General features: G+C 40.9%; 48 protein-coding genes and 1 other RNA gene (1 of these 49 only partly in view). 42 read left to right on the plus strand and 7 right to left on the minus strand.

What is annotated here, in order from left to right; translation table 11 throughout:
* The first annotated feature begins 73 nt into the window (after positions 1-73).
* On the plus strand, positions 74-1,450 hold the full coding sequence (locus F612_RS0100260; RefSeq protein WP_019555730.1) for a YcjX family protein: 1,377 nt from the start codon (positions 74-76) through the stop codon (positions 1,448-1,450).
* Between the two features lie 20 nt (positions 1,451-1,470).
* On the plus strand, positions 1,471-2,385 hold the full coding sequence (locus tag F612_RS11800) for a YcjF family protein (RefSeq protein WP_019555731.1): 915 nt from the start codon (positions 1,471-1,473) through the stop codon (positions 2,383-2,385).
* A gap of 184 nt (positions 2,386-2,569) precedes the next feature.
* Here F612_RS11800 and F612_RS0100270 read toward each other — a convergent pair whose 3' ends face one another.
* The 6 genes from F612_RS0100270 to F612_RS0100295 form a co-directional block, all read right to left on the minus strand.
* Positions 2,570-3,040: a Dps family protein gene (locus F612_RS0100270; RefSeq protein WP_019555732.1), complete on the minus strand. Its 471-nt coding sequence runs from the start codon at positions 3,038-3,040 to the stop codon at positions 2,570-2,572.
* A 279-nt stretch (positions 3,041-3,319) separates the two neighbouring features.
* Positions 3,320-3,754: a DUF3465 domain-containing protein gene (locus F612_RS0100275; RefSeq protein WP_019555733.1), complete on the minus strand. Its 435-nt coding sequence runs from the start codon at positions 3,752-3,754 to the stop codon at positions 3,320-3,322.
* A gap of 41 nt (positions 3,755-3,795) precedes the next feature.
* Entirely contained in the window at positions 3,796-4,401 is a 606-nt protein-coding gene (locus tag F612_RS0100280; RefSeq protein WP_019555734.1) for a DedA family protein, read from the minus strand.
* 215 nt (positions 4,402-4,616) lie between these two features.
* Positions 4,617-7,145, minus strand: a complete 2,529-nt coding sequence (locus tag F612_RS11805) for a putative bifunctional diguanylate cyclase/phosphodiesterase (RefSeq protein WP_019555735.1) — start codon at positions 7,143-7,145, stop codon at positions 4,617-4,619.
* Positions 7,146-7,385: 240 nt separating this feature from the next.
* A complete protein-coding gene (locus F612_RS0100290; protein WP_019555736.1) occupies positions 7,386-7,799 on the minus strand; it encodes a YraN family protein in 414 nt (137 codons plus the stop codon).
* 38 nt (positions 7,800-7,837) lie between these two features.
* On the minus strand, positions 7,838-9,397 hold the full coding sequence (locus tag F612_RS0100295) for a penicillin-binding protein activator (RefSeq protein ID WP_157760437.1): 1,560 nt from the start codon (positions 9,395-9,397) through the stop codon (positions 7,838-7,840).
* Between the two features lie 107 nt (positions 9,398-9,504).
* On the opposite strand from F612_RS0100295, the gene rsmI reads away from it, so the two are divergent.
* Complete coding sequence (gene rsmI, locus F612_RS0100300; protein WP_019555738.1) at positions 9,505-10,374, plus strand: 16S rRNA (cytidine(1402)-2'-O)-methyltransferase; 870 nt, start codon at positions 9,505-9,507, stop codon at positions 10,372-10,374.
* A gap of 3 nt (positions 10,375-10,377) precedes the next feature.
* On the opposite strand, the gene F612_RS0100305 is transcribed toward rsmI, so the two are convergent.
* Positions 10,378-11,232, minus strand: a complete 855-nt coding sequence (locus F612_RS0100305) for a class I SAM-dependent methyltransferase (protein WP_019555739.1) — start codon at positions 11,230-11,232, stop codon at positions 10,378-10,380.
* A 207-nt stretch (positions 11,233-11,439) separates the two neighbouring features.
* Between F612_RS0100305 and F612_RS0100310 the strand changes: the two genes are divergently transcribed.
* The 39 genes from F612_RS0100310 to F612_RS0100495 all read left to right on the plus strand — a co-directional run.
* Positions 11,440-12,798: a D-alanyl-D-alanine carboxypeptidase gene (locus F612_RS0100310; protein WP_157760438.1), complete on the plus strand. Its 1,359-nt coding sequence runs from the start codon at positions 11,440-11,442 to the stop codon at positions 12,796-12,798.
* A 113-nt stretch (positions 12,799-12,911) separates the two neighbouring features.
* Positions 12,912-13,297: RNase P RNA component class A (gene rnpB, locus F612_RS13005), an RNA gene on the plus strand.
* 525 nt (positions 13,298-13,822) lie between these two features.
* A complete protein-coding gene (gene mraZ, locus F612_RS0100315) occupies positions 13,823-14,281 on the plus strand; it encodes a division/cell wall cluster transcriptional repressor MraZ (RefSeq protein WP_019555741.1) in 459 nt (152 codons plus the stop codon).
* Positions 14,282-14,299: 18 nt separating this feature from the next.
* Entirely contained in the window at positions 14,300-15,232 is a 933-nt protein-coding gene (gene rsmH, locus F612_RS0100320) for a 16S rRNA (cytosine(1402)-N(4))-methyltransferase RsmH (RefSeq protein WP_019555742.1), read from the plus strand.
* A gap of 76 nt (positions 15,233-15,308) precedes the next feature.
* The gene (gene ftsZ / locus F612_RS0100325) at positions 15,309-16,544 is read left to right on the plus strand and encodes a cell division protein FtsZ (RefSeq protein ID WP_019555743.1); all 1,236 of its coding nucleotides are present in this window, start codon (positions 15,309-15,311) and stop codon (positions 16,542-16,544) included.
* A 116-nt stretch (positions 16,545-16,660) separates the two neighbouring features.
* Entirely contained in the window at positions 16,661-17,005 is a 345-nt protein-coding gene (gene ftsL / locus F612_RS11810; RefSeq protein ID WP_083917242.1) for a cell division protein FtsL, read from the plus strand.
* On the plus strand, positions 16,995-18,950 hold the full coding sequence (locus F612_RS0100335) for a peptidoglycan D,D-transpeptidase FtsI family protein (protein ID WP_019555745.1): 1,956 nt from the start codon (positions 16,995-16,997) through the stop codon (positions 18,948-18,950). The genes ftsL and F612_RS0100335 overlap by 11 nt, the downstream gene beginning before the upstream one ends.
* Complete coding sequence (locus F612_RS11815; RefSeq protein WP_019555746.1) at positions 18,947-20,551, plus strand: UDP-N-acetylmuramoyl-L-alanyl-D-glutamate--2,6-diaminopimelate ligase; 1,605 nt, start codon at positions 18,947-18,949, stop codon at positions 20,549-20,551. The genes F612_RS0100335 and F612_RS11815 overlap by 4 nt, the downstream gene beginning before the upstream one ends.
* A complete protein-coding gene (locus F612_RS0100345; protein WP_019555747.1) occupies positions 20,541-22,172 on the plus strand; it encodes a UDP-N-acetylmuramoyl-tripeptide--D-alanyl-D-alanine ligase in 1,632 nt (543 codons plus the stop codon). The genes F612_RS11815 and F612_RS0100345 overlap by 11 nt, the downstream gene beginning before the upstream one ends.
* Before the next feature lie 81 nt (positions 22,173-22,253).
* Complete coding sequence (gene mraY, locus F612_RS0100350) at positions 22,254-23,336, plus strand: phospho-N-acetylmuramoyl-pentapeptide-transferase (protein ID WP_019555748.1); 1,083 nt, start codon at positions 22,254-22,256, stop codon at positions 23,334-23,336.
* A 75-nt stretch (positions 23,337-23,411) separates the two neighbouring features.
* On the plus strand, positions 23,412-24,797 hold the full coding sequence (murD, locus tag F612_RS0100355) for a UDP-N-acetylmuramoyl-L-alanine--D-glutamate ligase (RefSeq protein ID WP_019555749.1): 1,386 nt from the start codon (positions 23,412-23,414) through the stop codon (positions 24,795-24,797).
* Positions 24,791-25,978 (plus strand): putative lipid II flippase FtsW, encoded by a 1,188-nt coding sequence (ftsW, locus tag F612_RS0100360; protein ID WP_019555750.1) that lies wholly within the window; start codon positions 24,791-24,793, stop codon positions 25,976-25,978. The genes murD and ftsW overlap by 7 nt, the downstream gene beginning before the upstream one ends.
* Positions 25,979-26,073: 95 nt before the next feature.
* A complete protein-coding gene (murG, locus tag F612_RS0100365; RefSeq protein ID WP_019555751.1) occupies positions 26,074-27,150 on the plus strand; it encodes an undecaprenyldiphospho-muramoylpentapeptide beta-N-acetylglucosaminyltransferase in 1,077 nt (358 codons plus the stop codon).
* A 272-nt stretch (positions 27,151-27,422) separates the two neighbouring features.
* A complete protein-coding gene (locus F612_RS0100370; RefSeq protein WP_019555752.1) occupies positions 27,423-29,447 on the plus strand; it encodes a methyl-accepting chemotaxis protein in 2,025 nt (674 codons plus the stop codon).
* Positions 29,448-29,709: 262 nt separating this feature from the next.
* Positions 29,710-30,519: a prolipoprotein diacylglyceryl transferase gene (gene lgt, locus F612_RS0100375; RefSeq protein ID WP_019555753.1), complete on the plus strand. Its 810-nt coding sequence runs from the start codon at positions 29,710-29,712 to the stop codon at positions 30,517-30,519.
* 56 nt (positions 30,520-30,575) lie between these two features.
* Positions 30,576-31,982 (plus strand): undecaprenyl-phosphate glucose phosphotransferase, encoded by a 1,407-nt coding sequence (locus F612_RS0100380; RefSeq protein WP_019555754.1) that lies wholly within the window; start codon positions 30,576-30,578, stop codon positions 31,980-31,982.
* 464 nt (positions 31,983-32,446) lie between these two features.
* Positions 32,447-33,304, plus strand: a complete 858-nt coding sequence (locus F612_RS0100385; protein WP_019555755.1) for an EpsD family peptidyl-prolyl cis-trans isomerase — start codon at positions 32,447-32,449, stop codon at positions 33,302-33,304.
* Between the two features lie 34 nt (positions 33,305-33,338).
* The gene (locus tag F612_RS0100390) at positions 33,339-34,505 is read left to right on the plus strand and encodes an outer membrane beta-barrel protein (protein WP_019555756.1); all 1,167 of its coding nucleotides are present in this window, start codon (positions 33,339-33,341) and stop codon (positions 34,503-34,505) included.
* Positions 34,506-34,551: 46 nt separating this feature from the next.
* Positions 34,552-35,343, plus strand: a complete 792-nt coding sequence (locus F612_RS0100395) for a polysaccharide biosynthesis/export family protein (RefSeq protein ID WP_019555757.1) — start codon at positions 34,552-34,554, stop codon at positions 35,341-35,343.
* A gap of 15 nt (positions 35,344-35,358) precedes the next feature.
* Complete coding sequence (gene epsF, locus F612_RS11820; protein ID WP_019555758.1) at positions 35,359-36,714, plus strand: chain length determinant protein EpsF; 1,356 nt, start codon at positions 35,359-35,361, stop codon at positions 36,712-36,714.
* Positions 36,715-36,719: 5 nt separating this feature from the next.
* Positions 36,720-37,577: a polysaccharide biosynthesis tyrosine autokinase gene (locus tag F612_RS0100405; RefSeq protein WP_019555759.1), complete on the plus strand. Its 858-nt coding sequence runs from the start codon at positions 36,720-36,722 to the stop codon at positions 37,575-37,577.
* Positions 37,578-37,585: 8 nt separating this feature from the next.
* Positions 37,586-38,494, plus strand: coding sequence for an exosortase B (xrtB, locus tag F612_RS11825; RefSeq protein ID WP_019555760.1), 909 nt, complete (start codon positions 37,586-37,588; stop codon positions 38,492-38,494).
* Positions 38,481-39,161, plus strand: coding sequence for an exosortase-associated protein EpsI, B-type (epsI, locus tag F612_RS11830; protein WP_019555761.1), 681 nt, complete (start codon positions 38,481-38,483; stop codon positions 39,159-39,161). Before xrtB ends, epsI begins: the two co-directional genes overlap by 14 nt.
* Positions 39,162-39,301: 140 nt before the next feature.
* Positions 39,302-40,516: a nucleotide sugar dehydrogenase gene (locus F612_RS0100420; protein WP_019555762.1), complete on the plus strand. Its 1,215-nt coding sequence runs from the start codon at positions 39,302-39,304 to the stop codon at positions 40,514-40,516.
* A 6-nt stretch (positions 40,517-40,522) separates the two neighbouring features.
* Positions 40,523-42,517: an acyltransferase family protein gene (locus F612_RS0100425; protein WP_019555763.1), complete on the plus strand. Its 1,995-nt coding sequence runs from the start codon at positions 40,523-40,525 to the stop codon at positions 42,515-42,517.
* A gap of 61 nt (positions 42,518-42,578) precedes the next feature.
* Positions 42,579-44,024, plus strand: coding sequence for an MOP flippase family protein (locus tag F612_RS0100430; RefSeq protein ID WP_019555764.1), 1,446 nt, complete (start codon positions 42,579-42,581; stop codon positions 44,022-44,024).
* Positions 44,024-45,028 (plus strand): glycosyltransferase family protein, encoded by a 1,005-nt coding sequence (locus F612_RS11835; RefSeq protein WP_019555765.1) that lies wholly within the window; start codon positions 44,024-44,026, stop codon positions 45,026-45,028. Before F612_RS0100430 ends, F612_RS11835 begins: the two co-directional genes overlap by 1 nt.
* A gap of 15 nt (positions 45,029-45,043) precedes the next feature.
* The gene (locus tag F612_RS0100440) at positions 45,044-46,153 is read left to right on the plus strand and encodes a glycosyltransferase family protein (RefSeq protein ID WP_019555766.1); all 1,110 of its coding nucleotides are present in this window, start codon (positions 45,044-45,046) and stop codon (positions 46,151-46,153) included.
* Positions 46,154-46,210: 57 nt separating this feature from the next.
* Positions 46,211-47,473: a hypothetical protein gene (locus F612_RS0100445; RefSeq protein WP_019555767.1), complete on the plus strand. Its 1,263-nt coding sequence runs from the start codon at positions 46,211-46,213 to the stop codon at positions 47,471-47,473.
* Positions 47,451-48,542 carry a glycosyltransferase family 4 protein gene (locus tag F612_RS11840; RefSeq protein WP_019555768.1) on the plus strand — a complete coding sequence of 364 codons (1,092 nt, stop codon included), beginning with the start codon at positions 47,451-47,453 and terminating at the stop codon, positions 48,540-48,542. Before F612_RS0100445 ends, F612_RS11840 begins: the two co-directional genes overlap by 23 nt.
* The gene (locus tag F612_RS11845; RefSeq protein WP_019555769.1) at positions 48,535-49,290 is read left to right on the plus strand and encodes a WecB/TagA/CpsF family glycosyltransferase; all 756 of its coding nucleotides are present in this window, start codon (positions 48,535-48,537) and stop codon (positions 49,288-49,290) included. Before F612_RS11840 ends, F612_RS11845 begins: the two co-directional genes overlap by 8 nt.
* 38 nt (positions 49,291-49,328) lie before the next feature.
* Positions 49,329-50,075, plus strand: a complete 747-nt coding sequence (locus tag F612_RS0100460) for a glycosyltransferase family 25 protein (RefSeq protein ID WP_157760439.1) — start codon at positions 49,329-49,331, stop codon at positions 50,073-50,075.
* Between the two features lie 233 nt (positions 50,076-50,308).
* Positions 50,309-51,331 (plus strand): acyltransferase family protein, encoded by a 1,023-nt coding sequence (locus F612_RS0100465; RefSeq protein ID WP_019555771.1) that lies wholly within the window; start codon positions 50,309-50,311, stop codon positions 51,329-51,331.
* Positions 51,332-51,344: 13 nt separating this feature from the next.
* The gene (locus tag F612_RS11850; protein ID WP_019555772.1) at positions 51,345-52,352 is read left to right on the plus strand and encodes a glycoside hydrolase family 5 protein; all 1,008 of its coding nucleotides are present in this window, start codon (positions 51,345-51,347) and stop codon (positions 52,350-52,352) included.
* A gap of 361 nt (positions 52,353-52,713) precedes the next feature.
* Entirely contained in the window at positions 52,714-54,102 is a 1,389-nt protein-coding gene (locus F612_RS0100475; RefSeq protein WP_019555773.1) for a mannose-1-phosphate guanylyltransferase/mannose-6-phosphate isomerase, read from the plus strand.
* A 152-nt stretch (positions 54,103-54,254) separates the two neighbouring features.
* Complete coding sequence (locus tag F612_RS0100480) at positions 54,255-55,088, plus strand: thymidylate synthase (RefSeq protein WP_019555774.1); 834 nt, start codon at positions 54,255-54,257, stop codon at positions 55,086-55,088.
* A complete protein-coding gene (gene folA / locus F612_RS0100485) occupies positions 55,085-55,573 on the plus strand; it encodes a type 3 dihydrofolate reductase (RefSeq protein ID WP_019555775.1) in 489 nt (162 codons plus the stop codon). The genes F612_RS0100480 and folA overlap by 4 nt, the downstream gene beginning before the upstream one ends.
* A 484-nt stretch (positions 55,574-56,057) precedes the next feature.
* Entirely contained in the window at positions 56,058-56,696 is a 639-nt protein-coding gene (locus F612_RS0100490; protein ID WP_019555776.1) for a PEP-CTERM sorting domain-containing protein, read from the plus strand.
* A 15-nt stretch (positions 56,697-56,711) separates the two neighbouring features.
* Positions 56,712-57,671: the 5' portion of a hypothetical protein gene (locus tag F612_RS0100495; protein ID WP_019555777.1), read on the plus strand. 657 nt of this gene lie beyond the right edge of the window; only the first 960 of its 1,617 coding nucleotides appear in the window; its start codon is at positions 56,712-56,714; the stop codon falls past the right edge of the window.

Below are 57,671 nucleotides of genomic sequence, written 5' to 3' on the forward strand. Positions count from 1 at the left end.
GAGTGTAAAATTGATAATAGTGGGTTGGTTTTAAGTCTCTTGTTGTATCAAAATCATAGGTTGTGTCGTTAAATTGAAAAATATTTTAAGAACAGTTTCTGAACAATTTGGGAGTTTATTAGACTCGGGTGCCAACAAACTTGATGATTGGTTCATCAAGGATGTCCATAAAATTGCCATCACCGGTTTAAGTCGTAGCGGTAAATCAATGCTGTTCACCAGCTTGATGACGACCCTTAAATACCGCTCAGAAGAAAATTATAATTGCCTTCCGCTGCTGAAAAGCCTGCCTATTGAATTCGTTGAAGGGATGAAGCTTGATGCGATTGAAAGCTATGAGCTTTTCCCGATTAAAGACCACATTCAATCTCTCGAAAATCAACGCTGGCCAAAACCTACTGAACAACTTTATGGTTTCAGGCTCACGATCAGGCTGAAAGAGACAGGCTCCATTAAAAAATACCTGTTACCACACAAGGAGATAGTCTTTGAGTTTTTAGATTATCCGGGTGAATGGATTACTGATATGCCGATGCTGAATAAAACGTTTTCACAATGGTCAGATTCTGCATGGGCTCAACAGATGACTGAACCGCAAAGTTACTATGCACAAGAGTGGCATCACTTTACACGAGCGTTTAATTTTGACTTGGTGCCCGATGATGACTCCATTGCATGTGTTGTAAACGAATACCGACACTATTTAAAAAAATCAAAAGCAGGTGGGATTTCACTGCTGCAACCAGGGAGTTTTTTAATTTCGGGGTCGGGTTTTGATTGGGAGCATCATGGGTTTGCCCCTTTACCCACCAAGGTCACAAGTGATTTATCGAATCCTTGGAATAAAGTGTTTTCAAATAACTATCAACTGTTTTTGAATCAATGGCTAAAGCCCTTAAAAGAAAACAGCTTTAAAGAGTCTGACAAGCAAATTATTCTGATTGATCTGTTTGAAGGGTTAAACCATAGCAAACTTCATCTTCAGCAACTCAAAGAGACCTTAAGTAATCTCTCTGAAACCTTTGTTTACGGTAATCCAAGCTGGTTTAGCAAAACCGTATTACGCAATACGGCCATTGGTAAAGTCGCTTTCGTTGCGACAAAATCAGACCTTATTCCTGAATCTCAAAAACCTCAACTCTTATCGTTGTTGCAAGACATTACCGAAGGTGCGAGAGCAAAGTTTGAAGAAAAGGATATTGAATTTGATCACTTTCTGGTCTCGGCAATTCAGGCCACCGACTCAGGTTTGTCAAAGAACAGCTTAAGATATACCAACTTACAGGATGAATATATTGAGGTGGAGTTTGAAGATATTCCAACAAGTTTAAAATCAATGAATCGTGATGAAAACTTCCCGGTTCTGCCGGTTAAGGTGCCTAAAGATTTCTTACCAAGAATTCTCAATGGCCGCGGTATGGATCGTTTATTTCAGTACCTGTTAGAGTGATAAAAGAGTGAGAAGGCATTATGGAATCTAATTTTGAACAACCGACTTACCGGCCAAAAATTAAGCAAACTCCTCTTCATGAGGCGCAACCGGTGCAAGCTTTACCAGAGAAATCCATTAGACTTGATTTAGATGATGACAAAAATAGTGGGGTCTCACTCTGGTTATGGGCCTTAGGACTGGGGGTGCTAAGCATTTTATCGTTTTCAGTCTTTCATGCCATACAAACGATTGACTCTTATTTTAATACCTACCCAATACTGTCCAGTTTCTTAGGATTAGGGTTAGGGGCATTTATCTTGGCAATTGCGTTGTTGATATACAAAGAAGTTAAAGGCTATTTGGATGTCAGTCAATTCGTGGATTCTAAAGTTGACTTAAAGGCGCTTGAAACCTTAGGTGATCGACACTCCACGCTAAACAAACTTCAAAACCACGCCTCACTCGTATCAAAATCCAGCTACGCTTCTCGTTGTTTTAGACAGTTCGAATCCGCCATTAATTCAGATTTAAGTAACCATGAAATTATTGGTTTATATCAATCGAAAGTGGCAGAACCTATTTTAAAAAAAGCAGAGGAGGTGTTAAAGAAAGAGTCTTTTGTGAGCGGAGGCTTGGCTTTTATAAGTCCCAATACCTTAATTCAAACTTTATTGTTTGCTTGGATAAGTGTCAGGACACTTAAACGTATTGCGAGGGTGTTTGGTTTGAGACCAGGGATTACTGGTAACTGGAAGCTTATTAGAGTGGCTGCTGAAAATATGGCCGCGCAAAGCTTTTTTGATCTAGCCACAGATGAAATAACCAATCAAATTGGCAGTTCTTTAGCGGCTAAATTTATGGAAAACTCTGCAGAAGCCGTTGCCGCTGGGGCACTTAATATCCGTCTCGGAAAAGCATTAATTCAGCTGTTAAACGAAGCCAAACATGGGTGATTTAATGAGAAGTAATCCGGTGTATGCCTTTTAAATACTTCCACATAAAAGCAACCAGGCCTGGTCATTGATCATGAATTATTTTTGAAAAGCTTTATCAAAAGGCTTGGCTCTTAAAAACCTGTATTGTCGGAGTGGTAACGTGCCTGGTTGCCACGTTAATCACGGATGTTATTTGAACTGTTTATCTTGTCATTTCTCTCAACATCCAAGACGTTTTTTCATGGATGCGCATACGATCAGACACTAACGCTACGGTGGATTCATCGTTCGCTTCTTGTGCTAATTTCAAGACTTGACGCGAAGTTTTTACAACCTGTTCGTGACCTTTAGTCAATAAATCCACCATTTTGGAGGCACTAGGAACCCCTTCGACTTCTTTAATGGTACTTAATCTTTCAAATTCCTTAAAGGTTCCTGGTGCCGCGACATCTAGGGTACGAATACGCTCGGCAATGTCATCAACCGCTAATGCCAACTCAGTATAATGTTCTTCAAACATTAGGTGTAATACGCGAAATTGTGGTCCAGCCACATTCCAATGGAAATTATGTGTTTGTAAGTACAGGGTATAAGAATCTGCCAAAAGGTGTTTCAAACCTTCGGCTATTTTTAGTCTGTTTTCTTTGCTAATACCGATATGTATGTTACTCATTTCATTTACCTCATTTAAGTGGATTCAATTAATCATGGTTATGATTATGGTTTGCAATTTATACGTACTAGGCATTATATAGTAAGTTTTTTTTGGTTTAAATGTTTTGGGGTTATTTTTAATGGAAAACTTAAAATAAAGTCTGTGCTGTAAACAAGTTTTGTCATTTGTGCCCAGTTTAACTTCTCAATATTTTATTAAATAAGGGTCACTTGAATGGTGCGTTAAGCGACAAAGTGTTTTGTTTATCGCTACGGTCTCTTGAATAGAGGGGTTGGGTTACTGAAAGGTCTTGCCTTTGTGTTTAAGCCAGCCATCAATATGATGGTGTCCTGGATCATGGTGTGTCCAGTGTACTATACCTCCTTTTGAATTCCATTCGTACTCCCCATAAAAATGCACCGTATCACCTTTGCTTAGGCCGTTAATACGTGATGCCAAATCGATGTTATGAACGATGAGCAAGGTGTGACCGGAGGCCATTCTGAGAATGAATTTTTGATGCCTGCTACCGTGGGTGTCATCGGCTAAATTTTTAACGACTGTACCAGAACCTTGAACCTGAACATTACTTTGCCAGTTTTCAAAGGCATTGACAAGCGCTCTGTCATGATTGGTATTTTGCCCCGCAGAAGTTTGAGAGAAAGAAGGAAAGATTTCTGCCAAGCCATAAAGCGAAAAGGTGATGATCAGGAGGAGGAGTATTTTTTTCATATGATGTCCTAATTTCAGTCAATTGCCTTTATTGTCACGTTCTACGGCCCATCGTCATGGGCATCATCTTTGGTTAAGGCCCGAATGGGTTTCGACCTTGTCCTTTTGTACCATTTTACCAGCCAAATTGAGACGCCTACGCCTGCTAAAATAGCAAAAAGCAATAATTCATATTTTTTAATATCCCCCATGAGCAGTTCAACGGTGTTGCCAAGCAGGTACCCTAAAGTTCCAACCACACTTGCCCAGACTGCGGCCCCGATAATATTTAAAATAAGAAAACGTAATGGTGACACTCGGCTTGCACCAATGATAAACGGGGTGACGGTTCGTAATCCGTAGAGAAATCGAAACCCTAAAATTACCCATACTTGATGACGGTCAAGCAATGTAAAGACTTTGTCTGATTTTATTTTCCAGTGAGGTCGTTTTTCCAGGAACTCTTTACCTTTGATACGACCTAGGTAAAAAAAGAGTTGATCCCCAAATAAGGTGCCTAGAAATGCACAAACAATCACCCACGGAAGCTCTAGATAACCTCTATGTGCCGCCAAACCGCCAAGGATAAGGATCGTTTCCCCCTCTAAGAAAGTCCCGATGCCTATCGCGGCATAACCATAGGTAGATATCAATTCTGCAAGTGACATTTTTGTGATCAGCTAATGTGTTAATGAGGCTTTCTAATATATCTGGATTAAGCGGTGAATTACAGCTTTATTCAAATACGAATGTTTCTAAGGTGGATAAGACATTTTGGGTGAGGTTTTTGCTACACTCTCTAGATCATTGAAACGATGGCTTAAGCTGATTTTGCACTAAGCATCGGAAGGAAGTAAGCGAGAGCCGCTTCATTTGAAAGAACTCAATGAACTAGAAAATTACTCCCCAAAGGGTTGGCTAACAGTTTTTCAAACTCTGCTACAGGAAGAGGTTTGGCAAATAAGTAACCTTGGCCATAATCGCAACCTGCATTGATAAGCAGGTCTTGTTGACCTTGCGTTTCAATACCTTCCGCGATGACTTTTAAGCCTAACTTGTGCGCCATGACGATAATGGCCTCACATAACGCTAAGTCATTCGAGTTGGCTTGTAAGTTTTGGACAAAAGAACGATCTATTTTTAAAAAATCGATGTCTAATTTATTTAAATAAGAAAGTGACGAATAGCCTGTACCAAAGTCATCTAATGCCACTTGGATGCCGGCATCACGATACTCCAATAGAGTCTTTTTGACATCTTCATTTGCATTAAGAAGAGTACCCTCGGTGATTTCGATGACCACACTTTGATTATCCAGCCCGTTTTGTTTTAACAGCTCAGCCCAGTCACTGGCAATATGAGCGCTGTCGTGAAATTGGTTAGGTGACTTGTTAATGCTGATTTTGAGTTCTGGGTCATAGATGGCACGCCAATGCTTGAGTTGCTGCACAGCCGTCTGGAATACCCATTCTCCAATTTCAGTAATTAAGCCAATTTCTTCCGCGAGCGAAATGAATTGAGAGGGCATAATGATATCGTTGTTACTGTCTGTCCAGCGGATTAAGGCTTCGGCCTTAATGAGTTGCCCAGTGTCGAGGTTAATGATAGGTTGGTAGTAGAGTTGAAATTGATTATTTTGCAGTGCTAGGCGTAAGCTGTTGGTTAAAACCATGCGCTCTTGAGCCTGTTGACTCATGGACGCAGTATAGTAATGATACTGGTTGCGGCCTAGGTTTTTGGCGGCGTACATCGCTTGATCGGCGTTCTTGAGAAGGCTTTCTGCATTGCTGGCATCATCAGGGTATATCGTTACACCCATACTGGCTGAAATGAACAGTTTATTGTCGGCATCCAGTATGAATGGCTCTCTCAGTGTACCGAGAATTTCATGTAAAATGCGATTTATGATATTGGTTTCGTTGAGTTCGGGCAAAAGCAGAATGAATTCATCTCCTCCTATACGCGAGACGGTATCGGTATCACGAACACAATGGCTAATACGTTTTGCCGTTTCTATGAGTAGAGTATCACCCATACTATGACCCAATGTGTCGTTGACGTCTTTAAAATTGTCTAAATCCAGGAACACCACTGCAAACTCACCTCCATGATGTTTAGAATGGAGAATAGCTTGTTCGAGTCGATCGTTAAACATTTTACGATTTGGCAGCTGGGTTAAATCATCGCGGTAAGTTTGCGATAAAATGAGGGCTTCTGATTTTTTACGTCTGCTGATATTGCGCAGGGTACCGATCAGACGGAGAGGTTTTCCTAACGCATCCCTTTCGATAACTTGCCCCGACTCGTAAAACCATTCATACCCTTTTTTAGCAGTCTTTTTTCGCAGTTCAGAAGTATAGGCTGGTGATTCCTGCTCTAAGTGTCTTCTTAACTTTGCATCCGACTTCTTAAAATCATCCGGATGAATACCGTTGCGATATTTGGGAGCTTTAAGCGGAGAATAGCCAAGTAACTCGATATAGGTCTCACTGTAATAAAAGACACCCGTTTCAAGATTCCACTCCCATAACCCAGTATTAGTAGACTTAAGCGCCAGTAATAAACGCTCATTTTGTAGGTGTTGTTCATGTAATAGGCTGTTTAATTGATGGGCGAAAACACCGAGTTCATCCGTGGAAGCGGGGGTGATAATAAACTTGGAAATTTCATTACTTAGATCCAATGGTGCATTGATCAGCGCGTTTAATGGCTTGAGAGATTGGTGCAGACTTTTTATGAGCAGAAGTGTCCCTGCAATCGCTAATAATTCTAATAAAAGCCAGACAACAAAGGTGTCAAATCCAAAATAGCCCGTTTTGGTCCAGTAATATTGCACTAACATGGAGTCGATTAACAGTGGCATCAAAGCCCCAATTAAAAAGATACGCATCTTGATGGTGAAAATTGGGCGCTTAAAAGGCACATCACTGAAGGTTTTGCCGAAAAGATCGAAGATTTTTATAAAAATAGGGATGCCGACAATGATCGAAATAATAAGTGCAACTAGATGTACTTGAAACCAGTCAATCGGTTGGGCAATATAATCAGTGTACCTTTGCGCGGCTGTAATCATGACGGCAGGGGCTAATAATAAGAAACTTAAAAACATTCCCCAATAATGTATTGGGAAACGTTGAATGCGATGGATTACTTGCGAATGTAAGCTTTTTTTGGGTGCTTCAAGGTAGCGGACCCAAACATGAGCGAAACGGTAGAAATACCCAATAGCAAATGCAAAAGCAATCGCTAAAAATAACGACTTTAAAGGCATAGTGAGTACTGTAATCATCTGCTGAAGCGTAAAGATATCAATATATATTAAGGCACTCAAACCGATAATAGGTGGCAATATCCAAGTCAGAATGATGAGTGACATAAACGTCTTTTGAAAGTGTTTGGCGGTTGTATTCATCTTGGCTGCTATAGGGCTCTAAAAATGGGGTTTTAAAAGGCTAGTCGTCATTCTATATTAAATGTTTATAGCATTGTGATTTTACACAAAATCTCGGTCAAATACCTTATTATAATTATGGTTAAATGAATGTGGGTTTGCCAAGTTTAAATCATTATGTATAAATCGGGTTTTTCGTCGTCGTTCAGAGGCGTTTAATTGAGCCCATTTTAGTGTGGAATCCGGTGTGGCAAGTCAATGCTAAGCCCCAAACGCATCTTCAATCCATTCTGGTGTGGTTTGTTGGCCTTCGAAGGTAATGACATCGAACTGCATGGGCAGCGTTGCTAAATCGGGGTGTTTGAGTAAAAAGGTCTGTGCGCAGCGCACGATTCGCTGTTGTTTTTTTAGCGTGACAAATTCAGCAGGGTGACCATAAAGACTGTTTTTTCGGTATTTGACTTCAAAGAAGATAATACGGGTCGTTTTCCCCGATGGGTTCGGATTGAGAAGATTAGTGTGTTCGGACAAGCCAATCAAATCAATTTCCCCACCTCGACAATGGAAGTTTTGGGCGATGATTTTAATATGATTTTGTTCTAACCAGGCACGGGCCTGTCGCTCTTTCTGCTGACCTTGTGTGAGAGGTTTACATTTTAACCATTTCTCAAACATGACCGATTAACTCTCATTTAGTAATTTTGTTGGAGAATTTATTTTTGGTTTAGAAAAAGGCCTGTTTGATCAGTGGGCGGCATAGATTCAATTAAACCGTCGTTATTGTATTGTGCCCAGACCAGTTTCTGTAAGAATTCATGTTCATTGAGTGACAATAAACCGGTCTTGCCATTGTCTAGAATGGCACCCACTCGCATCTTGTTCATTTGAGAAACCAGTTGAAAGCTATCCCAGCCATACGCCTCAAACGGTGTGTTGAGTTCGTCTGGATTGAGCGATGCTGGATACGTTAAAAACTTAACGCCTTTTAAATCGACATAGGGACGGTTGTCCTGAAGGTTTTTGGGTGAAAGTTGAGTTGAACCATACACTGGAACTTTGAGTTCAAAGAATGCGAATTGCGGTTTGAATACGGCAATTCGACTCCGGTTATCTAGGATGACAATGGCATCGAAATCCTGACGCATTCTTGGAAAGAATGAAAGCGATTGGCCTATCGACCAGCGCAGATTGTTATAGCGTGCCTGACTGGTTTGTGCATTAATCAATTTTTCCAAAGCATCTCGTAATTTGGGATTTTCATCGGGATAAATACTCAACGTCGCTGAACGCTGTGGTTCTTCCTGCCATGCCTCTTGGAGTGCTTGTGCTTTAGAGGACTCCATGCGTCCATCGTTGGACAATATACCAATGTGACGATAGTTATGCTTGTTGAATAATGCAATCATTTGTGAGATTTCATCGGCCGACTTAAAGCTGAACTGGTAAAATGCAGCGGCTTCAATTTTATTGAGAGCAAGAATGTTTGGATCGTCTAAATGGACCAGTTGTTCAAGCGCCTCTTTACGTAAAGGACCGATTACAAAGTCCGCACCTTCCCGTTTGGCTTGATGATAAACCGATTCAACTTGATCAAGTTGAAAGCTGTCATAAAACTTAAGTGTGATTGATTGATCGGATGCCAAAAATGCTTTCAACATACCGTTTTGGATTTGCTTGCTAACCTGCTCGTATTTACCTTGAAAAGGCAGTAATACGGCGATTTGTTTAACGGCAGCGACACCTGATAGTTTCTGTTGTAACTCAGGCAGTAAATGATTCTGATAGATGGCGATCTTATCGTTATTTTCAGTACGGTGGGCAGAAAGGTTTTGCAGTGACGCTTCTATTTTCTGAGCTGGACCGTTTAAAATAGACAGTAATGTAGCCCACGCCTGGACGCTTGGATCATGGTGTTGACGAATAGCGTCAATCGTTGCTGAATCTACATATTTAAGTCGATTCCAAACGTCTTGCTCAATCTCAGCCTGGCTATCATCATCATCACTTTGTTGCCAAAGATGATTGCTGAGTTGAATGTAAGTTGTCCAGTCTTGCATCTCTGCAGTAAGCTTAATCTGAAGCCGTAGTTCGTCTTGGCTAAAAGATTGCAATTCTTCTGCGGGTAAGCTTTCTTTAGTATCCGTTTGGATCACTTTCGCAGTGACTTTAAGGTCTGATGCCTTTCTAAGCGGCTGATTCGAACAGGCAGACAGACCAATCAAGCTGGTGAAAAGTAGGCTGTTGATGAGATAAAAAGGAATTGTTTTTTTCATTTTAGATAGAATAAGTGTAATTAATGTAGTTGAATTATATAGCATCGTTTGTTAACGGATTGCAAGATCCTTCTTTTTTATTTCATTTTCCCCCAAAAAGGTTTTTTATGACGCACTCCACCACCCCAATTTCAGGGGGTACTGGCATTTTGTATATTGTGGCGACACCGATTGGAAATCTAAAAGATATTACCCGCAGAGCGGTCGAAATATTAGAGTCTGTTGATTGGGTTGCAGCAGAAGATACACGTCATACCCGGCCGCTGTTGCAATATTTGGGCATGAATAAAACGCTTATCAGCTTACACGAGCATAATGAAAAAAGTCGCAGTGAACAATTGTTGGAGAAGCTGCGTAATGGAGAAAACGGGGCGTTGGTTTCAGATGCAGGCACGCCTTTAATTAATGATCCTGGATACTACCTGGTGAAATTGTTGCGTGAAAAAGGGGTTGATGTGGTGCCGATTCCTGGTCCAAGTGCCGTCATTACCGCGTTATGTGCTGCGGGTTTACCGACAGCTCGTTTTAGCTATGAAGGTTTTTTACCAGCAAAGTCGAATAAACGTTTAGCAGTGTTGGCAACACTGGTTGATGATGTACGCACTTTAGTTTTTTATGAATCACCGCACCGTGTCATCACCAGCCTAGCAGATTTTCAGACGGCTTTTGGTTCTGATCGTGAAATGGTGGTGGCCAGGGAGCTGACGAAAAAATTTGAGCAATTTGTCTCAGGTACTATTGCCGAGGTTGTTGAATATTTCACGGAAAACCAGGATAAAGTTCGTGGTGAATTCGTCTTTATGTTGAGTGGTGCAGAGGAGAAAGAGGTCGTAGAATTATCGACAATGGATGAGTTGATTTTGACGCTTTTGAAACAGAATTTACCTGTTAAGCAGATCTCTGAAATAGTGGCGGACTATGCCGGTATTAAGAAAAAACCCATCTATAACCGTGTATTGGAATTAAAAAAAGAGTAGTCCTTAAAGTAATCCCGAGGCTTTTAGGGCTTTAATAGAGTAAATGTCATAACGAGTATTAGGGCTTGAAATCTCTGCTGATGGGGTGAGTCGAGGATTGTTAAGCTGAAGAATGGGCGCACTTTTTGGACGCTTAACCACGACACGATAAGAGGCTGTTTGCAACGCAGCTTGCAGTAAGTTTTCACTGTCTCTATCAGGGCCGACCAAATTTTGTAAGGCTTTCATCTCTTTTTTGGTCGCAGCATTCTTTTTCTTTTCTGGATACATCGGATCCATATAGATGACATCCACCACAGGTTTTTGCGACAATAGATAGTCCGTAGCATCGGCTTGCAGTAAACTCATATTCATGATGATACCCAGCAACTCTGGATCTGATTCTTTATCTGATAAGCATCGTAAGCTGTCTTGGACACGTTTTAATCCATCTTCTAACAGCGCCGCGACGGCTACTGAACGTTCAATCATTTGTACCTTAAAACCCTGCGAAGCGATGACAAAGCTATCGCCACCCATGCCAGCGGTCGCATCCAAAACAGTCGGCAGGCCCTCCTTGAGTTTCCCCATGGCGCGCACTAAAGGTTGACCTTTACCTCCGCCAAAGTGGCGGCGATGGGCTTTTTTACCTGAACCAAAATCAATAAACACCGGGCCACTATCTTGGTAAAACAGAGCCAGTTTTGGAATGGGGTCTTTTTTAACCCAGTGCCAACCTAACGTCATGTCGGCAGAGTGTTGCAAATCAATGGGTAGGTTAAATCGCTCGCTCAAAAGTTGTGCGGCTTTGGGTTCCGTTAAATGGCTTATCGCTAGGCTGGCAATGGCATGCGAGGCAGATGTGCTGGTCTCTGACATAGTGTGAATCAAGTCATGTTAATTTTAATAATGACTATCTTAAAGTAATTGTCTATTGTGGGTGTTTAAATTGCTTTCTATAATACAAGATACTGGTTCTTTCAGTGTGGCAGTATATTTGTTTAGTTCATTAAAACCGACCTAAACCGGGTAAATCGAACGGATAAAATAGGGTGGTTAAATGAGACTTAGGGAGGTGTTAGTAAGGTGATAAGTTACAAACGACGTAATTGGCGTGTGTTATGCAACGTGGCAGCGGCCTTGATGCTCAGTATTGCCTTGCCTATTCAAGCACACGCAGAGCACCACTCCGGTTCGGTCACCACGGCTGGCCCCCAAGTGAGTTATTTTAATCAATTGGATCAAGCCGGGATTTTGCTGCTTAATGAAAAAACGGCCGTGTTGCAAGCTAAATCCGAACAACACCATTTTATTCCGGCTTCCACTACTAAGCTTTTAACGGCTTTATTAGCGTTACGCCATTGGGGGGCTGATTACCGCTTTAAAACGGCTTTCTCGCTGGTAGAGGGTCGGGTCTCTTCGGGCCATGACGTAAATGAATCTATTGCGCCGGTATTGCTTGTGAAAGGCTATGGCGACCCGTTTCTTGTCTCTGAAGAGTTGGTTGTCATCGCTAAAGCCTTGGCAAAACGCCTAAATAAACGGGGTATTCATACGTTATCCGGCATTCAGTTGGATACGTCGTATTTTGCCACTCATCTCAATATGCCGGGGGCTGGCGACAGTGATAATCCTTATGATGCCATTCCTTCCGCTTTAGCGGCTAATTTTAATACGGTTTATGTTCGTAAAACGTCTTCAGGATTCGAGTCGGCAGAGCCACAAACCCCCATCACATTAACAGCCTTGCAAATCGCTCGGGACATTTCGCATTTTGAAAAGACGCCTGAGGGACTGATTAAACGCGTGAATTTGGGAACCGATGAACAGCTGGGGCAACGTTATTTTGCAGAGCTTTTAAGAGCCTTTCTGCGCAATGAAGGAGTTACTGTTGCTCCTCAACTCAGTTGGAAAACGCCCTCTGAAAGGACGTCATTAGCAAAATCTAACCCAAACCCGTTGAACCCGTCTTCGAGGTTGTTGTATTTGCACGAAAACAGTCGGACTTTAGAGGATATGGTACGTCCAATGATGTTGTATTCCACCAACTTTGTGGCGAATCAACTGGCATTGGATCTAAGTGCCGAACTGATGAGAGGTCCTGCCGATGAGCATTCAGTCGCCCAAATGTATCAGCAGACCTTAAAGAGTGTCTTTGGCTGGAGTGATTTTCATATTGAAGATGGCGCTGGATTATCAAGAGAAAATCGCCTCTCACCAAGACAGTTAATTGACGTTTTAAGTGCTTTCAAACCCTGGAGACATCTCTTGCCTGAAGTTGAAAAAAATGTATTTGCAAAATCGGGCACATTATTAGGCGTGAGTACCTTGGCAGGGTATATCCATGCCGGCAATGAGTGGTATCCGTTTGCATTTATGATCAATCAAAAAGTGCCATACCATTATCGAAACAGGTTGATTAAAGAGCTTAGTGAGCGGTACTAAAGTGACCAGGCCTGGTCGTTTCTGATAAGAGCTTTCATCATAAAATCTATTTAGGATGAATACTTTCGATGATAATAGCCTTTTAGATCAGTTTCGAGTAATATACGCACCCTAAAGTGGGTTGGACAACCGCGGGGGTGTTTACACCTCGGAGGAAAGTCCGGGCACCATAGAGCAGGATTCCAGCTAACGGCTGGGCGGTGAGAGCCGACGGACAGTGCAGCAGAAAATACACCGCCGATGACTCGCTTGCGAGAACAGGTAAGGTTGAAATGGTGCGGTAAGAGCGCACCGCGCTTCTGGTAACAGAAGTGGCAGTGAAAACCCAATTCGGTGCAAGACCAAATAGGGAAACGCCGTGGCTAGGCTTGTCTTAGTCACAACCTGCTGCTCGCAGGAGTTTCCGGGTAGGTTGCTTGAGGCTGGCAGTGATGTCAGTCCAGATGAATGGTTGTCGCTCGCAAGAGTACAGAACCCGGCTTATAGACCCACTTTTCCTTTTTCTTTTAGATGGAATGTCTCAATTCCTCTTCCGTTTCAAGCCTCTTATACAAATCTCAAAATTTCTTTAGAGAGACCTGTTTGCAGTTGCACATGGGTCAACTTCTATTTTTTGTTTTGTGGTAAAAATCCCCACCTTATTTTCATTTTTATCGAATAAATTAAAAAAATCCCCACTTTATATTAAAAAGTTTTTCAGCGAGTTTTCATCCTCAATATAGTGTGTCTTTAATTATATTAATAGCATCATGTTGTATTTTGTGCCAGGTATTCCTTGTGTGTAATTTTACTTAATATAGGACAACGCCTTGATGATGCCTATTAATAAATAATTTTCATGTTGCTCCTATCTAATTGATTAATAAGGTATTAAGTAATTATTAATTGTTTATCTTTATCTTCCAAAAGAGTCCTAAGTTGTTGTCTTGTAATGGAAAATCTCTATTTACAAGGTTGACAGTGGGGTCTATTGGTCATATAGTGGTGCCAAGTGGTGAAAAGTGGCGAAAAGTGGAAATAAATCATGCTTTTTTTTAGAGGAATCAATTCGGTCAATATCGATATTAAGGGACGCATGGCCGTGCCTAAAAAGTATCGTGAAGCGATTTCTGACGCCAGTGATAACCAACTGGTCGCCACCATTGATTTACACAGTCCGTGTATATTGATTTATACATTGGATGAATGGGAAGTCATTGAGCGTAAATTAATGGCATTACCGAACGTTAATCCGCAAAACCGTTTATACCAGCGTCTATTGTTAGGGCACGCAACTGAGATGGAAATTGATTCTCAGGGACGTATCTTACTGCCAAGCCTGCTTAGAGAGCATGCCAAAATAGATAAGCCAGCGATTTTATTGGGCCAAGGGAATAAGTTTGAGCTTTGGTCACAAGAAGCTTGGGATGCAAGTTGTCCTGAGATGCTAGAAACCGCCATGACGAATGAAATTTCTGAGTCATTAGCCAGTTTAAGTTTATAAAAAGAAGAGTGGAGATTAATGTCGGGATCAGAATTTAATCATTACTCCGTTTTACTGAAAGAGTCGTTAGATGGCCTGAATATCAAGCCTGACGGTTTTTATATTGATGGTACTTTTGGCCGAGGTGGTCATAGTCGCGCAATTTTAGAACGATTAGGACCAAATGGTCATTTATTAGCGATTGATCAGGATCCTGAGGCGATTGCGTATGCAAATGACCAGATCAAGGATCCACGTTTTGAAATTCAATACGGGAGCTTTGAAGATATTACGGCTTACTGTGCAGCGCGTGGGTTGGTCGGCAAGATTGATGGACTACTGCTTGATTTAGGCGTTTCATCTCCACAATTGGATGATGCAGAGCGTGGGTTTAGTTTTATGCGTGAAGGTCCTTTGGATATGCGCATGAATCCAGAAGCCGGTTTGAGTGCTAAAGAGTGGTTAGAGCAGGTCGATGAAAAGACACTTAAATTAGTGTTACAAAATTATGGTGAAGAACGTTTCTCAGGGCGAATTGCCAGAGTCATAAAAGAAGAGTCTGCCAAAGGTGCCTTAAACACCACATTGGATTTAGCAGAATTGGTCAAAAAAGCTTCACCAAAAATAGATAAAAATAAACACCCAGCTACCCGCACTTTTCAGGCAATCAGAATTGCCGTTAACCGCGAGTTGGATGTGTTAAAGAATGTACTCGAAGCTTCAATGGAAGTGTTAGCACCTGATGGTCGTTTATCCGTTATTAGCTTTCATTCTTTAGAAGACAGAATTGCAAAAGTCTTTATTCGTGACCAATCCAAAATAAAAGATTTGTTTCCGGATTCCCCTATTTTGATTGAAGTGGTGGAGCCGATATTAAGAAGAGTAGGTAAACCTATTTTTCCGAGTAAAGAAGAGTGTCAAGTGAATCCAAGATCGCGCAGTGCGGTTCTGAGAATTGCTGAAAAAATTTAGAGGTTTTAAATCTTAACTGTTATCAGTTTAAAAGATTTAGGTTGTTTTATCATGCTGATTAAGGGGAATCGTCGTCATGAAATTTGTTGGAAAAGAAACTACACCTTTACGGGTGCCTGGAATGCCAGTTATTAAAGTCATCGGTTTGGGTGGTGGTGGTGGTAACGCGGTTGATTATATGGTTCGCTCTGATGTGAAGGGCGTTGAATTCATCTGTGCTAATACCGATGCGCAAGCATTGGCTAACTCATCAGTCGGAACGTGTATTCAGATTGGCGCAGGTGGTTTAGGTGCGGGGGCAGATCCAGAGCGTGGTCGCCAAGCCGCTAAAGATGATATTGAAAAAATAAAAGAACAGCTAAAAGGCACCGATATGGTCTTTATCACGGCCGGTATGGGCGGTGGTACGGGTACGGGGTCTGCACCAGTGGTTGCGCAAGCGGCTCGTGAGATGGGTATATTAACGGTGGGTGTCGTCAGTAAACCTTTCAGTTTCGAGCGTCGTAATAAAACGGCTGATGCGGGGATTGAAGAGTTAGCGCAACACGTAGACTCATTAATCACTGTGCCAAATGACAAGTTACTAAAAGTATTAGGCCGTGATTTCGTTCTTGCGAAAGCCTTTGATTATGCCAATGAAGTGTTGCACGGTGCGGTTCAGGGTATTTCTGAATTAGTGACTCGTCCAGGGATGATTAACGTCGATTTTGAAGATCTGCGTACCGTTATGGGTGAGCGTGGTATGGCTATGATGGGTGTAGGTCATGCAACCGGTGAAGAGCGTGCGATTAAAGCCGCTCAAAAAGCAATCGCAAACCCTCTGCTCGAAGATATTTCTGTATCAGGTGCACGTGGCTTGTTGGTTAATATTACCAGTGGTTTAGATTTCACATTAGGTGAGTTTAACGAAGTCGGTGATGTTATTGATGCCGTAGCCGCACCAGACGCTCGTGTCATTATCGGAACATCGGTTGATGAAAGCATGACCGATGAGATTCGTGTAACCGTGGTGGCTACGGGGTTGTCAGAAATAGCGTCGGGAAAGCCTGAGTTGGTTAAACCAAATTTACAAGCGGTACAAGCCAATAAAACGGAACAGACGGTGGCTGCAGAAGTGAATCCCCTGTCGAAACTTCAAGCAGCACCCGCTGCAAAATCGGCGCCTATCGCCGAAATGGAGCAAGAAGAGTTGATACCGTCTGAGCCAGAGGTCGTCAGACCTAAAATGGTCGTCAACGGGGGATCCGTTGGCACGATGTCTAATTCTAGCTATTTAGATATTCCAGCTTTCTTACGCCGTCAAGCGGATTAGTCTTGTGGGTAAGAGTTGGTGATTGGTTACCAATTTATAACCCAAGAGCAATCTTGTTTCTGGAGAGGTTCCCCTTTATGTTCAACTTCTCCAGGTTATGTTGAGTGCTGTTTTAAATGTTAAGTAGATTCCCTAGGCCCACCCACTTAAATTCGTTTAAGTGGCGTGGGCTTTTTCTGTTTATTCTCATTATGCTTGTGTTGGCAAGCCTGATTGGAGTGGTGCGCGTACAGCATGAGATCAGACATTTAGAAACTCAGTACTATCAATCACTAAACGAGGCCTTGACCGCACATGAAGAGTGGGGACGCTTACAATTAGAAAAAAAATATCTTACTGCGCCGGCCAGAGTTGAACAAATTGCTCGAACGCAACTCAATATGACATCCGATAAGTCTAACTTTCAAACACTTTATCTCTATAAGGACCAGTCAAAACCCTTGGTGGTTGATGATGATTAGTCCAAAAATAATCAGAAGAGATCGTGTTGTTTTTTTTCTGATTACCCTCGGTTTTATGGCCATCATTGGGCGTGCATTTTATGTTCAAGTGATTAAGACGGATTTTTTGCAATCGGAAGGTGATAAGCGCCAAATCAGAACCATTGAAATTCCAGCATCTCGCGGCAATATCTTTGATCGCAATGGCGAATTAATGGCATTAAGCACGCCGATGGCTGCCGTTTGGGTAGACCCCGAAGAGATGACGAGTCATGAACAAAAGTACCTGAAATTCTTATCGTTACTCAATTTAACCGACAGCCAACTTAATCAATATATACGTTCCAATAAACACAAACGATTGAGTTTTATTCAGCAGGTCTCCGATAAAGGCATTATTGATAAAATCGCTAAATTAGAACTACCTGGCACTTATACAAAATATGTAGATATTGACTTTGAGAATAATGGGCGAATCATTCATGTGGATAAATTACTGCCGTCCGTCTGGGTTGAAAAGCGCTTAATTGACCGTTATCGCTACAGTTATGCACGTTTAGCGCAGGCTTTAGGTATGACAACCCGTGAGTTAGCTCATAAGATTCGTGCCAAACCAAATCGCCGTTTTATGTACCTAAAGCGTTCAATGGTACCTGAAATTGCCAAAAAGATAGAGGATATGAACCTGACGGGTGTCTATACCCAAGGTGAATACAAACGTTACTATCCATCGGGTGAGAGCAATGCTCATCTACTCGGTTTTACGAATATTGATGATAAAGGGCTGGAAGGGGTTGAATTGGCCTACAACGACTGGTTGCGTGGGACACCTGGGAAAAAACAGGTGGTTAAAGATCGCGCCGGGCATGTTGTTGATTTTGTCAAAGATATTGTGGCCTCCAAACCCGGTAAGTCGATTACCTTAAGTATTGATCAAAATATCCAATATTTCGCATATCGGGCTTTAAAAGAAGTCATGGTGAAACATCAAGCTACTTCCGCCAGTTCTGTAATTCTGGATGCTAAAACGGGTGAAGTGCTTTCAATGGTGAGTCTGCCTGGCTATAATCCGAATGACTCCAGTCAACGCAGTGGCATTGCGATTCGTAACCGTGTCGTTACTGACCTATTAGAACCCGGTTCAACAGTCAAACCCTTTGTGATTGCCAAGGCACTGGACTTGGGGTTGATTGACTTGGATACGTTAATTGATACGTCACCTGGTTCTATTCGTGTTCAAGGTGAACGTATTAGTGATACTCGTAACCATGGCATACTCACTCCAATGGGGATTATTCAAAAATCCAGTAATGTCGGGGTCTCTAAGGTTGCTTTAAAGCTTAGTCCTAAACAACAACATGATTTTATGTCACAGCTCGGTTTTGGACGAGACAGTGGATTGTTTTTGCCCGGCGAAGCCATGGGGTACTTAAAGCCCGCAGCAGACTGGCATGACTTGGATCAGGCTTCAAGTTCTTATGGCTACAGTTTTAATATCAATTTGTTGAATTTAGCACACTCCTATCTACTGTTCACGAACCAGGGCAAGATACTGCCTTTGAGTGTCATAAAATTAGAACAAGCGCCGGAAGGTGAGTCTTTAGTCAAAGCAAAAGTAGCCGATGAAGTGCTTAAAATGATGGAATCTGCCGTATCAGATCAGGGAACAGCACCCAAAGCACAGATACCAGGTTACCGCGTTGCTGGCAAGACCGGCACAGTTCATAAAACGAAACGCGGTGGCTATGAAGAGAACTCTTATATGGCTTTGTTTGCTGGAATCGTACCTGTCTCAGATCCACAGTTTATTATGGCCATCTCGGTCAACGAACCTAGTCGTGGGGTTTATTACGGTGGTTTAGTCGCCGCGCCGATATTTAAAGAGGTGATGCAGGAAGCACTTCGATTAAGAAATGTCGCACCGGATAAACTGATCGACGGTCATGGTCAGGGTGAGTCTAAATGAAGACCGTAGCTCAAATAAACGTTTTTTTACAGTCACAATCGTTAACGGATATGCAACGGAATGACCCGCTGGTGTTAGTGAATCAACTCACTTTGGATTCACGCAAAATATCTCAAGGCGATGGGTTTATTGCGTTGCAGGGTGGGAGGCAGCATGGTTTGGATTACTTACAGACGATGCTGACAAAACAACCAGGCCTGGTTATTTCGGATAGAGCACTTAACCAATCAGAACAAGACATTATGGATGCTCATAATAGGGTGGCCATGCCACTGTGCACTGTTTTAGTGTTAGAGACGCTCACCGAAAGACTCGCGGACTTAGCGCATTGGTTTTATGATCAGCCAAGTGAACGCATTAACGTTGTGGGCGTGACTGGTACCAATGGAAAAACGTCAACCGTCTTCTATACGGCGCAGTTATTATCTGGGCTTAAACAAAAAGTGGCTCTGATCGGTACCTTGGGCAATGGTCTATTTGGGGCTTTACAAACGAGTCAGAATACTACGCCTGATGTGGTGAGCGTACACCGACTGTTAGCAGAGTTTATTGAATTGGGTGCGCAATGGGTCTTGATGGAAGTCTCATCACACGCATTGGAGTTAGGACGTATCAAAAATGTGATGTTTGAAACGGTGGCTTTGACCCAAATCACTCGTGATCACATGGATTTCCATGGTTCGGTCGAACATTACCGAGCAGCCAAACAAAAATTATTTACGGACTATGACTCGAAACATAAAGTGCTCAATCTTAATGATGCCGTCGGACAGAGCTTGGCAAAATCCTCGCAATTAAATGGATTATTCGGCTATGTAAGAAACACGCCGTTTCAGAAAGTTGAGGGTGATCTCAATCACGTAATGCATCTTGCAACATTGGAGTGTACTCAGTTACGGCTAGCGCCAAATGGGATGACTTTAAACTTAAGATATCAAGACCAACTATTGGTTGTCAAAGTCCCTCTTTTGGGTGCATTTAATGCTGAAAATGTGCTTTGTGCTTGCTCGATTGTATTGTCCAATGAACTCATTCATGATGACATTCACGTGCTGAAAGCGTTGTTGGAAAACCTACAAGCTGTCGAAGGCAGAATGCAGCAAGTCAGTCAGTCACCGAGTGTCATTGTCGATTTCGCACATACACCCGATGCACTTGAACACGTTCTGCTAGCAGTCAAACATCACTTGGTTCATGTTGCTCACGATCAAACGACCAGGCCAGGCAAGTTGTGGGTTGTTTTCGGTTGCGGTGGTGATCGAGATCAAGGTAAAAGGCCTTTGATGGGCTGTGTCGCAGAAAATATTGCCGATACTGTTATGGTGACCGATGATAATCCTCGTTTTGAAAATGCTCAGCAAATTAGGCAGCAAATTTTTACGGGTATTAAACAACCTCAATCAGTTTTGCAGCAAGCCGATCGTAAACAGGCGATTGAGAAAGTATTGGTCAGTGCCCAACCGGAAGATATTGTGGTTATCGCCGGTAAAGGGCATGAACGTTATCAAGATGTTCAGGGGCTGAAAATACCGTTTAGTGATGAACAGGTTGTACTGGATTGGGTCAGTCATGCTCAGGAGCATTCAACGAATGGCCAATAAAAAAAACGATTATGAAACACTCTCGGCAGATGAGTTGGTCGCCCGCTTACAAAATCAAGTGAATTCACTCCGATTCAATTCATCTCAGTCAGTTGAAGGAGATAGACAGATGCAGAGCAAGTGTGAGACGTTAACATCAATCGATAAGAGGAGGTGTTTCAGTTGGACACTCACCGACTTATGTCAGAGTGTCGACGGTGAGTTCATGGGGGCTTTAGACAGCGAACAGTCAATTTGTTTTACAAGCATCAGCACCGATACGCGTACTCTTAAGGCAGGTGCATTATATATTGCCATTAAAGGCGATAATTTTGATGGTCATCAATTCATCAAACAAGCCATTCAACAGGGTGCGGTTGCCATTCTAATGTCTGAAATAGAGTATGCTGGCGAATTGCCTGTGCCTGGCATCTTGGTGGGTGACACGCGAATTGCATTCGGTCTGTTTGCCAAGTGGCATCGTCTGCAAATGCCATTGAAAAAATTAATTGGGATCACGGGCAGTAATGGCAAGACGACGACCAAAACACTGTTGTTAGAAATTTTTCAGCAGGTCGGCAAGACTTTAGCGACGGAAGGCAATTTGAATAATGATTTTGGTTTGCCGATGACGTTGTTAAACCTCCGCCCTGAGCATGAATTTGCGATTATTGAAATGGGGGCTAATCACCCTCAGGAGATAGCGTATCTCACGCATTTAGCGTTGCCAGATATTGCGCTGATCAATAATGCATCGGGTGCGCATCTTGAGGGGTTTGGCAGTTTGCAAGGCGTAATAGAGACCAAAGGTGAAATTTTTCAAGGTTTGAATCAACGCAAGGACTCTGTAGAAACAGTGAGTCAAGGCGTGGCTGTGGTGAATTGTGATTCCCCAGGATATACCGATTGGTTAAAAATTTGCGCCAATTCAGGCGTTGAGAAGGTCGTGAGTTTCGGAGCGGATCCAGAGTCAAGTTGTGCTGCGGATGTACGGGTGAGACATTTTAAAGTAACGGACTCAGGAATTTGCTTTGACCTGCACATATCGGAACGTTTGCATCCACGTCATAAAGCCATGAAGAAAACGGTTGAAATGCCCATTTTAGGTCAGCATAATGCCCTCAACGCGGCGGCTTGCGTAGCCGTAGCTTCGTCAGCTGGATTAATCTGGTCACAAATCCAACCAGGCCTGGCCAGTTTTAAAGGGGTTTCTGGCAGGTTGCAAAAACAAGCTATCACAACTGGTTGGCTAATTGATGACAGTTATAACGCTAACCCGGCTTCTGTTAAGGCGGGGATTGATGCTCTCACCAGTCTACCAGGCCTGGCCATATTATGTTTAGGTGCGATGGCCGAACTCGGTGATACGGCTTTAGCCGCACATCAAGAGATTGCTTTGTATGCCAAACAAAAAGGCGTGGATTTCTTATTAAGTTATGGTCAGCCAACTCAAGAGATGACCTCTGTGTTTGGTGAGCAGGCTCGTTACTTTGAAAGCCATGAAACACTCACGGCTGTTTTAAGTCAAATATTGCTGCAACAGGCGCAAGCCAAACAGCTTGCAAATGTCTTGGTAAAAGGCTCTCGAAGCGCGCAAATGGAACGAGTGACGCAGGCTGTGACTGAAGCGTTTTCTAACTAAATATATGAACAGAGTCATACAAAAACATAACTATAAGGTTTGTAAGCAAACCAAACGATGCAGTCATAAAGGATTAAAACAATGTTGATCTATCTAACCGAGTATCTACAACAATACATCTCAGGTTTTGGGGTGTTTAGTTATATTACGATGCGGGCCATTATGAGTGTGTTAACAGCCTTGATTCTTTCTTTTATGGTTGGTCCAGCCATGATTCGTTGGTTAACGAGGTTAAAGGTCGGGCAGTCGATTCGTCATGATGGTCCCCAAACACATCTTATAAAAGCGGGAACGCCCACTATGGGGGGGACCATGATTCTTTTTTCTGTAGCGATGGCGGTTGTGTTGTGGGGAGATTTAACCAATCACTACCTATTAATCATCACTCTGTCCATGTTGGGTTTTGGTGTCATCGGGTTTGTCGATGATTATCTGAAAGTGGTTTATAAAGACCCCGAAGGCATGCGCTCACGTACCAAGTTTCTATGGCAGTCGATTATCGGTTTTGCCACCGCCTATGCGATGTTCCGTCTGGCAACCGTTCCAGCCGAAACAGACCTGTTAATACCTTATATGAAAGACACGGTCATTCACTTAGGCGCCTGGAGCATTTTGCTAAGTTACCTGGTGATTGTGGGTACTTCTAATGCGGTTAATTTAACCGATGGTTTAGATGGTTTGGCCATTATGCCGACCGTTATGATTTCGGGTGCATTAGGTGTGTTTGCCTATCTTTCAGGGCATGTGTATTTCGCAAGTTATCTGAATATTCCTTATATCCCTGGTGTAGGTGAGTTAACCATTCTCGCGGGTGCACTGGTAGGCGCCGGTCTTGGCTTCTTGTGGTTCAATGCCCATCCGGCCCAAGTCTTTATGGGAGATGTCGGTTCTTTAGCCATTGGAGCAACCTTAGGTGGAATGGCGATTGCCGTTAAACAAGAGTTGGTGCTGTTTATTATGGGAGGGATTTTTGTGGCTGAAACGGTGTCTGTCATTTTGCAGGTGGGCTCTTATAAGCTTAGAAAGAAACGTATTTTCCTCATGGCCCCATTACATCATCATTATGAGCAAAAAGGCTGGCATGAGTCACAAGTCATTGTGCGTTTTTGGATCATTACGATTATTTTAGTATTAATTGGGTTAGCCAGTTTAAAGCTTCGATAAAACTTCGGAATGAGTAGGTCACTGTGTATTTTCATGCCTCTCAGCCGTTTTTGAACAATTTAAGGATTCAAATAAATGTATTTAGTTGCGGGTTTAGGAATTACAGGGCAGTCAGTATTGCGCTATTTTGAAGCGCAGAGTGAGGTATGCCTGGCATTTGATACGCGCAATAACTTGGACATAGAGCCATTAAAAACCACTTACCCTGACATTAATTTTGCATTAGGTTCAATTCCAACGTCTTGGTATGCTCAATTTGACACCATTGTATTGAGTCCTGGAATCTCAAAGTTAGAGCCTTGGGTTGTGGCACTTCAAAAGCTGGGTAAACAAATTATTGGTGATATTGAGCTGTTTGCGCGTGCCGTTGGTGCACCGATTATTGCGATTACAGGTTCAAATGGAAAAAGTACTGTGACCACCATGACTGGATTGGCCCTGCAATCAGCGGGTTATCAGGTCGGAGTTGGAGGCAATATTGGTGAACCCGTATTAGATCTATTGATGGATGAAAATGAATACGATGTTTATGTTCTTGAATTATCCAGTTTTCAGTTAGAAACCACCTATTCTTTAAATACGACAGCAGCAACGGTTTTAAATATTTCAGAAGACCATATGGATCGATATGCTGATTTGGAAGGTTACATTCAAGCGAAAACTCAGGTCTTTGCAAACTCCGAACGGGCTATATTACCAGAAGGTTTCAGCGATTTAGGCCTTATCCACCGTGCTTTAATCAGCCACTTCGGTATCAGTGAAGGGTTTATCAAGTCCGATGCAGATTACGGTGTTATTCATGTAAAATCAGCCCAAGATGACCAGGCCTGCCAGACCTATTTAGGGTATGGAAAAACCCCCATCGTCGCCGTTACGGATATGAAGTTACAAGGTCGACATCACCAGCTCAATGTTTTGGCCATGATGGCATTATGTCAGTCGTTTAATCTCTCTGCGGAACATTTTATCCATGTTGCCAAAACCTTTGATGGATTACCCCATAGAACCCAGTTAGTCGGGTGTTATGAAGGTGTTGCATGGATCAATGATTCCAAAGGGACTAATGTGGGGGCCACTCTAATGGCAATTGAAAGTATCGGTGTACAAACATCGGGTCAATTGGTTCTGATTGCGGGTGGTGTTGGGAAGGATGCGAACTTCACTGACTTACGAGTAGCGGTTGAAGGTTTCTGTCGTCATACCATTCTTTTTGGTCAGGATCAGGCCAAAATTGAGCATTGTCTTAAGGGCTTGCCGCTCACGCGTGTGGCTGATTTAGAACAGGCCGTTAATTTGGCGAAATCTTTAGTTTCCGCCGAAGATTGTGTTCTATTCTCCCCAGCTTGCGCCAGTTTTGATCAATTTGCAAACTACGCTCAACGCGGTGATATCTATACCCAGTTGGTCAGAGAGAGCTATGCTGATTCTACTGTCGATCATAAAACGGCTGCTTCATGCTAAAAGAGTGGCAAGCAACCAGTAAAGAGTGGCCAATGGATTATTGGCTTCTGGGTTTAGTGGGTACATTGATGGTGATTGGTTTGACGATGGTCGCATCTAGTTCGGTGGCGATTAGTGAGCATCGTTATGGCGCACCTGATCACTATTTTTTACGCCAGCTGTTTTCGATGGGGCTTGGTGCGACGGCTGTGTACATTGTGTTTCAAATTCCGCTCTCTTTTTGGGAGAAGCATCGCCTTAAAATATTCCTATTTGCAATCTTTTTACTTATTGCCGTTCTTATCTTCGGTCGAGAAATCAACGGTAGTAAACGGTGGTTGCCTCTGGTTTTTATCAACTTCCAGCCTTCAGAGTTTATGAAGCTAGCGATTGTTGTGTTTATGGCGGGTTATTTAGACCGCCATGCAGTCGCTGTGCAGGAGAGTTTTGAGGCGGTCATTCGTTTGGCATTGCCGTTTGGTTTGATGGCTATTTTATTATTGTTAGAACCCGATTACGGCAGTACGTTTGTGATTGCGATTATGATTACCGGCATGCTGTTAATTGCAGGCGCACCTTGGCGTTACTTTGTCTTAACGGTCTTTCCAATCGTCATTATCTTAGTGGTGTTGGTGGTGACCTCTGAATATAGAATGGCGCGTGTCAGCAGTTTTCTCGATCCTTGGCAAGATCCATTTGGAGCAGGTTATCAATTAACACAGGCACTGATTGCCTCTGGCAGTGGTGAGATATTTGGCACTGGACTCGGTGGTAGCATTCAAAAATTACTGTATCTGCCTGATGCTCACACGGATTTCCTGTTTTCAATCTATGGCGAAGAATTTGGCTTTATCGGTGTGGTGTTTTTAATCCTACTCTATTTAGCCATTTTGCATCGCCTGTTTAGAATTGGTCGCAAGGCCATAGAGGTGAATCACTTCTTTGGGGGAATGGTGGCTTATGGCATTGGTATTTGGATTATTCTGCAAGCAGGAATTAATATGGGAGTCAATCTCGGGGCTTTTCCGACCAAAGGCTTAACGCTGCCTTTTATGAGTTATGGTGGTAGCAGTATTTTGCTGCTCTGTATGGCTTTAGCGGTGGTTTTTCGGGTGGATTATGAGAGCCGTTTTTATCCACGAGAAAAACCTGTCAAAGATAGCCGCAGTGAAACCAATTCAAATGATGACAATGGTGAGTAAGTTTTAAGCATAATGTCGATTATTCGCCATGCTTATAGCCCTGTTCAATACAAAAGTCATTAACAGATGCGCGTTTAAAATAAGGATAAATCTCAATGAGTAAAGTCTTGATTATGGCCGGAGGCACAGGCGGACATGTCTTTCCGGGTATTGCCCTAGCAGAAGCTTTAAAACTGCAAGGGGTAGAAGTTGTTTGGCTTGGCACACAAGGTGGTATGGAGGCTGAATGGGTTAAAAAAGCCCATATCCCCTTGCACACGATTAAGATCAAAGGTTTAAGAGGGAATGGCTGGACGGGTTGGCTAAAAGCACCCATTAATGTCAGCCGTGCTTGGTCGCAAGCTAAACAGATTCTGCAACAAGAGCAGCCTGATTTAGTACTCGGTATGGGAGGATTTGTGTGCGGCCCAGGTGGCCTGGCTGCCAAAGCACTCGGTATTCCGTTGGTTTTACATGAACAAAATGCCATTCCAGGGTTAACCAACAAGCTGTTAGCACCCTTAGCTAAATTAGTCATCACCGCCTTTCCACAGGAAAAACTCAAAGGTAAAAAGGTACTGACCTTGGGGAACCCTGTTCGTGCTGGTTTAGAATCCTTGCTTGAAGTTGAAAACACACAACCTTGTCATCTACTCGTCTTAGGCGGTAGTCGTGGGGCTTTAGCATTAAACGAAACCCTGCCAAAAGCCTTAGCACTCATGGACGAAAATGATCGTCCTATTGTTACCCATCAAGCTGGCGGTAAAACATTTGAAAAAGCAAGTGAGGCTTATCAGGCAACAGGCATGCGCGCCAATGTGGTTCCCTTTATCGATAACATGCTCAAAGCGTACGCCACAGCTGATATGGTGTTATGCCGTTCTGGTGCTTTAACCGTCAGTGAGTTGATGGCTTCGGCACGTCCCGCCATTATGGTGCCTTATCCCCATGCGGTAGATGACCATCAGACAGCCAATGCGATGGCCTTAGTGAAAATCGGTGGCGGTGAAATTCTGCAACAAAAAGATTTAACCGCTGAATCTTTGGCTACGCTATTGCATACCTGGTGTCAGGACTCAGAAAAAAGAGCCTTAGCCTCCCAGAGTATCCGTGCGCATGCTGAAACTCAAGCGACCGAAAAAATTGTTGAGCAGTTGCTTAAAATCATTCAGATTGAAAGGCGGTCCAAATAACGAGGGTGGAAAAATCAAATGAAAGGCTTAAAAAGAAAAGGTCTCCAATACCAGGCACATCAATTGAAATAGGCTATAGATAAAAACCCCTCATGTGGAAAGGGGGGTATTTGGTCTTACAAATAATCACCATCAAGTGGATACTCATCCAGAGCCAAAGTAGTTGAAGCCTTTAAAAGGTATTCGTTGTGTAAAAAACAATTAATTAGAGTGAGTGGCATTTATATTGCTTTGTCGTGTTTAACTGTCAAAAATATAACAAGTTGATCCTTATGAAAAATTTTTTAAGCAAATTAACCATCAAACAAAAAATTCGTTTTGGCTTTGGTGTTATTTGGATTGTGTTAGCCATTATTACCATTCAAGCCGCTGTAAACCTGGCTTTAGTCCGTTCTAATGTGGCGACCATTGTTAATGAAAAACAGCCGATCGCCATCGAGGCGACGGAGATGACTTTTCTACTCGAGAAAAGTATGAACTCCCTTAGTATGTATATTCTGACGGGTGATACGACTCTTATTGAACACTATGATGCTGAAATGGCTGCCGTACAGCATAAGATAAAGGATGCAAAGTCTGGCTCTAAAAATGGCATCACTGAAGAACAGGCAAAACATTACCAGCATTTAGAAGAAGGGCTGCAAAAATTGCCAGCTTTGGTAGAGCGCCTCAAAGCTTTACAAACAGATCGTGCACATAAATTTCCAGCCTTTGCCTATGTGAATAAAAATATGCTGCATCTTGCAGTAGAAATGCAGCAAACCATTGGGATGATGGTGAACTCTGAAATAGAGAACTTATCTAGCGATAGACAGCAGTTAGTCTCTGATGTTTTACAGTTGCAAAAAAGCTGGCTTAATGTGACGAGTAGCCTGCGTGGTTACGTAGCCTTTAGAAATGACTCCATGGCGGAAAATACGGAAGCCTATCTGAATTTACTTGAAAAGCTGAACGATAAGATCGCGAATCAACACAAAGTTGAGCTGACTTTCGAAGAGGAAGAAGGCGTCGAAAAAGTAAAAAAACTTTATGAAGCATACCGCGAGCACTATATGGTTCTCAAAGGAATTCATCAAGGTGAAAAGTGGCGTATGGATACATGGTTGATGCAGACCAAAGTAGCCCCGATTTTTACAGAGTTACAGCAGCAGTTAGTAAGTGCTTCAGATAAAGCGCTATCTGAAATGACACATGAAAGTGAAAATTTACTGAGTAGCAGTTTAAATAACATTATTATTCTATTGGTCTTATCGTTTACCGGACAATTAGTCGGCATGATAGTCTCAGGCAGAGTGACTGACTCTGTGGTTAAACCCGTCCAAGAAATTGCAAGTGCCATGAAAGATATTTCGATGGGAGAGGGTGATTTAACACGACGTTTGCCCGTGAACAGTTATGATGAAATTGGAGCGCTTGCGGGCTATTTTAATGAATTTGTCATTAAGATACATATCATGCTGACCGAAGTGGCACATACAGTTGAGCAACTAGAAGTTTCTTCAAATAAATTGCTGAGCATTACTCAACAAGCCAAAGAAGGGACTCAGCGTCAGTTGTCATCTACGGGTTTATTGTCGGCATCGATGATTGACATGACCAGTAAGTCTAAAAGTGTTGAAGATCATTCTCAAAATACGTCACGCGCAACTCAACAAGCCGCCGACCGAGTGAAAGAGGGTGGCGAGAAAGTGAACAGTACTGCTAATGAAATTCAAAAATTATCTGAAGGCATGGTTGCGATGAGTGATTCAGTTGAACAGTTGCGTGCTGACAGTGAGTCAATCGGTACGGTCGTTAATGTTATTCGAGAAATTGCCGAGCAAACCAACTTATTGTCTTTAAATGCGGCCATTGAAGCAGCTCGTGCCGGTGAACATGGCCGTGGATTCGCGGTTGTTGCGGATGAAGTGCGAAATTTAGCGCAAAGAACTCAACAATCGACTGTGCAAATAGGTCAAATCATCGATAAAATCCGTAAAGCGACTTTGGCCACCGTTTCTGTTGTTGAAAATGGTCAAGAAGCCACAAAGTCAAGCAGTGATGCGATTTGTGCCACGAAAAAAACGTTAGAGCCAGTGACTATTTTGATGGACGATATTAGTAAGATGAGTGAGCAAATGTCAAGTGCTGCTCATGCTCAAAGTGCGTTGGCACAAGAGATTAATCAGAATATTAGTCAAATTCATTCTGTCACAGAAGATACGGCATTGGGTGCTGAAAATACTGAAAAAGCAGGACATGATTTACAAGAATTAGCAGATAAATTAGAGAAATTGGTTCATCAGTTTAAGATTTAAATCACGTCTATCAGACAACCGTTTGAGGTAGAAACACAGCACATACTCTGCCTAAACTTCCTGGATGATCACCCTGAAACATCCCACAATACAACCACCAGGCCTGGTGGTTTTTTGCTATCATTAGTCACAACCTTTGTCGTTTAATATAGCTTGAATAATGCCTTACAGAACTCTATCGTGATGTTCTAGAGGCTACATTCCCTATATCTTTCCGCATTCGTTAAAACATTTCATTCATTTAAATTTAAGAAGTAACTCTATGTGGGAATATCCAACAATTGATCCAGTGGCCATAGCGCTTGGCCCTTTACAGATTCACTGGTACGGCTTAATGTACCTTTTAGCATTTGGTATAGGCTGGTTTTATGGCAGTATTCGATCTAAAAAAATACCGCCATGGAACTCTGAAATGGTCAGTGACCTACTCTTCTATATTGCTATGGGAGTTATTTTGGGGGGGCGTTTAGGGTACATTCTCTTTTATGATCTAAATCTCTATCTCGCAGAACCTTTACTTGTTTTTAAAGTCTGGCAAGGCGGAATGTCTTTTCATGGTGGGTTGATTGGCGTCACCATTGCCATGGTGCTGTTTGCGCGGAAAACCCAACAAAGTCTTTTTCAAGTCGCAGATTTTGTCGCGCCATTGATTCCTATTGGTTTATTAACAGGGAGGATTGGAAATTTTATCAATGGAGAGTTATGGGGAAAAATCACCGACTCACCTTTAGGGATGGCGGTATATGATCCTGTACTGCAAACCGTCGTACAAAAATATCCGACACAATTATTAGAGGCATTTTTGGAAGGTCTATTACTTTTTATTATCTTAGCCATCTACGCGCGTAAGCCCAGAAAGCCAGGTCGGGTCGCGGGTTTGTTCTTAATAGGGTACGGTTCATTCCGTTTTATTGTTGAGTTCTGGAGGGTACCGGATGCACAACTTGGTTACCTATTATGGGATTGGTTGACAATGGGACAGCTACTTTCTTTACCTATGGTGATCGTGGGTGTTTTATTAATGACTGATCTATTTAGCCATTCAACGAAAAAAATAAAACTTACTACTTAATAAGGGTTTATACTAACCATCAAATAGTAAGTATTTTTATCGATGGAAGGTTTGACATGAGTTTAGGAAGAGTGCGGCACTATGATACGTCGCTGAATGCATTAGCGCGACTTGCTGATAGTTTATTGATTTTAGGCAGTCTTGCACTCTTATCTTACCTTTACCATGTCAGGTGGGACTCAGCCACCATGTGGCTTGCACTCTTATCGGTTATCTTTTTTAATTTTTTTGCCGAGATGCAAGATGTGTATCGCTCCTGGCGAGGTGTCCGTCGTTATAAAGAGATGGGTGCTGTCCTCTCTTCTTGGATTGTTACCGTTGCATTGATTGTCTTTCTTGATATTTTTTGGCTTAAATGGCAACTGTATCAAGAGTTTTATATCTTAAACTGGTTTGCGATTGCACCTTTATTAGTGGTGTCTTGGCATTTGATCGCTCGACTTGTACTCGGTTATTTAAGAGGCAAAGGTCATAATACTCGCCGAGTGGGTATTGTTGGTGCAACAAATTTAGGACGTCGGTTAGAGAAAATTTTGGTCGGTGATAAATGCAATGGGTTCCGCTTTGCGGGCTACTATGATGATAGGGCCAAACTTGAAACAGGTAGACGTTTATCAAACCAATCTATGCAAGTGGCAGGTGGAGTCGATCAGTTGCTTGAGGACTGCCGTACCGGTAAGTTAGACGTCGTTTATATCACCTTATCTCTAGCAGCTGAAAAAAGAATCAAGTTCATTGTCGATGAACTGGCGGATAGCACCGTTTCAGTCTATTTGGTGCCTGATATGTTTACCTTTAATCTCATTAACTCTCGTTGGGTCGATTACCAAGGTGTAACGGCTATCAGTATTTATGAAACCCCTTTTGCTGGCTTTGCCAGTGTCATTAAACGTGCAGAAGACATTGTTTTCAGTCTGTTGATTCTTTTACTCATTTCAATACCTATGTTAGTGATTGCTATCGGCATTAAGTTCACTTCTCCAGGCCCCATTTTTTTCCTACAGCAGCGTTATGGCAGAGGTGGTAAGAGCATTGCCGTCTGGAAGTTTCGCTCCATGACCGTTATGGATAATGGTGATAAAGTTATGCAAGCAACCAAGGGTGATGTTCGAATTACCCCTTTTGGTGCCTTTTTACGGCGTACTTCTTTGGATGAATTGCCACAATTCCTAAACGTATTGGGTGGCAGTATGTCGATTGTCGGGCCCAGACCCCATGCGATTGCCCACAATGAAGAGTATCGTAAGCTTATTATGGGCTATATGTTACGTCATAAAATTAAGCCAGGGATTACCGGCTTGGCACAAATTAAGGGGTTTAGAGGAGAGACTGATACGTTAGATAAAATGGAAGGACGTGTTCGTTTTGACCTTCACTATATCCGGAATTGGTCACTCTGGTTAGATATTAAAATTATATTCATGACGGTGTTTAAAGGCTTTGTACATAATAATGCATATTAGCCTCACTCAATAATGTGTGTTTCTGCCGTAGAACGCAAATATGAATACATTCAATGCGTTTAGATCTATAGGTCGAAACGTTTGCATACGGAAGCCGTCATGAAGATTGATACATTTTTTAATCGTTATTTTTGAAAAAGTAATCTCTCAAATATTTAGATGCCCATTGGTCGGTTGGATTATTTTAAATCACGACATTGTTTGTAGTTTAGTAGGATTTAAAAGTTCACTATTTACTGCGCACTCGTTTTATTTGTTCAAAAATTGACCTCATTTTAAGAGGGGGAGGTAATACAAAAGGGTGTGAATTATTCATGCTCTTTTTTTTGTCTGTGCATAAGCAAATTCAAAATAAAATATATTCTGAATTTATAATTGGAATTGGGATTGTCTGTCTAGTTAGAAATGCGTATACTTAAGGTCCCTCGGGATTTTTACTAATTAAATAAGTGGTTTGAATAAATATGAAAGTTAAAGCAGTAATCTCAGCATTATTTGTGTCTATTTTATTAGTTGGTTGTGGAGGAGAAAATAACGAAGTTAAACCAAATACCCAAGTGATCGCCAATGTAAACGGCGAAGAAGTCACTATTCATCAGTTAAACCAAGCCTTAGGCCAGTTAAGAGGTAAGGTCACACCAGAAAATCAACAAGAGATTAAAATTAAAACTCTAGATCATTTAATCGATCAAACCTTAATATTACAGGCCGCACAACAAGCCAAACTTGACCGTAGTCCTGAAGTTTTAAGTGCGCTTGAAGCCGCTAAAAGGAAGGTTTTGGTGGATGCTTATATTCAGCGTACCTTACAAGGTGTGGGAAAACCTTCGGTTCAAGAAATAGAAGCTTTTTATAATGAACACTCGCAAATTTTCGCGGACAGAAAAATGTTTGTTTATACACAAGTGACAATGCTTGTCGACAAAGATGTGTTGGAAGCCCTAGATACAGAGTTAAAAACAATAAAGACGCTTGATGAATTGTTGCCAATCTTACATGAAAAAAATATTTCCTTTAAGAAAGTCGTGGAAGCGCACCCATCCGAGAAATTACCACCTCCGCTACTTGCTCCTTTAAATGTACTGAAAATAGGGGATGTTGGCTATTTAAAAATGTCAGATGGTCTTTTGGTTGTCGAGTTACAGCAGGCTTTAGCACAACCGGTGACACTTGAACAAGCGACCGCAGTCATCAGCCGTCAGTTATATCATCAAAAGCAAAAGGACGCGGCAGAGAAACTCACTGACTCTTTAAAAGAGAGCGCTCAGGTTGAATACCTCGGCGAGTTTGCGCCTAAGCCTAAGCCTAAGCCTAAGTCTTAACATCCTATTTAAATATCGTAGAAGAAGCTGACTTGTGAAAAAAATTCAATCGATCATACTTTTAATAAGCCTCACACTGTTTTTACCAGGCCTGGTCCTAGCGGAAAATACTGTGGAACCTTATGCATCAATATCGGCCATTCAGGACAGTAATTTATATCGTCTCGATTCTAAAATTAACACCGCATCCCTCCCGTCAACTCTAAGTAAGTCTGATACGATTTATCAAACTGCTGTTGGATTAAATGTCGATTGGATGGCCAGTCGTCAACAATTTCTTGTCAATGCTTCTTTAACAGATAACCGCTTTGAAAAAAATAAAAACTTAAATAATACGGGCCAAAACCTATCGGCTATTTGGAATTGGTTGATCGGAAGTCACGTCAATGGACGAATAGATATTAAGCATAATGTAGCCTTAAGTGATTTTGCCAACACCTATAACCTACAAAGTAGTGAGAAGACTGTGGATGCCGTCTCCGCTAATGGCAACTGGCAATTTCATCCTGACTGGAGAGTGGGTTATGCGATAGAGGAGTATAAAGTTTCTTACGGGAACCAAACACAAGCTTTTCTAGAAAGACAGGATCAAACGCACTCTTTCAACGTTGATTATTTAGTAAATTCGGGGAGTCGTGTTGGTTTAAAGTTTTCTCAATTAGACAGTCATGTTCCAAATAATTATGGTTTTGATAATCAGTACACTCAGAACTCCTATCTCGTGACGACACTTTGGAATGTCTCAGGAAAAAGTAACCTAAACGCAGAGGCGGGTCTGGTCAAACGTAAGTACCAAGATGTTACTAAAAATGGCTACGATGGCCTAAATATGAATGTAACTTATGACTTGCAAGCAACGGAAAAGTTAGCCTTTAAATTAGATGCTTCTCATGGCGTTTCTGCTAGTGATGATGTTTTTGGTTTGGATCGTAAAACAACAGGTGCAAGCCTCGGCGTTAACTGGTCTGTTTCGCAGAAGATTTTTGTAAATGCGGGTGTTAACCATCAAATAAGTGATTTTCTAAACACCACACAAAAATACAGCGAAACTTATGATTCGGTGAATTTGGGATTAGGCTATAAACCGCATAGAAATTTAGATATTGGTCTGAATTATTCTCAAAGCAGGAGAGATTCTGATTTGATTCTTAGGGATTATAAATCCGATAAAATTTCTTTAAGTTTGGCTGTCAAACTTTAGAAATTTTAATGAACTATTTTATCAACGACTTAATGAAGTGAAGCATATGAAAAACTTACTCTTAATTTTATTACTATCATTTTCAACGCTGCTGCAAGCGGCAGACAACCCAATAAATAATGGCGATTTACTTCGTGTTTCAGTTTATGGGAATCCTGATTTAACCACAGAAGCGAAGGTATCGGCTTCTGGTCAAATTAATTATCCTTTAATTGGTACCATCAAACTAGCGGGTTTAAGTCCTCCTGAAGCTGAGCAGTTAGTCAGTCAGCGATTGGTTCAGGATGGCTTTTTGAAACGAGCACAAGTCAATATTATTGTGATTCAATCAAGTGGTAAACAAGTTTCAATACTCGGTCAGGTTGGTAAGCCTGGAAAGTATTCCATCGAAACGGGTGCCAAAACGTTGTTTGATTTTATTGCAATTTCAGGTGGTATCTCGGCAAAAGGTTCGGATTTCATTACTATTATTCGAATGAATGAAAATCCACCTAAAAGAATCTCTGTGAATTTAAAGAAAATATTTTTGCACTCAAAAACCGATCAAATAAACAGTGTAAACATGCAGATGAGAGCAGGTGATATTATCTACGTTCCAGAAGCTCCTGTCTTCTATGTTTATGGTGAAGCAAGGAGTCCTGGTGTCTTTAGATATACTTCTAATATGACTCTTCTACAAGCCTTATCTATGGCTGGAGGATTGTCTGCAAGAGGCACAGATAGTGGTTTGAGGATACAACGCCGTAATGAAAGTGGACAGTTGGTTGAGATGAAAGCAAATAAGTCATCCGTCATCCTTGCAGACGATATCGTTACTATTCAAGAAAGTTTATTCTAAAGGCAATCATAAATAATGAATTTTTATCAATTACTAACGATTTTGAATGCACGTAAATGGCTCGCTTTATTTGTATTTTTTCTTACGGTTTTAACCGTCACACTCATCAGTTTATGGCTTCCAAAGTCTTACGTGGCAACCACGGCCCTAGTGGTTAATTACTCTGGCGAAGATGTGATCACGGGGCAAAGGACTTCAGCGTTATCAACCCCTGGTTACATGGGTACCCAGATGGATATTATCAACAGTCAAAATGTTGCTTTAAAAGTCGTTAATAAATTAGGCCTGTACACCAATCCAGCCTATGTAGAGGCCTATTACAAAGCAACAGAGGGCAAAATCGAGATTCAAAATTGGTTAGCAGGTTTTGTTTTGGGTGGTTTGCAAGTGATACCATCCAAATCAAGTAATGTCATTACCATAGGCTACCAAGCTGCTGATCCAAAGTATGCCGCTACCCTAGCGAATGCTTTTGCAGAATCTTATGTCGAAACCAATTTGGAAATGAAGACCAATCCTTCTCGAAGAACTTCGGAATGGTTTAAAGGACAAGTTGAAGATATGCGCCAAAATTTAGTCAATGCACAAGAAAAATTATCAGAATATCAACGAAAAAAAGTAATTGTTTCCATTGATGAAAGACTGGATGTCGAAATGGGCCGCTTGTCACAATTGTCTCAACAGTTAGTCGTCGCGCAGTCCGATCTGTTCAATATTGAGTCACAGTTAGAATCGATCAATAAGCCGGATAGCCGAAACAGTGCCTTGCTCAGTGATCCTATTGTGAGGGATATTAAAGCGGCCCTCTCAGCGGCTGAAGTGCGGATTGACGAATTAAAGCAAAGGGTCAGTCGGAACCATCCTGATTATATCTCTGCCGCCTCTGAGATCAGAAGTTTAAAGGCTAAATTTTATACAGAGCTTGCCTTGGCTCGGAAGCGCTTGGAAAATTCGCTCCAGATTGCTCGTCAGAGTGTAGGCGGTCTAGAAGCGGCTATCAGCAAACAAAAACAAACCTTGCTTGATATTAATGCTAACCGGAATGAGTTAGATGTATTAAAGCGTGATGTGACCAATGCTGAGCAAGTTCTAACTCAAGCGACTCAACGCCTCAGTCAGACGACTTTAGAGAGTGATTTAAGCCAAAGTGATGTCTCAATTTTAACGAAAGCGACCCCACCACTTAATAGCAGTAAACCTAAGGTTAAACTGAATATCATTCTTTCGATGTTTTTAGGATTAATATTAGGGGTAGGCTTCGCGTTGCTTGCTGAATTATTGAATAGAAAAGCACGTACTGTAGATGATTTAAATAATATAGGCATTCCATTGTTGGGTGAAATTTCCTATTCAAGACAGGCTAAGGGCTAACCGATATGCAAAGTACGGCAGTTGAATTACATACAAACAATAAAACGATTGGTAGTCTTCTTTTAGAAGCAGGAAAAATTAGAGCAGAAGATGCAGATAGAATCATCAAAGCGCAAAAACAATATGATCTAAAATTTGGGGATGCAGCCGTTTTATTAGGCCTCATCACTCAAGAAGACATTAGACATATCGTCTCACAGCAATTTGATTTCCACTGTCTTTCTCGTGAGGATAATACGGTAGACAAAAGCGTAATTGCGGCATTTCAGTCATTTGGGTACGATGTTGATACTCTGAGAGGGTTGAGAAGTCAACTCTCTTTAAGATGGTTTACTGGTCATAAATTATTGGTCATTGCACCTGTCATTGGCAAAACTGGGGCAAGTTACATTGCCGCTAATTTGGCTGTGTTATTTTCACAGCTGGGTCAAAAGACATTATTAATTGATGCTGATATGCGTCAGCCTCGCCAATCAAAGCTATTTAAGCTTAAAAATAAAGCAGGTTTATCTGATCTTTTAGCAGATAGAGCTGGCTTAGAGGTTATTGAAACGCACTCTAAATTAACCAACTTGTCTTTAATGTCTTCTGGAACCATCCCACCGAATCCTATAGAGCTATTAGGTCAGTCCAAAATTAAAAATATTTTGAGTGAATTACAAGCTCATTATGATGTGATCTTATTGGATACACCTGCCATATTAGAACATTGTGATGCTCAAACATTATCGGCGATTTGTCATGGCACTATGTTAGTCGCAAAACGGCATTCAACTCGCGTCTCAGCGATTGAAAAAGCAAAACAAAAGGTTCTTGTCGCCGGTGCATATCCCGTCGGTGTTGTGCTTAACGAGTTTAAATGAGATTGAATATGAGCCGTTTAGACGTCTATAAAAACAAGAAGGTATTGATTTGGCTTCCAATTATTGCCGGGTTAATCTTTTTATTTACACCCACCTACATTGAGCTTTACCATATTTTCTGGTCTAAAGATGAGCAAGGGCATGGCCCTTTAGTCTTAGTCATTGCGTTGTTTCTTTTTTGGCAAAAGAAAGAGTTGTTTTTAAAGGACCGCGAGCTTACGGGACAATCTACCCTAGGTTGGTCGCTCCTTTTTATATCACTTATTGTTTATATTTTAGCTAAGTGGCAATATATTCTTGTCGCCGAAGTTGCCGTTCAAATTCCAATATTAATAGCGTTAATTTTGATTACTTCTGGCTATTCTGTTCTAAAGCGTTTGTGGTTTCCGCTATTTTTTCTAATATTCATTGTGCCATTACCAGGTAGTGTTGTGGACGCCATTACCATGCCCATGAAAATAGCAGTTTCCAATGTCGTAGAGATGGTGCTCTATAACTTTGATTATCCTATTGCTCGTGACGGCGTCATTCTACAAATAGGCTATTACAAGCTTTTGGTCGCAGATGCTTGTGCCGGATTGCATACGGTTTTCTCTTTAGAGGCGATGGGACTCCTTTATTTACACCTTGTCAAAAGAGACTCTTTTTTACGTAATGTCTCTTTGGCCATGCTGATCATCCCGATTTCTTTTGTGGCCAATGTAATTCGAGTCATTGCTTTGGTGCTTATCACTTATTATTATGGCGACGAAGTCGGGCAAGGATTTTTACATGAATTTGCTGGTTTTGTTTTATATGGCACCGCGCTGATTTTTATTATCTCTACGGATATTTTTTTACAAAAACTCGAGTTAAAGTTGGCTCAAAAGAAAGCCCGTAGAGCAGCCACCGAGGAGAGTGACATTGACAGTTTTTAAAAGTTCTCTTATTTTTTTCCTCTTAATTGGTTCTCTAATTTTTTCTGAATTTATACGACCGGTGCCTAACTCTGTGGACGTTCAGGATTTTCCGAGTCTAGAATCTTCTATCCCGATTTCATTTGAAGGTTGGCACAGTATCAACCAAGGCTTGCCGCAAATTGTCGACCCTCAGGCAGAAAAATCACTCGATGCTATTTATTCACAAACCTTATCTCGTATCTATGTTGATAAGCAGCAAGAGAAAATAATCTTATCCCTTGCTTATGGTCCGAATCAGACAGAGCCTCTTCGCGTCCATAAACCTGAGGTTTGTTATCCGGCGCAAGGCTTTAATATTGAAAGCAATGAAGTTGGACAGCTTGAAGTATCAGGTCAAGAAATACCGGTCAAGTTTTTAAAAGGTGTCAGTTCTGACTATACCGAATTTGTAACGTATTGGATTGTGGTTGGTGGAGTGGCGGTTGCAACCGACCTGGGTTTTAAACTTCAACAGTTTAAGTTTTCTTTAGATGGCAAAATCCCAGATGGTCTACTGTTTAGAGTTTCAAGCCACGGGCAGGATGCAAAAGCTGAATATCAAAAACAAAAACGCTTTGTAAATGATTTAATTAATAACGTTGATTTAGAAACCAGAAAAATTTTACTGGGTGAATACAGTCGCTGACCTTTATAAACTATTGTTTATTAAATTTACCCACCTTTAGGGTAAATTTACTGACAAAAGACGTTCTTCTTATATATAATGATGCCTAATTAAAACATTAGTTTTATTAATAACAATAATGATAACGAGAAGGGTATTACATGAAAGTTGCTGTCGCTGGAACAGGTTATGTTGGTTTGTCTATTTCGATGCTTATTTCGCAAAATCACAAGGTCGTTGCCCTCGATATTATTCCCGATAAAATCGCGTTACTTAACCAAAAAAAGTCTCCGATTGCTGATGTTGAAATAGAAGATTTTCTCGCCAATAAAACCCTAGACTTCACCGCAACTCTTGATAAACACCTCGCATATGCCAATGCCGAATATGTCATTATCGCGACGCCAACGGATTACGATACGGCAACTAATACCTTTAATACGGGTTCTGTTGAAGCCGTGATCAGTGATGTGCTTGCCATTAATCCAAGTGCGATTATGATTATAAAATCGACTGTCCCGGTAGGTTATACGGATCAGGTTAAAGCCAAATTTAGCTGCGACAATATTCTATTCTCTCCTGAGTTTTTAAGAGAGGGCAGGGCACTACATGACAACCTTTATCCTTCTCGCATTATTGTGGGAGAGGTCTCAGAACGCGCCAAGATATTTGCTGATCTATTAGTTGAAGGGGCCCATAAATCTGCAGATGAAATTCCTGTATTGTTTACCAACAGTACAGAAGCCGAAGCAGTTAAACTATTCTCAAATACGTATTTAGCGATGCGCGTCTCTTACTTTAATGAACTAGACACCTACTGCGAAAGTCACGGTTTGAGCTCAAGACAAGTCATCGAAGGGGTAGGGTTAGACCCTCGCATTGGTAACCATTACAACAATCCTAGCTTTGGTTACGGCGGTTACTGTTTGCCAAAGGACACCAAGCAATTATTGGCTAACTACCAAGATGTTCCCAATAATATTATTCGCGCGATTGTCGACTCTAATACGACTCGTAAGGACTTTATTGCTGAGCAAGTGATTAAAAAATTGCAAAATGACCCTGCGTTTAATATTCAAAGCCAAGTCCCAATAACGGGTACGGTGGGTATCTACCGTCTGGTTATGAAACAAGGCTCAGACAATTTTCGAGCCAGTGCTATTCAAGGCATTATGAAGCGCCTAAAAGCAAAAGGGATTGAGGTCGTTATTTACGAGCCTGTTCTAGAAGAAAGCGAGTTCTATCACTCAAAAGTCATTCAAGACCTACAGGACTTTAAAAAACAAAGTGATGTTATTCTCGCCAACCGTATGATCAAAGAGTTGAGTGATGTCGCGGATAAAGTGTATACCCGTGATTTATTTGGAAACGACTAAAGTCAGATGTATAAACACCTTCCTTCCCCAGTAAACTTCAGAGAAGATATTAATGGTCTACGTGCGTGGGCTGTTATCGGGGTATTGCTATTCCATTTTTCATTGATAGGGTTACCGGGTGGGTTTGTTGGTGTAGATATATTTTTTGTTATCTCTGGTTATCTAATGACAGCCATTATTGTTAGCAAGCTAGAAAAAGGTAAATTCAAACTTGTAGATTTCTACATGGCTAGGATTAGGCGAATACTCCCAGCCTTATTAGTGCTTATTGCCATACTCTTGGTTTTAGGTTGGTTTTGGTTGCCTACACTTGATTACCAAGAACTCGGGAAGCAGTCAGCATACTCTTTGGCGTTTCTATCTAATATTGGCTACTGGAAGTCTGCAGGCTATTTCAATGGCGCTGCACACGAAAAATGGTTACTCCACACCTGGTCTTTAGGGGTAGAAGCGCAGTTTTATGTGCTTTATCCTCTTTTGGTCACAGCGGTATGGTATGTCTGGCCAAAAATCAAAATACTGACAATAGTTCTGATTATTGTGTTTATTTTATCTTTTGGTCTCAATATTACCTTAGTAGAATTTAAGCCAATAACCGCTTTTTATCTATTACCTACACGCGGTTGGGAGTTGGCGGCAGGCGGCCTTGTTTATTTACTTGCACGTCAACTAGTTTTAAACGAAGCAAAGACAAATTTATTGTTTTGGCTAGGTTGGACATTACTTTTATTGAGTTTTGTTCTTATTAACCCTGAACTGGCTTGGCCCGGTTATTGGGCGCTGCTTCCTGTGATGGGAGTCAGTTTAATTATCTTTGCAAATAATCAAGATTGTAAACTCACAAATAATGCTATAGCACAATGGATAGGGGTTCGTTCCTACTCTCTCTATTTATGGCATTGGCCATTAGTTGTAGCGCTGTATTTTTCATCACTGCAAACGAATTGGTTGTGGGTTGCTTGCATCTTTTTACTCAGTCTTGTTTTGGCACACATTTCTTATCATTTTGTCGAAATACCCACACGTAGTTACTTAACGAGAAGAACACTTAAAAAAGAAGTCTTACTCATTGCACTCATTGCACTCATTGTCATCATCATTGGTGCCAGTTCTGTCTTAATCAAATTCAGTGGTTTTGAGCATCGGTTAAATCCAGAAGTAGAACTAGCCACTAATGGTGCTCTTGATAAAAATCCGAGAGAAGAGGCGTGTTTTGAGCAAGCGACTGCACAAGGTTCGCCGAGTTGTAAATATGGCCATGGGGATGTTGGAGCCATATTGTTAGGCGACTCTCACGCTGATGCCATCATTGGTGGTCTAGCTAAAACCTCTACATTATTTTCTAAGAGTGTCATTGAATGGGCTTTATCAGGCTGCCCTCCTATGTTTAATGCAAAGTACACTCATTGGGAAAAGGAATACTCAGCTAATCGTCATCGTTGTTTGGAATTTAATGCATGGGCATTCAATCAAAGCAAGCAATATTCTGAAAAGATCCCTGTAATTTTACTTGCCCGTCTAACCAGCTATTTAAATGGAGGAGTGTTTAATGATTTGGTCAAGACAAAGCCTAGAGTGTATTTTACAAAAGAGTATTCAGATGCCAGTGATGTACATCTCCAGAAGGAATTTTCGCAGCAAATTGTTTCTGATGCTTGTCGATGGTCACAAACACGACCTGTCTATTTAATGCGACCCATTCCTGAAATGCATGTTGATGTTCCTAAAACTCTTGGCCGTAATATTCTGTTAAACCGTGGTGGCGATGATATTAAAATCACTTTAAAAGAATACCAGTTGAGACACAAACTCGTGTGGCAAGCGCAAGACAAGGCTGTTAAACAATGTGGAGTGAGAATACTCAATCCACTGCCATATTTATGCGATGATCAATATTGCTACGGCTCCAAAAACGGACATTCCCTTTATTTTGATGATGATCATTTAAGTGAATCGGGCAATGAATTACTGATTCCAATGTTCAAAGAAATCTTTGAATAACACAATTAAACAAGGCCTGGTTGATTCCAGTGTATCGAACACTAATGTTTAGAGAATTAACATGAGCTTAAAAGACAAGGCCGTCAATGGCGTTGCTTGGAATGGTATCGGCAATATAGCAAGACAAATCTTGCTTATAACAACGCTAGTGGTCTTAGCTAGATTGCTCACACCAGAAGATTTTGGTGTCTATGCAATACTCATGATATTTGTGACATTCATGAATATATTTGCATCTATGGGGACGTCTCAAGCCGTCATTCATTTAGACAGTCCAGATAAAAGGATGCTCTCCAGCATTTTTTATTTTAATGTAAGCGCTGGAATTTTCTTGTTTTTGGCACTCTTTTTTCTGGCCTGGCCAATCGCCTATTTTTTTGAAAATCCAGCGCTAATTAATTTACTGCAAATTGTAGGGTTGTCATTTGTAATTACGACTCTGAGCATGGTTCAAAAAGCACTTTTCGAAAAACAAATGGCTTTTAAAATTGTCATAATCATTGAAACGTTCGCACTTACGATTAGTTCAATTGCGGGAATCGTGAGTGCTCTCAATAATGCAGGAATTTACAGCTTAATCATTATGACACTTTCAAACTCATTACTATTGACCATAGGTTTATGGTATGCCTCAAAATGGAAACCTTCATTTCTATTTGCTTGGCAAGATATAAAAACTATTTGGTCTTATTCTTTACATTTAACAGGCCATTCGATTGTGAATCATTTCGCCAGGCAATCTGATCAAATACTTATCGGTAAATTCATAGGAGCAGGTGCATTAGGAATGTACAGCATGGCTTATAAAATCATGCTTTATCCATTGGAAAATATTTCGAGAGTCATCGTTCGGGTATTATTTCCGGCGTTATCAGAAATAAAAGATGATAACGCCCGTTTTAAAGCGGGCTATTTAAAAGCCATAAGTTATGTTGCGTTATTCACCTTCCCGCTCATGATTGGTTTAATGGCAGTTGCGCCTGATTTTGTACTGGTCGCTTTTGGTGACAAATGGGAAGGAATGGCCGTTTTACTCATGATTTTAGCCCCTGTTGGCCTCATGCAATCGATCATCACCACGACAGGTTCCATTTACATGGCAAAAGGCTCTACTGGCGTCATGTTTAAAATAGGCGCCATAAATTCTGCAGTCACTGTCGTCGCTTTTTTAATAGGGATACCTTTCGGTGTTCAAGGCGTGGCCATTGCTTATGTGATCGCAAATATTGTGATGCTCTATCCAAACTTGCATTTAGCATGGCAACAAATTGATTTAAAGGTGACAGAGGCGGCACTAGAATTACTGCCTTTCTTTAATGCGGCACTATTTATGGGAATTGCCACCTATGCTCTTAGTGTGGTTTTTGAAAATATAGAACTCTATTTATGGCTAAAATTGTTACTCGAAGTGCTGTCAGGGGCTGCAATTTATGTTGGCATTTTAATGCTCTTTTATCGGTCATTATTGCTAAATATGATTTCAAAATTAAAAAGAAATAGAACGTAATGGCACATATAACGCTTAAATATTTCCCCCAACCCAGTAAAGATAATCAGTACATTCAAAATACGATTACGGCACTTGAGAATGCGTTTGAAACAAAGGTTGATATTGTTCCAAGCTTAAAAACCGCGATACAAAACCCTAAAATGTTATTCCAAAACCCCAAAAGTGATGTGTTCATCATTAATTGGCTAGAAAACAGTTTAAGAGGCACTAATAATCGGTTTTCTACGTTAGGCGCATTTAAATATCTCATTTACCTGTTTTATTTTCGCTTAACGGCCAAGAAAATTATTTATGTAAGACATAATATTTACCCCCATAACATGAAAGGTTGGCATGCAAAAGCCGCTTCTATTGTGTCAAATATGGGTGAAAAGCTCTGTCATCAAAAAGTGTCACACTCAGGTCACTTAATCAAAGATGGCTATGCTTATGTGCCTCACCCGCTGTACACCTTAACGTTAAGCAGAGAAATTCAATCTACTTTAAATAATTACTACATCATGTTCGGACGGATTGAACGTTATAAAAAAATTGAAACCGTTATCAAACATTGGGTGCTTGAAGAGACTCTTTTGATTGCAGGCTCTGTTGGTGATCAGGCTTACCTAGATGAACTTATTACGCTTGCTACAGGGAAAAATGTCCAATTTGATGCCCGGTTTATTCCGGACGATGAGGCCGCGTTAATCGTTAAAAAATCGAATGGAGTGATTCTTGCACATGCTGACGAAGACATGATTGTAAGTGGTAGTTTTTTCTTTGCAATCACTTTAGGGGTCCCTGTATTTGCTGTAGTAAAGCCATTTTTTTCTTGGCTGATAAACGAAGAAAATTTTACTGACCTTTACTTGTTTGAAACATCTGAACAAATTGTGACAACTCTTGAAAAAAAGCACTCTTTTGATAACCAAGTTATACAGGTTCAAGCGGAGATGTTCTTTGGGAGTGTAACAACGGCCCAAACCTGGAGAAAAGTGATCAATGATTTATCTAAATACTAAAGCTGAGGATACCCTGTGAAAATTGTATTTTTATCACACGCAAGCCTAGGAATGGGTTTTGTTGTAGGCAGCCATCAGTTGGCTAAAGCCTTAATAACAGGTGGGCATAATGTCTTTCACATTAGCTCTCCTGTCTCTGTGTTACATGTCTTTTTAGGCAAGCAAAGAAGGCAAAAATTTTTCTATGCATTAAAAAATAGAACAGTGAAGCATTCTGTGTTCGGATTTGCTGATTATATTCCCATCTGCTTAGCCCCTATGGGGTATGCAAAATGGCTTGATGTTATGAACAATTGGTTGATCGATGCTCAGATCAAGCGACATATCGGCCAAGAAAGCACTGATATGGTGTTGATCGATCAGCCACAACTCTTTAACGCTCTCGATCTGTTTACCAATGCGACCAAAATTTATCGACCAACCGATCTATACAGTGAGATGGGAGGCCGCAAGTTTGCTTCTCCTGAAGTAAAAGCGATTGAAAGGTGTCAAGGTATCGTGGCAACCAGTAGTCAGGTTTTTAAGCATATTAAAACGATCACAAACAAGCCAGGTGTTATTGTCACCAATGGTGTGGATTATGATCTTTTTTCAGAGCCCAAAGAACAAACTAGATTCAATAAATGTATTTATGTTGGCGCGATCGATTTCCGTTTTGATCTCGAAACGGCTCTTATCCTAGCGAATAAAAATCCTGAAATAGTGTTCGATTATTATGGGCCCGTCGCAATAGAGCTTAATACTGAGATGCCAGAAAATTTGATTTTTCACGGATCAATTGATTATGCTCAAATTCCAACGTTGCTGACTCAGTACAAATATTCAGTTATCCCTATGAATGACCACAAATCAAACGATGGGCGCTCACCCATGAAACTCTATGAATTTTTAGCAGCAGGTATTCCTGTCTTATCAAGAAAGACTATCAGCATTAATAGTGAAGTAAAGCCGGGTGTTTTATTGTATGAAAACAAACACGATGTTCAAACAAAATTCATTGAGCTAAAAGCATTGAGTCAACAATACGATGTTGATGAGTTCAAGTTGATTGCCAGTAAACAATCCTGGAAGGAAAAAGCACAAGTTATTTTGGATTTTAGACAGGGACTACGACATGAATTTTAGAATGCATTTTCAACCTTTATTCTGGAGATTACATTCTATAAAGGTGAATCAACTATTATGCTAACGACAACAAATGACAAGGATAGCTTTGTCCAAAAAAGTATTTTTTGGATTGTACTTTTAGCCGTTGGTTACAACGCACTACTGGCGGTGGTCAATGGAAATGTATTTTCGGTTAACTTCAAAATGGCCGCGGGTTTTGAATTTTTAATACTGCTTTCTGCCATTGGCATTATTGTTAAAACCGAATTTTCCAATTTGGACATTAAAGAAATTTCTTTGATTGTATTTGTCGTCATCATTGCTCTTTTAATAAGCATTGTTAACCAGTATTTATTTATTGATTCAATTCGAAATTTTTTGATTATTGCACTTTTTGTCATGCTAGGAAGACGGATTTCAGCCGAAAATTTGCATAAGCTTTTTTTTGTTGTCTCCTTTATCGTTTTTAGTTTTTTATTGATTGAGGTCTTTGCATTAGATCTCTATGTACACATTTTTAACCCTGCTAGTTACTACGCAAATACTCGAGGTGTCATTGCTTCAGAGTTCAATGATACTGGCTTATTTAATACCGCGAATGCGCAACAAATGTCAGACAGGTTTGGCTATGGTCTTTTTAACGGCCCGCGAACGTCTTCAATTTTTCTTGAGCAGGTGTCAATCTCAAATTTTATGATTATTCTGGTTATCTATGGGTCGGTTTTTTGGGATGCTTTAAGCAATAAGAAAAGAGTATTTTTTATGGCTTTAGTGTTGATGATACTTATCACCGCTAGGTCGCGATCCGCACTCGCCTTAACGATTTTTGCGCTTGCTAGCTATCATGTGCTGCCCTTAATTACTAGAAAGTTCAGCATTATGATACTGCCTGCCGTTTTGAGTATTATTTTTATAGTTTATTTTTTTATGCCGCAGGAGAACATCTATTCGTTGGAAGACTCCTTTAGGGGCCGGATTTTTCATACAGGTTTAATATTAGCTAGTTTCAATATACCCGATTATTTTTCAATAAATATTCATAAAATATCAAATTACGCAGATAGTGGTATACCATACGTCATAATGTCATATACTTTGATTGGTGCGTTAGTGTTATGGATTTATATTGCCACAATCGTTGAGTTTGAATCTCCAGCACATCGACGATTTATTGTTTTGGCGAATCTATATTTTTGGATGTTACTTATGGTTGGTGCTGCAGTATTTACGATTAAAACAGCCGCATTACTATGGATATTAGCAGGGTTTTTAAGTGTTCACTCAAATAATGATAAAACGCGTAAAGGGGTGAAAAATGAAAATACTTCACGTTGTTAGGCAATTTTTACCCAGTATAGGCGGTTTAGAAGATTATGTTTACAGCCTCGCACTAGAACAAATTAAAGCAGGAAGTACCGTCAGTGTGCTCACGGCGAACACAAATTTTCAAACGGATGAGTTACTTAACTCTTCGGAACAACAAGATGGTATTGATGTGATAAGAGTGCCTTGGTCATTCTCCAAGCGTTACCCTGTTATTTGGATTAAACCAGACCTGCTTAATCAATATGATTTAGTCCATATTCATGCGGTTGATTTTTTTATTGATTATGTCTCGCTATTGAAAAAAATAGGCTTAGTCAAAACCAAAGTATGCTTAACCACACATGGTGGGTTCTTTCATACTCCAAATCAACAGGGGTTAAAAAAGTTCTATTTTAAAACCATCACACGTTTTACGTTAATGGGCATAAACCGTGTGTTTACGATCAGCTCGAATGACCAAAACTTATTTAGCCAGATTAAACAGAATTGCCAGCTGGTTTCCAATGGAGTGCGTTTGCAAAAGTTTGGTAAAAGGCTAGAGAAAACAAACGATACGTTTGATCTGATTTGCTTGGGCCGTTTTAGCAGTAATAAAAAAGTGGATTGGTTAATTGAGGCCTATGCAGGTTTAGTTGCACCGAAAGGCAAGCTTAAAATAATTGGTGGCCGTGCAACGGGTGATACCGCCGCTTTACAAAATTTAATTATACGCTTAAAAGCTGAAGATAAAGTTGAACTACTGCTTGATCTGCCAGATCTCAAAATTGTAGAGCATATCTCAACAGCAAAATTTGTGGTGAGTGCATCGGACTATGAAGGTTTTGGCTTAAGTGTGATTGAGTTGATGTCATACGGTCTCGTTCCTTTTCTATCAAACAAGCCGGAGTCCTTTGTAGATTTTATAGAACAATCCCAAACAGGCCTACTCTTTGATTACGATATGAGTGCTTTTGAGGGGAAATATAACAAACTATTGCACCACTGGAATGAATCTGAAGCTGAAAAATCTCAAGTTTTTTCGCAGCAGTTTTCATGGTCTAAAGTCGCACAACAGATTAATACGGGTTATGAGAATGCCTAATTTTAATATCGATCACAACACTAAAACGCTCTTGAAGAAAATCAAGATTAGCGATGATGCAAATGCATTAATAGAGCACATTATTGCCAATTCTAAAGTTCGCGATTTCATGACAACGGTGGGGTTTATGAATCAGCACGGCTTTAATTTGATTGCAAAAAACAAAGCATTATTGCGACCCTTTGATGATTTAGATTACATTTTACGTGATGGAATCGGCATGAAGTTAGCGTTTAAGTTTTTTAATATGCCTGCCGGAGCCAACTTAAATGGTACGGATTTTATTCCGCAATTAATTAAGGTAGTTGTCAATTCGAATAGGAACCAGAATACAGCCTTTTTTGTATTGGGAACACAGTCACCCTGGCTGGAAGAAGGTGCGGCCCAATTATTGAAGGCTCAAGTATTTCAAACGATGGATGGCTTTAGAGAGTTGCCAGAATACATTCATTTTTTAAACCAAAATATGAAGCCTGAGGCGTTTAATGTCATTGTGTTGGCGATGGGAATGCCCAAACAAGAAGAGCTTGCTGCGTTAATAAAACACAACATAAAACAACCAGGCCTGGTCGTTTGTGGTGGCGCGATCATCGACTTTGAAGCCGGTCGCTTTTCTAGAGCTCCACCACTCTTTAGAACACTCTCTATAGAATGGCTTTATCGGTTACTAAAAGAGCCACGTAGATTATTTAAACGGTATGTCATTGGCATTCCTATTTTTTTTATAAATTTAATACAGTACAGATAGATTAAAGGTTTGGAGAATATATAAAGATGCACGTGTATGTGATTAATTTAGAAAGAAATCCCGAGAGGTTAGCGTTTATAAGCCATCGTTTGCAGTCATTAGGAATTGATTTTGAACGAATCAATGCTGTTGATGGATATAGCTTTTCAGAAGAATATCTTGATGAGTTTCGGCAAAATAGCTTACGTCCGACGGGTTGGATAGAGGGGCAGATTGGTTGTTTTTTGTCACATAGAAAAGCATGGCAACAAATCATGGATGGAGATGAAGAGTATGGCGTTATCTTTGAAGATGATTTACACATTGCGGACTCCTTAGGAAAGGTTATTTCTGACATGACTTGGATACCTGCAGAGGCTGATGTTGTGCGTTTGGAAAATACGACGAACTGGGTGAAGTTAAAAAAAGTTGGTGAAGTTGATCAGCGTGATGTATGTGTCGTTGAAAATGATTCATGGTGCGCAGGTGCATACATTTTATCGAAAAAAACGGCCGCCTTTTTAGTCAATCAAGAGCCAAAACTATGGCTTCCAGCGGATACCTATCTCTTCGCAAAAAGTCTGTCAGAAGTCGCAAATGCATTGAATATTTTTCAAATTAATCCGGTTTTGACCTGTCAAGACAAGTATTCGGAAGGGGTGATTGATTCTAATGAACTCATGAATTTTGATAGTGAGATTGAAGTGGATCAATTAAACGCACCTCCAAAACCGACTTTAATAGAGTCAATAAAACAAACGATAGCACCTTCTTTGGGCTATTCACGAACGGTCTTTAAGAATTGATTGGAGGGCTAAACTGTTTTAACAGTATTGAAAAAAGATGAGATAGTTTCGTTATTTTGTATTGAGCCATGCCTACGACTCCTAGGCTTCATTATTGAGTATGCACGAGTGTTTAGTTTTTTGAATTTGGATGATAGAGCAGATAGCCATGCATAGTTAAAGGTTTAATAAAAAAAGTTACTCAATAGGTTTGCTGTGTGGCAACCATATTACTACCCCCTTTTGGAAACAACATGAAACGCGAAATATTAACGATTCAATATTTAAGAGCCATCGCTGTTTTATTGGTGGTTTATGTCCACTCTTTAGAACAGTTCCCATGGTTAAAAGAGATTTTAAATAGTCATGTAGGGCACGCTGGTGTCGATCTGTTTTTTGTGATCAGTGGTTTTATCATGGTGTATTCAACGCATACTAAAAACATCAATGGACTTCAGTTTTTTTGGCACAGAATTCTTCGCGTTGTTCCGCTTTACTGGTTCTTTACGATAAGTTTGGTTATCCTTGCATTTTTGATTCCAGACGTTCTTGAAAGCGTCGAGTTAAAAACGTCACATGTGCTGAGTAGCTTGTTTTTTATCCCCGATTTATCTCCCGTATTCCCAAATAGATACTGGCCGGTTTTAATACCGGGTTGGACCCTCAATTACGAGATGGCATTTTATGCTCTATTTGCGATATCCCTTTTTTTTAAAGATCAATATAGGCTGCTTTTTTTAACGGTCATCATGTTTGGTGTCGTCGCACTTGGTTTTCAATTCAATTCAAAATCGGTGTTTAGTTTTTATAGCGATATGATTATCCTAGAATTCTTGGTCGGTGTAATATTCGGGTATTTATTTGTAAACGGTAAGCTGCCAAAGAATACATTTTTGGGTGTTATAGTTGCCGTTATCGGCCTATTGTACTTTGCAAGCATCGACAATTTTACCTCGACCAACCGATTTTTTGATGCGGGTATTTCAGCTTCTTTCGTTGTATTAGGGGCCCTGCTCATTGACCACTCAAAGAGAGCGGAAATCAGCTGGTTACACTTATTAGGTAATGCCTCCTATTCAATTTATTTGAGTCATGTTTTTGCACTGGGGTTGTTCCGATTTATAAGAGAGTCTATGGGCTTTGTCTATTCTGAAAACATCTTTAATGGCGTATTGCTTGTCATGGTGGCGATTATCTTTAGCGCATTAGTAGGTGTAGCTGTTTATCGGCTAATAGAGTTACCCATCAATCAAAAACTCAGAAAAAAATCCCACTAATTCTGGAGAAAGTATGATGTTCATCAAAACGATAGGCATTTTTTTAATCACCTTGGCAAATCTTACGAATGTATATGCAAGCTCAGAGATCGCATCGTGTTCAAAACCCATCGCAGGCATTAACCTTGCCGGCGCTGGTTTTTCATCCGGTAAAATTCCGGGTAGAGTCGGTTACGATTACAAATTCCCTAACTCTGTGCAATTACTTTATTACAAATCTAAGGGCTTCAAGGCTGTTCGTCTTTCTATATTATGGGAGCGACTGCAACCTAATCTCTATTCTGAACTAGACCCTGATTATTTAAATGAGATTAAAATTTTTCTAAAAAAAGCAGAAGGGAGTGATTTATTGGTTTTACTCGATCTTCACAACTATGGTCGCTATAAAACAAAGCTCATCGGTTCTAAAGATGTGCCAGAAGATGCCTTCTATGATATCTGGAACAGAGTCGCTCAAGCCCTCCACAGTTATCCTTCGCTTTATGCTTATGGTCTCATGAATGAACCTCATGATACTAAGGGGTATTGGCATAAGGTCGCTCAATCGGGAGTGGATGCTATTAGAGCCGTAGATAAAAAGAAAGTGATTTATGTGCCTGGTGAGTTTTGGTCGAGTTCATGGAAATGGCCTAAGGCGAACCCCAAACCCTTTGTGTCGGATCCACAAAATAAGTTAGTGTATGAAGCTCATATCTATTTTGATAGACACTCTACGGGGGCTTATAAAAATCCAAATGAAGTCCTTAAACAAGGTGATGTGGCCAAAAGAGTGATGCCCTTTATTACCTGGTTAGAAAAATACCATTTAAAAGGAGCCATTGGTGAGTGGGGTGTTCCTACCTCTTCGAAAGCTTGGTTTCCTGTGGTCGGTGAATTTATGACTTTAGCAAATGAGCACTGTTTGGATTGGTATATCTGGGCAGGAGGTCAATGGCCTCAACACTACTTTATGTCTTTAGAGCCAGTTAACTGGAAAGATAAACCTTTGACAACCTTTTTGTCTAAAAAGCTCAAAAATTAAAGTGAAACAATGACGACTGAATTAGACCACTTGAGCTAAGTTGTTCAGTAGAAGAATGGTCTCTAATAAATCTGTGCAAGTGGACTAAAAAGAGTCTGTCATTAAGGTTTTTAAGAATAAAGCGGTCAAGGTGTCGATGACGCTCATTAAGAATCAAACGATGAGCCTTTATGAGTTGAGTGTTTTCATTGAAATTTTTTAACGTTAGGATTTATGGCTTTTATTGTGGGTTTAGCTTTAACGTTAATACTTTATTCTTATTAGTATCATCGGATTGGTTTAAGAAAGATTTAGGTTGTTGTATCGGGTTTCCCCTCTTTACGGATGTTTTATAATTTTTATAGTTTTTAGGAGTTTTTTTATGATTAATATCATTCTTTGTGGCGGTTCTGGGACGCGTCTTTGGCCTTTAAGTCGCACGATGTTGCCAAAACAATTTGTGCGTTTGTTTGAAGGACGTTCGTTATTTCAAGACACGGTTCTACGTAATCAGCGAGTGTGTAAAGAGTATTTAATTGTTTCGAACACCGAACAGTATTTTTTAGCGGCTGACCAATTGCAACAAGTGTCTACCATCAGCAGTCAATTCTTATTAGAGCCGATCGGCCGCAATACAGCGCCTGCAATTGCTTTGGCTTGTATGCAATTAGATTCAGATGATCTGGTGTTGGTCACCACATCAGATCATTTGGTTAAAAATCAAGTGGCTTATGAAGCGGCTGTGGCGCAAGCGAAAACATTGGCCCAGCAGGGTAATTTAGTGACGTTTGGCATTCAACCAGATTATGCCGAAACGGGTTTTGGTTACATTGAAGCCGCTGGTAACGATGTAATATCATTTAAAGAGAAGCCTTCCAAAGACGTTGCTGAGTCCTATATTCTAGCCGGTAATTATTATTGGAACTCTGGCATGTTCTGTTTTAAAGCGGGGGTGTTTTTAGAGGAATTAAATAAATATGCGCCAGAAATTTACCAGGCCTGCACAAATGCATTCAGTGCATCCGAAGCGTGTTCTGGGGTAATGCGGGTTGAGCTCGATAAAATGTTGGCGATTCCAGAGGACAGTATTGATTATGCGGTTATGGAACAATCCAAGAAAGTGAAGGTTATTCCATGCGAAATGGATTGGTCTGACTTAGGCAGTTTTGATGCGCTTTATGAGGAAGTTAAGCAAACAAATGTCGATAATGCCATTTTAAAACGCGGTGAGAATGCACCAGACCCTATTTGTGTCGATTCGAATAATAACTTGTTGTTAACATGCGATCGCCAGGTGGCATTAGTGGATGTCAATGATTTGATTATTGTGGATACTACCGATGCGATTTTAATCTCTAAAAAAGGCAGTTCGCAAAAGGTAAAAGCGGTGGTTGCGCAGATTAAGAAAATTTCTCCGGAAATGGCCGAAATCCACCGCTTAGCTTATCGGCCTTGGGGAACCTATGAGGTCTTGCTCGATACGGCACAATATAAGATAAAACGCATTATTGTGAAGCCCGGCTGTAAGTTATCCTTACAAAAACATTTTCACCGTAATGAACATTGGATTGTCGTCAGTGGCACCGCGACAGTGACCGTCGGTGAGAAAATCTCATTAGTACGCCCAAATGAATCAACCTACATTCAGATGGGCGAAGTACACCGTCTTGAAAATCAAGGCAAGATTGATTTAGTGATGATTGAAGTCCAAGTGGGTGAATACACGGGTGAAGATGATATCGTACGTATTGAAGACGTTTATGGGCGTTAACACTCGCTCATAAGGATTTGTTGCTTCTAAGAACTAAAAACGACCAGGCCTGGTCGTTTTTAGTTTTAGCCTTTTAAATACCGGACTTCTGCTTATATGCAGTGCTTTTGCTTGTGGTAAACTTTGTCCAAATCATTTTCAGGGAACATCTTGTGAAACAGTATTTAGAATTGCTTGACCATATCATAGAAAACGGTACCGACAAAGGCGACCGCACAGGCACTGGAACACGTTCAGTGTTTGGGTATCAGATGCGTTTCGATTTGCAGCAGGGCTTTCCGTTGGTCACGACCAAAAAATTGCATTTACGTTCGATTATCCATGAGCTGTTGTGGTTTTTAACGGGTGATACTAATATCCAATACCTGAAGGACAATGGTGTGCGTATTTGGGATAGTTGGGCAACAAATTCGGGTGAGTTGGGGCCTTTGTATGGTAAACAATGGGTCGCTTGGGAGAAACCCAATGGTGAGACGATTAACCAGATTGAGGAACTCATCGACACCCTGAAAAAGAACCCTAATAGCCGCCGTATGATTGTTTCGGCTTGGAATCCTGCGGACTTGCCGGATGAATCGATTAGTCCGCAAGCGAATGTCGAGCAGGGACGCATGGCATTGGCAACTTGTCATGCTTTTTTCCAATTTTATGTCGCCAATGGTAAATTGTCTTGCCAGCTCTATCAGCGTTCGGCAGATACCTTTCTTGGCGTACCCTTCAATATTGCCTCTTATGCTTTGTTGGTGCATATGGTTGCTCAGCAAACTGGTTTGGAGGTGGGTGATTTTGTCTGGACGGGGGGGGATGTCCATCTGTATAACAATACCCTTGAACAGGCTGAGACTCAACGAGTAAGAGAGCCATTTGCTTTGCCTAAATTAGTGATTAACCGTACCCCTGAAAGTATCTTCGATTATAAGTTCGACGATTTTGAGATTGAAGGGTATGAATCGCACCCGCATATTAAAGCAGTGGTGTCGGTATGAGGATTGCCATGATTGCTGCCATGACAAATAACCGAGTGATTGGCTTTGAGAATGACATGCCTTGGCACTTACCGGATGATTTGAAGTTCTTTAAAGCGAATACTCTGGGAAAACCTGTCATTATGGGGCGCAAAACGTTCGAATCGATTGGTTCACGTCCGTTACCGAATCGACCTAATCTCGTCATTAGCCGTAATGCAGAGCTCTCTATCCCTGACGTACAGGTCTTTAAGTCGGTTGAGTCGGCCTTAAAAACCCTTCAGGATGTGGATGAAGTCATTATTATGGGGGGAGGACAGCTCTATCAGCAGATGTTACCGCAAGCTGATAAACTGTATTTGACCTTGATTGACGCTGACCTTGAAGGTGATACGCTATTTCCGGATTGGACTGCATTTCAATGGAATGAAATTGAACGGCTTTCTCACTCGGTAGACGAGCGTCATGCTTACGCTTTTGATTTTGTGACGCTAGAACGTATTTAATCGAACGCCGTGAACAACCACTTCAATACGCACCGATCATTATTTCCTGTCTAAACCTTCCTGCCAAAATAGCTGGATTCAAAAATTAAAACTGCATTTTGGTGAAATCTAACACTCATGTAAATGTGCAGACTTGCAGTGTCGTTAAATATCTAACTTGATTAGACTCCTTAAAGTAAATCGTACGACCATATCTTGATTTAATTTAATTTAAATCACTGTCTTGAGACAAAAAAATAGTTAATTTGTTATTTTTACGTATACTAGTGCTTAAATCTACTAGTGTAGTGGTTGACGTGAATTCATCGTTTAGATGATTCTTGCATTTGAAATATACGCTTAGGTATAAAAATAATAATTCAAAGTCTTACAGACAGCTCTCCGGAAACAGCTTCTAAATTATTTAGCTATGCTTAACATTCGATAAAATGTCTTTTAAGCCTTTAAATTAAAATGATTCAAATTTTAAATTTAAGGAATTTATATGAAATTTTCTAATCTATTCAAAACCTTTAGTGCCTTTATCTTGGGCCTTTCTCTTTTATCCATTTCGGCACAATCTCAGGCGGCATTTGACTTGACACTAAAGGATCAGCCAGATGTGGTGTCCTATTTTTCGGACGTTACGTACAATGCTGGACTGGATTCTTTGTCCGTGAACGGATTTGCACAAGAACTCAATTCTGTGCTCTCGCATACCATCAATAACGGAACATTTTCCTTAAATGCAAGCATCAATGATTTAGGTAACTTTTCGAGTGGAACCTTTACGATAGGCGGGACCATTGCAGATTTAGCCTATACTTCAGGTACGTTGTTAACAGGTATATTGAATAACTTTAGTTTTAATAATACTGAAACACTTCAGTTTACGTTTGACACAACAGGTGGTGATGCTGCAGGTCTTTATTCTGGTTTAGGCGGTATTATTTTGGCAGACAGTGGCTTTAGCGGCAGTTTTTTATCAGATTGGAATAATACGGGTGGCGTAACGGGTACTGGCGCAGCCATGTCTGATACAGGTGTTGTGAGTGCGGTTCCTGAACCTAGCACTTATGCCTTATTTGCTTTGGGTTTGTTGACTGTATTCGGCTTTGCTCGTCGATCCGCTAAGCAAGTTTAATCCATAGGAGTAGATATGAAAACTTCTATGTTAAAAATGAAATTACTGGGTATTGTGAGTGCATGTATTTTAACCTTTGGTGTGGTCAATTCTGCACAGGCCACCTTATTACCACTTCCAAATTTAGTTTTACCTTTAGTTGCTTTTGATAATACAGGGACGACTAAATATGATCCATCGACGGGTATTATAGAGACGGATGCATTGCCTATTGCAGTACGCTTCTCAGCAACAACGGCGCCGCATTTTATTAATCCAACGGCAGGAAGTGAGCATGTGTTCATTAATGTCAAAGTCGATAGCTCAGGTAATTTAATGAGTGGCGTACCGGGTGATGATCTCGTTATTACCGGTGAAGTAGACAGTAATGGTGATGGTATTGCGGACTATGCAGGGACACTGCTGACGGCTGAAGTATTAGAGTTTGGTTTTCAAAATGACGGTACGAATGACCTTTACAATTACACCTTCTCGGTAACTGGTGGGGCCTTAGCCCCTCTATACCCAACGGGTAATGTTGGTTTATCCGTCATTAGTGAACTTTCTACATTTACTGATTTTACAGTGCCTTTTACCGGTCGTTCTAAAGGGACGATTGGTGGGGTTCCCAGCGTAGTGACTGAGTGTAAAATTGATATTTTGGGTACTTGTGTGGTCGAAAAAGCGCCAGAAGAATCAACCTGTAATGCCAAAATTTCGGCAACAACGCTTAAGTATACAGGGCCGACGATCTATGGTGCATTGGTAGAGTTGATTGGTAAAAATGAAGGTTATGCCTCTTATTCAACAGACTTGATTTCAGGTGAAACCATTTTGGTTTCACCTGAACAAAATGGCTATACCATTGATGGTCGACCAGGTGATTTGGGTTCTAAATTAAGCGTCTTTATTAATGGCGAAGAAGAGTTGCTTCATACCAGTTGTTCTGTGCCTTATACCGTTGGCATGCCTGCACCAATAAATGGAGGTTCAAGT

It is taken from the genome of Thiomicrorhabdus arctica DSM 13458, from assembly GCF_000381085.1.
GTDB classification, from domain to species: Bacteria; Pseudomonadota; Gammaproteobacteria; order Thiomicrospirales; family Thiomicrospiraceae; genus Thiomicrorhabdus; species Thiomicrorhabdus arctica.

Coding starts and splice junctions, on each gene's coding strand:
- F612_RS11800 (WP_019555731.1), top strand. CDS start 1,471: ATGGAATCTAATTTTGAACAACCGACTTACCGGCCAAAAATTAAGCAA.
- F612_RS0100270 (WP_019555732.1), bottom strand. CDS start 3,040: ATGAGTAACATACATATCGGTATTAGCAAAGAAAACAGACTAAAAATA.
- F612_RS0100275 (WP_019555733.1), bottom strand. CDS start 3,754: ATGAAAAAAATACTCCTCCTCCTGATCATCACCTTTTCGCTTTATGGC.
- F612_RS0100280 (WP_019555734.1), bottom strand. CDS start 4,401: ATGTCACTTGCAGAATTGATATCTACCTATGGTTATGCCGCGATAGGC.
- F612_RS11805 (WP_019555735.1), bottom strand. CDS start 7,145: ATGAATACAACCGCCAAACACTTTCAAAAGACGTTTATGTCACTCATC.
- F612_RS0100290 (WP_019555736.1), bottom strand. CDS start 7,799: ATGTTTGAGAAATGGTTAAAATGTAAACCTCTCACACAAGGTCAGCAG.
- F612_RS0100295 (WP_157760437.1), bottom strand. CDS start 9,397: ATGAAAAAAACAATTCCTTTTTATCTCATCAACAGCCTACTTTTCACC.
- rsmI (WP_019555738.1), top strand. CDS start 9,505: ATGACGCACTCCACCACCCCAATTTCAGGGGGTACTGGCATTTTGTAT.
- F612_RS0100305 (WP_019555739.1), bottom strand. CDS start 11,232: ATGTCAGAGACCAGCACATCTGCCTCGCATGCCATTGCCAGCCTAGCG.
- mraZ (WP_019555741.1), top strand. CDS start 13,823: ATGCTTTTTTTTAGAGGAATCAATTCGGTCAATATCGATATTAAGGGA.
- rsmH (WP_019555742.1), top strand. CDS start 14,300: ATGTCGGGATCAGAATTTAATCATTACTCCGTTTTACTGAAAGAGTCG.
- ftsZ (WP_019555743.1), top strand. CDS start 15,309: ATGAAATTTGTTGGAAAAGAAACTACACCTTTACGGGTGCCTGGAATG.
- ftsL (WP_083917242.1), top strand. CDS start 16,661: ATGTTAAGTAGATTCCCTAGGCCCACCCACTTAAATTCGTTTAAGTGG.
- F612_RS0100335 (WP_019555745.1), top strand. CDS start 16,995: ATGATGATTAGTCCAAAAATAATCAGAAGAGATCGTGTTGTTTTTTTT.
- F612_RS11815 (WP_019555746.1), top strand. CDS start 18,947: ATGAAGACCGTAGCTCAAATAAACGTTTTTTTACAGTCACAATCGTTA.
- F612_RS0100345 (WP_019555747.1), top strand. CDS start 20,541: ATGGCCAATAAAAAAAACGATTATGAAACACTCTCGGCAGATGAGTTG.
- mraY (WP_019555748.1), top strand. CDS start 22,254: ATGTTGATCTATCTAACCGAGTATCTACAACAATACATCTCAGGTTTT.
- murD (WP_019555749.1), top strand. CDS start 23,412: ATGTATTTAGTTGCGGGTTTAGGAATTACAGGGCAGTCAGTATTGCGC.
- ftsW (WP_019555750.1), top strand. CDS start 24,791: ATGCTAAAAGAGTGGCAAGCAACCAGTAAAGAGTGGCCAATGGATTAT.
- murG (WP_019555751.1), top strand. CDS start 26,074: ATGAGTAAAGTCTTGATTATGGCCGGAGGCACAGGCGGACATGTCTTT.
- F612_RS0100370 (WP_019555752.1), top strand. CDS start 27,423: ATGAAAAATTTTTTAAGCAAATTAACCATCAAACAAAAAATTCGTTTT.
- lgt (WP_019555753.1), top strand. CDS start 29,710: ATGTGGGAATATCCAACAATTGATCCAGTGGCCATAGCGCTTGGCCCT.
- F612_RS0100380 (WP_019555754.1), top strand. CDS start 30,576: ATGAGTTTAGGAAGAGTGCGGCACTATGATACGTCGCTGAATGCATTA.
- F612_RS0100385 (WP_019555755.1), top strand. CDS start 32,447: ATGAAAGTTAAAGCAGTAATCTCAGCATTATTTGTGTCTATTTTATTA.
- F612_RS0100395 (WP_019555757.1), top strand. CDS start 34,552: ATGAAAAACTTACTCTTAATTTTATTACTATCATTTTCAACGCTGCTG.
- epsF (WP_019555758.1), top strand. CDS start 35,359: ATGAATTTTTATCAATTACTAACGATTTTGAATGCACGTAAATGGCTC.
- F612_RS0100405 (WP_019555759.1), top strand. CDS start 36,720: ATGCAAAGTACGGCAGTTGAATTACATACAAACAATAAAACGATTGGT.
- xrtB (WP_019555760.1), top strand. CDS start 37,586: ATGAGCCGTTTAGACGTCTATAAAAACAAGAAGGTATTGATTTGGCTT.
- F612_RS0100420 (WP_019555762.1), top strand. CDS start 39,302: ATGAAAGTTGCTGTCGCTGGAACAGGTTATGTTGGTTTGTCTATTTCG.
- F612_RS0100425 (WP_019555763.1), top strand. CDS start 40,523: ATGTATAAACACCTTCCTTCCCCAGTAAACTTCAGAGAAGATATTAAT.
- F612_RS0100430 (WP_019555764.1), top strand. CDS start 42,579: ATGAGCTTAAAAGACAAGGCCGTCAATGGCGTTGCTTGGAATGGTATC.
- F612_RS11835 (WP_019555765.1), top strand. CDS start 44,024: ATGGCACATATAACGCTTAAATATTTCCCCCAACCCAGTAAAGATAAT.
- F612_RS0100445 (WP_019555767.1), top strand. CDS start 46,211: ATGCTAACGACAACAAATGACAAGGATAGCTTTGTCCAAAAAAGTATT.
- F612_RS11840 (WP_019555768.1), top strand. CDS start 47,451: ATGAAAATACTTCACGTTGTTAGGCAATTTTTACCCAGTATAGGCGGT.
- F612_RS11845 (WP_019555769.1), top strand. CDS start 48,535: ATGCCTAATTTTAATATCGATCACAACACTAAAACGCTCTTGAAGAAA.
- F612_RS0100465 (WP_019555771.1), top strand. CDS start 50,309: ATGAAACGCGAAATATTAACGATTCAATATTTAAGAGCCATCGCTGTT.
- F612_RS11850 (WP_019555772.1), top strand. CDS start 51,345: ATGATGTTCATCAAAACGATAGGCATTTTTTTAATCACCTTGGCAAAT.
- F612_RS0100475 (WP_019555773.1), top strand. CDS start 52,714: ATGATTAATATCATTCTTTGTGGCGGTTCTGGGACGCGTCTTTGGCCT.
- folA (WP_019555775.1), top strand. CDS start 55,085: ATGAGGATTGCCATGATTGCTGCCATGACAAATAACCGAGTGATTGGC.
- F612_RS0100490 (WP_019555776.1), top strand. CDS start 56,058: ATGAAATTTTCTAATCTATTCAAAACCTTTAGTGCCTTTATCTTGGGC.